The following is a 57,671-nucleotide window of genomic DNA, read 5'->3' as shown; positions in this document are numbered from 1 at the left end:
CCGACGAGCGGGGGCTCGACTCCCTGTCGCTCTCGGCGGTCGCCCAGCGCTTCGGCGTCGCCGTCCCCAGCCTGTACAAGCACGTGGACGGCCTGGCCGGACTGCACCGGGAGGTGGCTCTGCTCGCTGCCGCCGAATTCGGGGACCGGATCCGTGCCGCCGCCACCGGCCGGGCCGGGCCCGACGCTCTGCGCTCCGTCGCCGACGCCTACCGCGGCTACGCGCACGACCACCCCGGAAGGTACGCGGTCCTGCAGAAGGCACCGGGCTCCGACGACCCCGAGGCGCAGAAGGTCTTCTACGCCCCCGTCGAGGTGCTCGCCGCGGTCCTACGCGGTTTCGGCGTCGGGGACGACCGGGCCGTCCACGCCGTCCGGGTGCTGCGCAGCGCCCTGCACGGATTCGTCGACCTGGAGGCACGCGGGGGCTTCGGCCTCCCGGACGACACGGAGGAGACCTACCGCATCCTCCTCGACGGACTCGTCCGGGCGTTCCAGGACCCGGCCGGGAACGCGCTCCGGTAGGGACGGACGGCCCGTGGAGCACCCGTGCCGGCCCCGCCGCGGCGGGGCCGAACCGCTCCGGACCGTCCTCGGGGGAACACGGAGGGGAGGCCGGAGCGGGGAACACCCCCACTTCGAGGACTCGGTGTGCGACCAGGGGCGACGATGCCGGACCATGGACACGGCAACAGCGACCGAGCCCCTGCACGGGGGTGCCCCGTCCACGGGGCGGACCGGATTGGAATCCCTCATGCCCGATCGACCCACCGCAGGCCGGGTCCTGGCCGGACTGGCCGGAGTCCTCCTCCTGACCAGCGGGTGCAGCGACTTGTCCCCCTCCGACCTGTCCGACGTGATCGACCTCGACGTGTCACAGGCCCCCACCGACTCCCAGGGGGGCGGATCGGGCTCCTCGGACCCCGGCAGCGCCCTGGCCCTTCTGGACGAACTTCGCGTTGAGGAGGCCGACCCGCCCGGCTACGACCGGTCGCTGTTCCCGCACTGGGAATCGGGGCTGTGGTCGGAGGAGGCGCAGGACGACTGCACCGCCCGCCAGGTCGTCCTGCTGCGCGACGGCGAGAACGTGGAGGTGGACGAGGACTGCCAACCGGTGTCGGGCACCTGGTACAGCGAGTACGACGGAGAGACCTTCACCGAGGCCGGGGACCTGGACATCGACCACATGGTCCCGCTGGCCGAGGCCTGGCGCTCCGGTGCCGACACCTGGACCACGGAGGAGCGCGAGCGCTTCGCCAACGACCTCGACACGTCTCCCCAACTGTGGGCGGTCAGCGCCTCCAGCAACCGGTCGAAGAGCGACGAGGACCCCGGCGAGTGGCTTCCCCCGCTGGAGTCCTTCCACTGCGAGTACGCGGCGGCGTGGATCGAGGTCAAGCACACCTGGGACCTGGCCGTGAACTCCGCCGAGGAGGCGGCCCTGCGCGAGGTGCTCTCCGGCTGCTGACCGGGGCGCAGGTCCGGGCCGCCCGTGCACGGCGGCCCGGACCTCGGGCGTCAGACGGGGTCGGCCGGGGTGACCCCGCGCGCGGTCTTCAGGAGTTCCTCCTGCCCCAGGAGCCCGAAGGCGTCCCGCACCTCCACGGCCACACCGGGGCCGGAGCTCCAGAACGCCTCGGCCTCCCCCTTCAGGGCGCGGGTCCCCCGGTTGTCGAACTCCGTGAGGTCCCAGGACTCGGTCGGGCGCTCGTGGTACTCGGCGAGGAAGTCGCGGAGGGAATCCAGGCCCGTGAGCCGGTCCCCCCGCATCACCAGGACCTGGAGCACGACCCGGGCCCCGCCCCCCTCCAGTGGTCGCTCCCAGACACGGGTGGAGAAGGCCACGTCCCCCCACGTGTAGTCGAAGTCCTCCGCCGAGGTCCGTTCATCGACCTGTGCGGGCAGGTATGTCACGGCGAAACCGTCCACCTCTCCCCCTCCCGGGTCACCGGCGGCCGGGGCCGCCGAGGCCATGAGTATGAGCGCGGCCACGGCACCGAGTACCGCAGCGATCCGTCGGGCAACGGGCATGGTCACCTCCGGCAGGGGCGCGGGACCGTCCCCCGACCCCCGTCACCCTCCATGGTGGGCCGACCCGCCGCCCCGTACCAGAGTGCGCCCCAGGCTGTGGACAACGTGGCCCCGACATGCCGCACAGGGCATGCCGGGGCCCGAGCATAGCGCCGGACCGCCTCAGTTGGGGCTCGGCGACCCGCCCAGCGGGTCCGGGGGGGCCTGGGGCCGCGAAACCCGGTGTGCCCCGCTCACCGGCGCCGTGTGCGAGGGGGTCCGGTCCCCCTCCGGTCCGGTCCCCCGGTCCGCTTCGTCGGCGACGGTGCCGGGGGGCCCGGGAACCGTGACCGGGACCCCCTGGTCCTGGGGTTCGGAACGGCCGGGTGCGGGGGCCGGGTTCTCCGCCGGTTCCAGCAGGGTGTTCGGCAACAGGGTGGTGGCCCGGGTGCCTCCGTAGGGGGAGGGCCGCAGCCAGACACGGACCCCGTGGCGCTCAGCCAGGCGGGCCACCACGAACAGGCCCAGGCGTGGATCGTCCGGAAGCGCCATGACGTCGAACTCGGGCGGCTGGTTGAGGGTCCGTTCGGCGGAGGCGTACCCGTGCTCGGACATCCCCAGGCCGCGGTCCTCGACCTCCACGACCAGGCCCTCCGGCACCGGTGTGCAACTGACGTCCACCGGTGTGCCCGCCGGGGAGAACTGGGTGGCGTTCTCCACCAGCTCCGCCAGCAGGTGGACGATGTCGGAGACCACCTGGCCCCGCATGAGGACGCGGGGCGCGGAGGTCAGCCGGACCCGTTCGTAGTCCTCCGTCTCCGCGATGGCGGCGCGCAGGACGTCCACGAGCGGGCTGGGCTGGCGCCACAGGCGGGCCGACTGGCCGCCGCCGAGGATGATGAGGTTGTCGGCGTAGCGCCGGGCACGGGTGACGAGGTGGTCGAGGAGGAACAGGCGGCGCAGCGCGTCCGGGTCCTGCTCCCTGTACTCGATCTCGTCCAGCAGCCGCAACTGGCGCTGGACCAGTGCCTGGTTGCGGAACGCGATCCCGAGGAAGGCGCGGTTGGCGCCGCGGCGGATCTCGGCCTGGCGGACGGCCGCGCCCACCGCGGCGAGCTGTGCGCTGTCCAGAGCCTCCGCGACCTGGCCGATCTCGTCGTCTCCGCGCTCGTCCATGGGGGGCAGCTCCTCATGGACCTCGACCCGTCGGCCGCGCTGTGCCCGGTCGATGATCTCGGGGAGGTCGGCGTCGCGGTCGAGGATCTGTTCGCGCAGGCGCGCGAGGCGGTCTGTGAGGCGGCGCGAGGAACGGCCGACGACGGCGATGGCGGCGGCCCCCGCACCGAGGGTGACCACGGCCGCGGCCACCCCGAGGGAGACGCGCAGCAGTGCCGCGCTCCAGGCGAGGTCGACGGTCCGATCGGTCTGGGCCCGCGCGAGTCCGTCCAGCGCGGCGAGGGAGACCGCTGAGGAGGAGTCCCAGTCCGCACCGGTGGCGCCGACGCCGGTGCTCCACACCACGGCCGGGTCCTCCTCGGGTGCCCCGGCCCCCGTCACGGCGCCCTCGGGCACGGCGTCCGCGTTCGGGGAGCGTGTGACCACCCGGCGGCTGGTCTCCTCGGCGCGGAGCCAGGCGTCCGCGGCACGCAGGTCCCGGTAGCGCTCCCTGATCCCGGGATGCATGTCGGGCGCGGCCGCGTCCAGTGTGTGCCGGTAGGAGGCGGTGACGTAGGTGAAGTGGGCGGTCTCCGCGTAGGTCATCCTGCCCGCGGCGATGACTCCGGCCAGGAGCGCGTCGGCGGTGGCGTAGTCCGACTCGGCGTCCAGCAGTTCCCGGGTCAGGACCGCGTCGGTCAGGTTCTCGCCGCCGTCGGTGGTGTGGACGAGCGCCACGGTGGCCGAACGGACGGCGTCGAGCACGGCCCCGTAGCCCAGCAGCGCCTCCTCACGGCCCGTGGTCCCCTGGTCCACGCCCGCGCGCAGACCGGACACCGTGTCCGGACCGTCCAGCAGGGCCTGGGACCTGCGTTCGACCTCGTTGTCGCCGTCGGCCGAACGTGCGGCGTCGACGGCCGCGGCCAGCGCGGTGTCCGTACGCTCCCGCTGCTCGTCCAGGGCCGAGCGGGCCTCGGAGGTCCCTGATCCGCTCTCCTGGAGGCCCAGGTGCACGAGTGACAGCCGGCGCTCGGCGTGCAGTGCGTCGAACGCGCTCGAATAGGCCTGTGCCCCCTCGCGCGCCTGGGTGACCTGTCCCATCAGCCGCACCGCCTGGGTCGTTCCGACGGCGGCCACCACGAGCCAGAGTGCGAGGAAGCACAGGCTCGGGATCAGCACGATGCGGGTGAGCTGCGCGCGAATCGTGGACACGCGGTCTCTGGTTCTACGCATGGACCCCCTCCAGCCTGTGTAACCGCCCGATCACGTGCGGTCGCATGCGAGGCTACCGGAGATTCCTTGCCCTGTGCTGTCAAACAATCACGATTAGTTATCCTTTGGTGCAGGACAGGATCGTCGGACCCGTGCTGCAATGGGAGCGGCCTCGTCGCCACCGCAGCGGCGCGGGAGGTCGACCGCGTCCCGGGACGCGCCTGGGAGGCCACCCGTCACGGATGGCCTCTCGTGGATCGCCGGCGGCCGGCCTCAGGACTCCGGGCGGTGCCGGGAGCCCACGGGGGCGGGCAGCTCCTCGACCGTGGGCGGCTGCTCGACCCCCAGCGAGTTGAGGATCTCCGCGTAGCGCAGGGCGGCGATCTTGCCCAGGAGGCCGTCGGCGCCCAGCGGCTCGCCCAAGCGGGCACCGAACCGCTCGGCCATCCGCTCCATGCGCTCCCGGGGCAGTTCCGGGCCCAGGGCGCTGGGGGCGATGACCGGGCGGCGGCTGCCGCCGTCGTGCAACTGCGCGATGACCTGCTCCACCGACGCCTCGCGGTCCAGGTCGGCCGGAAGCACGGTCAGACCGAGCCGGGCCGCGAGCAGGACCGCGCTCACACCGGCGGCACTGGCCGCGCCCTCGCCGCCGACGGCGCCCACGACGACACCGTCCGCCATGGTCTCGCTGGGCGCCACGACGCTGATCAGGCGCATGCGGTCGGCTCGGACGAGCCCGGCCTCCGCCAGGCGCAGGTGCAGGACCTCCGCCAGCATCGGGTGCGGCCCGAGCCCCTCGGCGATGCGCACGTTGGCGCCGCTGGCCTCGACGGCCGAGGAGACCGCCGTGGAGACGGCCGTGTGCGGCGCCGTGACCAGGGGAACCACGACACCGCTGAGAGGGGCGCCGTTGTGTTCGTCCAGGCCGCTGAGGGCCTCGGCGAGCGTCTGCTCACCGCCCTCGGTGTGCCCGTAGCGGATCGTGACCTCGGGCCGGTAGGCGCGCACCAGGTCGGCCATCCGGCCGCCGATCGACTCGCCCCTGGCGTCCCTGGCCTGTTCGGCCGTCCCGGGAACCGCCATGACCAGGGCGGGCGTGCCGAACCAGTTGTCGAAGGACAACGGGTTGCGGTGGCGACCGGAACGACGCTTGGGGAGTTCGCGTGGAGGAAGTCGGTCTGAGTTTCGCATACCAGGATTCAGATCGGAGGCGGATGGGGCGATCAGGGCAGATGACAAGGAAGTTCACTGCCGCGACATTGTAGCGTTCAACACCGCAACGCGGGCGCGCCTCCCGAAGGTATACCGCGGTCCGGGCCGGGCTGCGGGTCGCCGTGGGCCGCCCCTCATCCGTTCGGAGAGGGATCGCGCAGCCGGATCACGTACGAGACCAGGTCGACCAAGACCTTCTTGCACGACTCGCACACCCGTGCGTCGGCCGTGAGCACCGGTACCCGCGCGGAGACGTCCAGCGCCTCACGGACCTCCTCCTCACGGTAGTCGTCCGCGCCGTCGAAGCGGTTCACCGCCACCACGAACGGAACCCCGCGCCTCTCGAAGAAGTCCACCGCGTGGAAACAGGTGTCCAGGCGTCGGGTGTCGGCGAGCACGACCGCACCCAGGGCGCCGTCGGCCAACTCGTCCCACATGAACCAGAACCTCTCCTGCCCCGGGGTCCCGAACAGGTACAGGACCACGTCGGAGGCCACGCTGATCCGGCCGAAGTCCAGGGCGACCGTGGTGGTGTCCTTGCCCTCCACCCCGCGGGTGTCGTCCACACCGTGGCCGGCCTCGGTCATGACCTCCTCGGTACGCAGGGGCTCGATCTCACTGACCGATCCGACCAGCGTCGTCTTGCCCGCTCCGAACCCGCCGGCGACGAGGATCTTGACCGACCGCGGGATCGCCTCCCGCTCGGCCGCCACGGCCTCAGAGTCTGCGGATGCCATCGAGTACCGCCTGGAGTACCTTCTTCTCGGGAAGCCGGGCCACGGCGTCGGAGGCCCGGGTGCGCACGTCCCCCTCGGCGAGCATGTCGCCCAGGAGCACCCTGACCACGGTCAGCGGGATGTCGAGCCGTGCCGAGATCTCCGCCACCGAGATCGGACGGTGGCACAGTCTGAGGATCTCCCCCCGCTCCGGCTCCAGGGACCGCACCGCCCGGCCGTGCTCGGCCACCACGATGGTGATCATGTCCAGCCACGGGCCGCTGTCGCGGGGCCGCGTGCGTCCCCCGGTCAGTGTGTAGGGGCGGACCAGGAAGCCCCCCGGTGTCTCGGTCTCGCGTACCCCCGGCGTCGGCCCCTCGGACGTGGGATGTCCCGGAGGGGCGACCGGATGGCGTCGGCCCGGCATGTTCACGAACCCGCGCCCCCCGTGGTGGTGAGCCGCCCCGAGCCGCGCGGAGCGGCCGTGAGGAACTCGCCCACTCTCTTGACTCTCAGGTTCATCTCGTAGGCGACCAGCCCGACGTCCGCGGTCTCGTCGGCCAGCACCGCCAGGCACGCCCCCTCGCCCGCCGCGGTCACGAAGAGGTAGGAGCGCTCCATCTCGACCACGGTCTGGCGGACGGCACCCCCTCCGAAGTACCGTCCCGTTCCCCGCGCCAGGCTCTGGAAGGCCGATGCCAGCGCCGACAGGTGCTCCGCGTCCTCGCCGGTCAGCAGACGCGACCGCCCGATCAGCAGGCCGTCGGCCGAGAGCACGATCGCATGGTCGGTCCCGACGACACGGTCCACCAGATCGTCCAGCAGCCAGTCCAGGTTGTCCACGGCGTTGCCCTTGCCCACCATCTCAGTCGTTCTCTCCCATGTGATCGTCTGCGTTGGCGTCGATCCGGTCGGCGTGCCCACTCGTGCCGGTGTCCTCGGACCGACCTCGCCGCGTACCCGCGCTGAAGGCGTCCATCATCCGGCGCGCCTCCTCCGGGCTGCGGTCCGTCGACTGCTCAGGGCCCTCCCGCTCCTCCTTGAGCCGGGGGACGAGACTGGCCTGGCGCCTGCGTTTGGGCAGCGGGGGCCGCCGGTGCCCGGCACCGCGGACCGGCTGGGAGGGGGCGGCTGAGTCGGCCTCCTCGGCCAGGTCGGGTACCTGGCGCAGCACCGGCGGCCCGACGGAGCCGGGTGGGGCGGCCTCCTCTCCGCCCTGGTGCCGGGGGACCGGCCTGAGCACGGGGCGGCGGTCGCCGGAGGTCCCGGACGGGTCCGGGCCGTGCCCGGCGTACGCGCTCGCACGGGCCGGGCCCCCGATCCGGTCGGGGGCCGCCGCCGACGGGGCGGCGAGCAGGCCGGAGGGGATGAGCACCACCGCGCGGATGCCGCCGTGGGGAGCGGGACGCAGTTCGACGCCGATGCCGTGCTTGTGGGCCAGGCGGGCGACGACGAACAGGCCCAGCCGCGCGTCGGTGCCCGGCCCCATCACGTCGAACTCCGGTGCCGCGCTCAGCGTCGTGTTCACCCTGGCCAGGACTTCGTCGGTCATCCCGGGCCCCTGGTCCTCGACCTCGACGACGACCCCCTTGGGGACGGTCTCGGTGGCGACGGTGACCTCGGTGTGCGGTGGAGAGTACGCTGTGGCGTTCTCCACCAGCTCGGCGAGCATGTGGATGACGTCGGCCACCACCGCGCCGGACAGCGACAGCTCCGGCACCGACGTCAGGCGGACCCTGGCGTATTCCTCGGTCTCGGAGACCGCACCGCGCAGGATGTCCATGAGGGAGACCGGGTGACGCCAGCGGCGTCCGGGCTGGGCCCCGCCGAGGATGATGAGGTTCTCCGCGTGGCGGCGCCCCCGCGTGGCCAGGTGGTCGAGCTGGAAGAGGCTCTCCAGCAGGTCGGGGTCCTCCTCCTCCCGCTCCACCCGGTCCAACAACTGGATCTGGCGCTGGACGAGCGCCTGGTTGCGGTGGGCGATACCGAGGAAGACCCGGTTGGCACCCGCCCGGAGGTCCGCCTGCCTGACGGCGGCGCCCACCGCGGCGCGCTGGGCGAGGTCGAAGGCGTCGGCGACCCGGCCGATCTCGTCGTCGCCGTGGTCGAGCCGCTTGACGTCGGTGTCGAGGTCGACACCGTCACCCGTCTCCAGCCGCCGCACGATACGGGGCAGGTCGTTGCGGGCCGCGCCCAGGATGTCCGAACGCAGCTTGGCGAGCCTGTCGGTGAGACGGGTCGCCGCTCGGGTGGCCACCCCGTAGGCGAGGGCGCCGGCGAGCAGCGCGACCAGGCCGGAGCCGATCACCAGGGGGAGGCGCCACGCACCGGAGGACTCCCCGGCGGAGACCGCGGAGGCGGCGCGCTCGGCGACGGCCTCCTCCAGGTCGGCGGCGACCCGGTCGGCCGCCGACCGCCATCCGTCGGTGGCGGCGGGGCCGGCCTCCTGGAGGGCGAGGCGGTCGGCCAGGTCCATGGCCTCCTGCCAGGCCGGGCTCTCGGCGACCGGGGCCGCGCCCGCGGGACCCGACGCCGCCTCGGACGACGGCGGCACGTCGGTCTCCACCCTGTGGCGGGTGTCCGCCAGCAGGGCGGCGATCCGGGCGCGCTCGCTGGGAGCGAGCGTCGTTCCCATCGATGCGCTGACCAGGGCGTCCGCGTGGCTGAAGCTCTCCAGGGCCCACAGCAGACCGGTGGCCGCGGCGGCGTCGGTGGCCGCGGGCCCGGAGTCGAGGCGGCGCGTGGCACTCCCGTAGAGGCGGATACCGCTGTGGAGCGCCTCGGTGTAGGCGTCGACGACGGCGGGTTCCGCGCCACCGCCGAGGCCGTCCTCCCGCGCCCGCTCGACCCCCTCCAGGGCGTCGAGGAAGTCACCGGCCGGCCCGTCCGGGTCACCGTTCAGAGCACGGACCCGCTCCAAGGCCAGGTCCGTCTCCTCGACGGCACCCGCGAGGAGCCCGCGATCTCCCCCGCTCGGAGCGGCGAGGTGCTCGGCGACGAGGCGGCGCTCCGTCTGGAGCCGCGACAGGGCCTCGGCGAGTTCGATGCCGTCGCGCCCGTCGCCGACCGCGGCCCGCAGGGAGACCGCCTGGCCGAGCACGGCCGCGCCCATCACGGCGAACAGGGCCAGGAACGTCAGGCCGGGTACCAGCACCATTCTGTTGAGCTGAGCCCTGATCCCGCGACCGGTCCTCCCCGGCTGTCCCATCGCACTCCCTCCATGGACTGGTCACGGGCACCTCAGGCACACGCGACCCCTGGTGTGCGGGGAGTAAAGAGAAGGCCACGTTTGGTGTCCGTAGGTTCAGGACGCTACCGCACTCGGGAAGCCGGTACCGGTGGAACGGGGAAACTCGGAGGGTGCTCCTGCACGCCGTATCGAGGCCGGGCGGGTGGGACTCGGGACGTGAGGACGGTGGGCGGGGCCGGGTCCATGACCCGACCCCGCCCACCGGGGAGGAACTGTCAGGCGAGCCAGCCGCCGCGGTGCTCGGCGGCGCCCGCGCGCAGCCGCTCAAGTTGCTCGGCGACCCGGACCGGGGCGGTGCCGCCCTTGCCCGAGCGGGAGGCGAGCGAGCCCGGCACGGTGAGCACCTCGCGGACCTTCGGCGTCAGGTACTCGGAGACGGCCGCGAAGTCGTCGTCGGACAGGTCGGGCAGGTCGATCCCGCGCTCCTCGCACACCCGCACGCACGCCCCCGCGATCTCGTGCGCCTCCCGGAAGGGCACCCGCTCGCGGACGAGCCACTCGGCGATGTCCGTGGCCAGGGAGAAGCCCTGCGGGGCGAGCCCGGCCATCCGGTCGGTGTGGAAGACCAGCGTGGCGACCATGCCGGTCATGGCGGGCAGCAGCAGGTGGAGGCTGTCGACGGCGTCGAAGACCGGCTCCTTGTCCTCCTGGAGGTCCCGGTTGTAGGCCAGCGGAAGCCCCTTGAGGGTGGTGAGCAGGCCGGTGAGGTCCCCCACCAGCCGTCCCGCCTTGCCGCGTGCCAGCTCCGCCACGTCCGGGTTCTTCTTCTGCGGCATGATCGACGAACCGGTGGAGAAGGCGTCGTCGAGGGTGACGAAGGAGAACTCCTTGGTCGCCCAGAGGATGACCTCCTCCGACAGGCGCGACAGGTCCACGCCGATCATGGCGGTGACGAAAGCGAACTCGGCCACGACGTCGCGCGCGGCGGTGCCGTCGATGGAGTTCTCCACCGAACCGGGGAAGCCCAGCTCGGCGCCGACGGCCTCCGGGTCCAGTCCGAGGGAGGAGCCCGCGAGCGCGCCCGAGCCGTAGGCGGACACGGCGGCGCGGCGGTCCCAGTCGCGCAGGCGCTCGACGTCGCGCAGCAGCGGCCAGGCGTGCGCCATCAACTGGTGGCCGAGCAGGACCGGCTGGGCGTGCTGGAGGTGGGTGCGGCCGGGCATCGCGGCGTCGGGGTGGGCGGCGGCCTGGTCGGCCAGGGCCCCCACCAGCGCCAGGACCTCCTCGGCGATGGAGCGGGCCTCCTCGCGCAGGTACATGCGCACCAGGGTGGCGATCTGGTCGTTGCGCGAGCGCCCGGCCCGCAGCCGTCCGCCCAGGTCGGGTCCGACCCGTTCCAGCAGGCCGCGCTCCAATGCGGTGTGCACGTCCTCGTCCTCGAAGACGGGGGTGAACGCGCCGGAGGCGACATCGGCCTCCAGCCGGTCCAGGCCCTCGACCATGCGGTCCAGTTCGTCCGCGGTGAGCAGTCCGGCCCGGTGCAGGGCACGGGCGTGCGCCCGCGACCCCGCGATGTCGTGGCGGGCCAGCCGCCAGTCGAAGTGGGTGCTCAGCGACAGCCTGGCCAGCGCCTGGTCGGGGCCGCCCTCGAAACGGCCGCCCCAGAGGCGCAGGGCCCCGGAACCTCCGTCGCCTGGCTGCTCGCTGCCGGGCCGGTCGGCCATGGTGGTCTCCTTCGGTGGAACGTGGACAGGGAACGTACGGGGGGCGGGCGCCGCACGGGGCCGCGCGGCGGGTCCGGGCCGGACCCGGTTCAGGGCCGGCGGTCGGACATGCGCAGCAGCGCCGACGCCAGTTCCTCGCCGCCCTGGGGGTCGCGGGAGATCACCAGGATGGTGTCGTCCCCTGCGATGGTGCCCAGGATCGCGTGGAAGTCGGTGTGGTCGATGGCCGAGGCCAGGTACTGCGCCGCACCGGGCGGGGTACGGATGACGACCATGTTGGCGGAGGCCTCGGCCGAGACCAGCAGGTCCTCGGCCAGCCGGGTGAGCCGGGCCCCGGATGCCTCGGCCAGGTCCAGGGTGTCGGGGCGGGTGCGCTGGAGGCGCTCCCCGCCCTCGCCCGGCAGCACGTAGGCCAGGTGGCCGTCGGCCGTGCGGAGCTTGACGGCGCCGAGTTCGTCGAGGTCGCGCGAGAGGGTCGCCTGGGTGACCTGGACCCCCGTCTCGGCCAGCCGCTTGGCCAGTTCCCCCTGGGAGCGCACGTCCTCGCGGGTGAGGACCTCGGCGATGCGGGCGTGTCTGGCCGCCTTGGTCATCGGCGCGGTGGCGCCGACGTCCTTGGTCATCGGCGATCGGCCTCCAGGAGGAAGGCCAGGAGCGCCTTCTGCGCGTGGCGGCGGTTCTCCGCCTCGTCCCACACGACGCTGCGGGGGCCCTCGATCACCTCGGCGGAGATCTCCTTGCCCCGGTAGGCGGGCAGGCAGTGCAGGACGATCGACTCGGGGTGCGCGACGGCGAGCAGGCCGGTGTCGACGATGTAGGGGCGGAAGGGGGCCTCGCGGGCTGCGGCGTCGCTCTCGTGTCCCATGGACACCCAGGTGTCGGTGGCCAGGACGTCGGCCCCGTCGGCGGCCTCGCGGGGGTCGGTGGTGACCGACACCGAGCCGCCCGTGCTCCGGGCGATGCCGGCGGCGCGGGAGAGCACGGCGGGGTCGGGGTGGAAGCCCTCGGGCGCCCCGATCCGCACGTGGAGTCCGGCGGTGGCCCCGCCCAGCAGGTAGGAGTGGGCCATGTTGTTGGCCCCGTCCCCGAGGTAGGCGAGGGTGAGCCCGGCCAGGGCGCCCTTGTGCTCGCGGATGGTCTGGAGGTCGGCGAGGATCTGGCAGGGGTGGAACTCGTCGGTGAGGGAGTTGACCACCGGCACCGAGATGCCACGGGCCAGGGTCTCCAGGTCGGCCTGGGCGAAGGTCCGCCAGACGATGGCGGCGACCTGGCGTTCCAGGACGCGGGCGGTGTCCGCCAGGGGTTCGCCGCGGCCCATCTGGGTGCCGCCGGACTCCAGGACCAGCGGCATGCCGCCCAGGTCGGCGACGCCGACCGCGAAGGACAGCCGGGTCCGGGTGGAGGGCTTGTCGAAGAGGAGCGCCACGGTGCGCGGTCCTTCGAGCGGCCGGTGGCCGTAGGGGTCCTTCTTCATCCGGTCGGCGAGGTCGAGCACCCGCGCCTGCTCGTCCGGGGTGAGGTCGTCGTCGCGGAGGAAGTGCCGGGTCATGACTGATTCTCCTTCGTGGCGGCGGCCTCGGCGGCGTCCAGGACGGTCGGCAGGGCCTCGATGAACACACCGATCTGCTCAGGGGTGATGACCAGGGGCGGGGCGAGGCGGATGGTGCCGGGGGCCACGGCGTTGACGAGGAAGCCCCGGGCTGCGGCCTGCTCCTGCACGTGGGCGGCGTGGGGGCCGGTGAGGACGAGGGCCCGCCACAGGCCGCTGCCGCGCTGACCGGCCAGGAGGGGGTGGTCGACGGCGTCGAGCTGTTCGGCGAGCAGGTCGCCCATGACGGCGGTGTGGGCGAGCAGGCCCTCGCTCTCGATGGTGTCGAGGACGGCCAGGGACGCGGCGCACGCCACGGGGTTGCCGCCGAAGGTGGAGCCGTGGTCGCCCTTGCCGAAGGCGTCGGCGTAGCGGCCGAAGCCGACGCAGGCGCCGATGGGCAGCCCGCCGCCCAGCCCCTTGGCGAGGGTGAGCACGTCGGGGCGCACGTCCTCGGCCTGGTGGGCGAACCAGCGGCCGGTGCGGCCGATGCCGCTCTGGATCTCGTCGAGGACGAAGGCGGCCCCGGTCTCGTCGCACAGGGAGCGCACGGCCGCGAGGTAGCCCTCGGGTGCGGGGACGACGCCGGCCTCGCCCTGGGTGGGTTCGGTGAACACGGCGACGCAGGTCTCGTCGACCGCCTCGGTGAGGGCGTCGATGTCACCGTGGGGGACGAAGCGCACGTCCATGCCGTAGGGGCCGAAGGGTTCGCGGATGGACTCCTTGCCGGTGAGGGCGAGGGCGCCGAAGGTGCGGCCGTGGAACCCGGCGGTGGCGGCGACGAAGGTCCGGCGGTCCGGGCCGGCGGCGCGTTTGACCAGTTTGAGGGCGGCCTCGTTGGCCTCGGTCCCGGAGTTGGCGAAGAAGACCTTGGCGTCGCCGCCGACCAGGCCGACGAGGCGTTCGGCGAGCTGGACGGCGCGTTCGTTGACGAACAGGTTGCTGGTGTGGGCGAGTGTGGCCGCCTGGTGGGCGACGGCCTTGACCAGCGCGGGGTGGCCGTGGCCGAGGGTGGAGACGGCGATCCCCGCGATGAGGTCGAGGTACTGGCGGCCGTCGGCGTCGTAGACCTCGCAGCCGCGGCCGAGGGTGAGGGCGAGGGGCGGGACGCCGTAGTTGGGCATGAGCGCGGCGGCGAAGCGCTCGCGCAGGTCGGCACCGCTGGTCATGTGGCCTCTCCCGGGTGGTGGGTGGTGTCGGCGGGGGTGGTGCGCCGGGGCCGCGGGCGGCGGTTCCCGGCGAGGAGGGCGGCTTCGAGTTCCTCGTCGGCGACCATGGTGCCCACACCCTGGTCGGTGAAGACCTCCAGCAGCAGCGAGTGCGGGATCCGCCCGTCGATGATGTGCGCCTGGGGGACCCCGCCCTCGACGGCGTGCAGGCACGCCTCCATCTTGGGCAGCATGCCCGAGGACAGGTTCGGGAGCAGGGCGCGCAGTTCGTCGGTGTTGAGGCGGCTGATGAGCTCGGTGTTGTGGGGGTAGTCGGCGAACAGGCCCTCGACGTCGGTGAGCATGATGAGCTTGCTGGCGCCCAGGGCGACGGCCAGGGCGGAGGCCGCGGTGTCGGCGTTGACGTTGTAGACGCCGCCGTCGTCGGCCCGCGCCACGCTGGAGACCACGGGGATCCGGCCGTCGTCGATGAGCGCGCTGAGGGCGCCGGGGTTCACGCCGCTCACGTCGCCCACCCGGCCGATGTCGACGGTCTCGCCCTCGACCGTGGTGACGGTCTTGCGGTCGGCGGTGATGAGGTCGGCGTCCTCGCCGGAGAGCCCGACGGCGAAGGGGCCGTGGCGGTTGACCAGTCCGACGATCTCGCGGTTGACCTGGCCGGTGAGGACCATGCGGACGATGTCCATGGCCTCGTCGGTGGTCACGCGCAGGCCCGCGGTGAAGGTGGACTCCACCCCGGCCTTGTCGAGCTGGGCGCTGATCTGGGGTCCGCCGCCGTGCACGACGACGGGGCACAGGCCCGCGTAGCGGAGGAAGACCACGGATTCGACGAAGCGCTCGCGCAGTTCCTCGCTGACCATGGCGTTGCCGCCGTACTTGATCACGACGGTGCGGCCGTGGAAGCGCGAGAGCCAGGGCAGGGCCTCGATGAGGTGGGCGGCCTTGTCGATGGCGCGCGCCCGCTCGCCCGCGGGCGCTCCGGACGAGGGGTCGGGTGCGGGTGCTCTGGAGATCAAGGCCGTCCTCCGTGGTCGGTGGTCGGGGTGTCGGTGCGGATCTGGACGGCCAGGGCCGCGCACACCTCGGCGAGCAGCGCGGAGAGGGCCTCGGGGGCGGGGCGGACGCCGGTGGCGCCGCTGGCCATCAGCAGCACCGCGTCGTTGGTGGAGTCCAGGGTGCCGAAGGCGGCGGCGGCCGGGGCCACCAGGGACTGGCACTGGTCGGCGGTCAGGTCGGCGTCGGTGGTGAGGACGCACTGGACGGACCCCACGGAGGCGTCGGGGCCCTTGGCCATGGCTCCGACGGTGTAGCCGTCGCCGCGCCTGAAGACGATCTTGGCGACGGTGTCGTCGGTGCGGATGGCGTCGGCGGCGGACAGTCCGCCGCTGCGGCCCGCCTCGGTGAGCGCCGAGGCTATGCCGCCGTTGAGCGGGTCGACGGGGGGGCGGACGCCGGCGGGGCCGCTGGAGCAGACCGCGATCTCGGCCGCGGAGTCCTCCAGGAGGCGCGCGGTGTGTTCGGCGACGGCGTGGACGTCCTGGAAGCCGTGGGGTCCGGTGCCGGAGTAGGAGCCGCCGGTGGTGAGGACGGCGGCGCGCAGGCGCCCGCCGGAGACGGCCTGTGCGGTCCACAGGACCGGGGCGGACCGGTCGGCCTCACCGGTGAACACGCCGCCGGCGGCCCGGGAGGGTCCGTCGTTGACGACCACGGCCACGTCGCGGGCTCCGTCCTCGCCGAGCCCGGCGGCGACACCCGCCGCGCGGAACCCGCGGGGTGCGGTGACACTCACGTTGTGCCCTTTCTGGCTACGGGGCGACCGCGGCGAGCGGCAGGCCGGTGGCCTCGGGCAGGCCGAGGGCGAGGTTGGTGCTCTGGAGGGCGCCGCCGGCGGTCCCCTTGGTGAGGTTGTCCAGGGCCGCGACGGCGACCATGCGTCCGGCGTCGGGGTCGACGGTGACTTGGACCAGCGTGGTGTTGGCGCCCAGCGTCATGGCGGTGCTGGGCCAGGTGCCCTCGGGCAGGAGATCGGTGAAGGGCTCGTCGGCGTAGGCCGTCTCGTAGGCGGCGCGGATCCGCGCGGCGGTGGCGCCGGGGCGCAGGGGCGCGGTGCAGGTGGCGAGGATGCCCCGGGGCAGGGGTGCCAGGACCGGGGTGAAGGAGAGCCGGACCCGTTCGCCGGTGACGGCGGTGAGGTTCTGGACGATCTCGGGGTTGTGCCGGTGGGTGCCGCCGACGCCGTAGGGGCTGAGCGCGCCCATGATCTCGCTGCCGACGAGGTGGGGCTTGGGCGCCTTGCCCGCGCCCGAGGTCCCGGTGACGGAGACGACGGTGGCGTCGGGCTCGACGAGCTGCTCGGCCAGGCCCGGGAAGAGGGCGAGGGTGGCGATGGTGACGTGGCAGCCGGGCACGGCGACGCGGCGGGCCCCGGCGAGCTTGGCGCGCTGCCCGGGCAGTTCGGGGAGGCCGTAGGGCCAGGTGCCGGCGTGCGGGGTGCCGTAGAACCGCTCCCAGGCGGCGGGGTCGTTGAGCCGGAAGTCGGCGCCGCAGTCGACGACGAGGACGTCGTCGCCGAGCTGCTGGGCGAGGTCGGCGGACTGGCCGTGCGGCAGGGCGAGGTAGACGACGTCGTGGCCGCTCAGCTCCTCCACCGTGGTGGGGGCCAGGACGCGGTCGGCGAGCGGGCGCAGGTGCGGCTGGTGCTGGATGAGCGGGGTTCCGGCGTTGCTCCCGGCGGTGACGGCGCCGATCTCGGCCTCCGGGTGGCCGAGCAGCAGGCGCAGCAGTTCGCCTCCCGCGTAACCGCTCGCCCCGGCGATGGCCGCGCTGAATCCCATGGTGCTCCCCCAATCGAACCTGACTGAACCACCATGCAGTCTTGTGCAAATTTATGCAAGCCGATACGCGGGGTGCCGCGTCGGCGGCACGCGGTACCCGCCCGGGGCCGTCCCGAGTTCTCGGGAGTGACCTACCCCCTCCCACCTGGCCAGACTCTGCTCCAGAAGCGCGCTTCGCTTCCCGATCGCCTGACACGGAAACGGAGCACAGGACATGGAACCGGACGAGTAACACCGCCGGGGCCGTGCCCCTCGGGGCACGGCCGCACCGCCATTACACCTTTTTGGGTTGATATGAACCCATATTCGAGACTCGTTCCCTGCGTGCACGGAAAAGACCATCACGGAACCGATCGGAAACCCCGCGAAGATCGCTCGGGTGACTTCTCATGATTGGCCAGAATCTGTCACTATTTGCGCCGACCTTCTTGCTACGCTTCCGGATCGAATGCCCGACCCCGCCCGGGCCGCTTCGCCGTGCCGACTCCGCCGAGCCAGGGGGTCAGCCGCACCGGCACAGCGCACGCACCCCGCCCTGCCCATGCGGAACAGGCCATCCCGGGAAAAAGGGATTGATCGACCGATAGGGCCTCTATCAGAGCCATAGACGCCACAACGAACACACGGGGGATGACGACACCCCGCACGCCCATGCCATGGCGGCAGATATATGCACACAAAAGGAAACAAGATGTCAATCTCTGGCATTCTCCTCATCGCATTCATCATCTTCATTCCGATCGCGGCCGTCCTCAGTTCACGCTACGAGAAAAGCGTGCACCCGGTGAAGCTGACCGGCCCCATGACGAACCCGGCCGAGTGGCTGCCCGAGGCCCTGCACAAGGCGGCGCGCGGCGGCCTCGTCAGTTGGAGCCCGCGTATCGAGGCCGAGCGGGACGCCGAGGGCGAACTCGTGAGCCTGCACTGCGAGCTCCGCAGCAGCGAAGGCGACACGATCCTCGTCGACGTCCCCGCCTTCCCCGCCGGGGACTACACCGACGACCCGGTGGTGGCCACGGTCGCCATCGGCACCTACACCGTCGCCTCGAGCCGGGGCGCCCGCTGGTTCGGTATGCCCGCCTCCCACGTCACCGGCCGCTGGCGGCGGGTGCGCCGCGTACTCAAGCGCCACGCCCGCCGCAGCGCGCAGTCCGTCTAACCCCGAGCACAGAGAACCGGAAACGATCACCATGACGGCACCCCCTGAGGACGACACCGCGTCCGTGGACTTCTACGCCCTGTTCGAGGTCGCCCCCGACGCCGACGCCTCCGCCCTGCGCACGGCCATCGACGCCTTCGTCCTCAAGTGGCAGAAGCACGTCGGTTCGCGCAAGAAGGAGCTCAAGCGCCGCGCCGAGGACAACCTGGAACTGGCCGCCAAGGGGAAGGGGATCCTCCTCGACCCGACACTGCGCGCCGCCTACGACCAGCGCCGCGCGAACAGGCCCGCAACCAGCGCAGCCGCGCCGGACACGGACGGCACTCCGGGGCGGCAGAGCCTGGAGCGGGCCACGGACGCCTATCTCAACGACGACTACAAGGCGGCCCGGTTCTTCGCCAGCCGCTCTGTCGAGCAGAATCCCGACCTGGCCGACGCGTGGTTCATCCTCTTCTCCGCCTGCCACATCCTGGGCGACACGGACGGGGCGGAGATCGCTGGGACCACCGCAGCACGCCTGAATCCGGAGAACGCCCTCGTGCTGAGGACCGTCGGCGGCTTCCTCGTCGATCAGGGCCAACCGGGTCGGGGGCTGGCGATGATGGAGCGCGGCGCCGAACTCGACGAGGGCTCCGACTGCGGCCTGGCCCTCGCCGAGCGGCAGGCCCGCCTCGGTCTGTTGAACGAGGCCGGCAACACACTCAAAGCACTGCACCGGCGCTTCCCCGACGACACCGAGGTCAAGGACCAGCTCGTGCTGACCCTGGTGTTCCAGGCGAAGAGCGTGCCCCGGGTGCGGTCCCGGAGCCGCTATCTCATCACGGCGGAGGACGAGGTCACACGCATGGGCGACCTCGCCAAGGAGGCCCGTCGGCTCCAGCCGAAGAGCATGAAGGTCCGCAAGATCCTGGTCGAACTCGAGTCGACCGTGGCGGAGGCCGAGCGGTCCCGATTCACGTTCCGCCTGTTCGGGAGCGGCGGCCTCTCCGCGTTCGTGTGGTGCGTCGCCCCTCCGTGCCTCATCGTGGGCTTCGCGCTGATGGCCAACGGCTCTGTCTTTGGCGCCTTCCTCTTCGTCTTGTCCATCGCCCTCTTCATCACCATCGGCGTGCGCTGCTACTCCCAGAACTGGGAGATCAACGACCGGATCAAGTACGAGCAGCTCTCCTACTTCGAGACCACCGACCGCATCCTCGACCGGGACTTCTGACGCGCCCCTGCTCCCCGCACACAGCCACACAGCCACACCGAACAGGAAGGACACCCTCCAGCCGTGACCGGAAACGGACGCACCGTCGGCATCGACCTGGGCACCACCAACACCGTGGTGGCCGTCATGGACGAGACCGGCCGCCCCGAGGTCCTGCGCAACAGCGACGGGGCCAACACCACACCCTCCGCCGTCTACCTCTCCGGCGGTGAAGCCGTCGTGGGCACCCCCGCCCGGCACCAGCGCCTGGTCTCCGACACCGACGTCGTCGAGCGGATCAAGCCCCACATGGGCGAGGCCGACTGGAAGCACCAGAGCAGCGACGGCCAGGGCTACACCGCCGAACAGCTCTCCGCGTTCATCGTGCGCAAGGTCTGCGAGGACGCCGCCCTGGCCCTGGGCGCACCGGTGGAGTCCGCGGTGATCACCGTGCCCGCCTACTTCGACGAGGCCCGCCGCCAGGCCACCCGGGACGCGGGCACGATCGCGGGGGTGACCGTGGCGCGGGTCATCAGCGAACCCACCGCAGCCGCGCTCGCCTACGGCCTGCGCGACGGCGACGCCGGCAACGTCCTCGTCTACGACCTGGGCGGCGGCACGTTCGACGTCACGGTCCTGCGCATCCAGGGCGGCGACTTCGACGTCGTCGCCACCACCGGCGACGCCCAGCTCGGCGGCGCCGACTTCGACGACCGCCTGGAGACCTGGGCCAACGGCCGGATCGTGGCACAGGGCGGCACCGACATCGACGACAGCACCGACCCGGGCGCGCGGGGGCGGCTGCGCGAGCAGTGCGAGAACGCCAAGCACCGGCTGAGCACGACCGAGAGCGCCTCGGTCTTCACCGAGGTCGGGGAGCTGAAGATCACCCGCGCCGAGTTCAACGGGCTCATCGAGGACCTGCTCGAACGCACCCGCACCCTGACCCAGGACGCGCTGCGCACCGCCGGGGACAAGGCCGGGATCACCGCCGCGAACCTGGACGAGGTCCTGCTCGTGGGCGGGTCCACCCGCATACCGGCGGTCAAGGACCTGGTCACCGAGATCACCGGCCTGGCCCCCAACCAACGCCTGCACCCCGACGAGGCGGTGGCCCTGGGCGCGGCGGTCCAGGCCGAGCTGATCGACGCCGAGCGCTCCGACCGGGACTCCGCGGTCGGCCACCGCACCGTCAGCGACGTCACGGCGCACGGTCTGGGCGTCATCTCCCTCGACGGGGTGACCGAACGCGAGGTCAACAGCGTGATCATCCCGGCCCACAGCAAGATCCCCGCCCAGCACGAGCAGACGTTCTACTCCGTGGTGGAGGACCAGGAGATCGTGATGCTCAAGGTGACGGTGGGCGACGACACCGACCCCGATTTGGTGGAGATCATCACCAAGGACGAGCGGGGCGTGAAGCTGCGGATGCCGTCCGCGCCCTTCCCCAAGGAGTCGCCGCTGCGGGTCACCCTCTCCTACGACATCGACGCGATCGTGCACGTGGAGGTGACCGACGAGCGCAACGGCCGCTCCCTGGGCGACATCGAGATCGAACGCGCCAACAACCTCTCCTCGGACCAGGTGGACGCCCTCAAGGCCGACATGGAGGGGCGGATCGTCCGATGAGCGAGCACCCCGAGGTCCCGGAACAGGACACACGGCCGCCGCAGGCCGAGATCACCGACCGGTTGGACCAGCTCACCGACCTCTTCGTCCGGCGCCTGAAGGAGGACCGGCAGAAGAAGGAGCTCATCGAGGACCTGAAGGACCGGCTGCGCGCGGCCGAGGACGGAGCGGCCCTGGACCGGATCGCCCCGTTCGTGACGGGCACCGTCCGCGTCGTGGATCGCATCGACGCCCACCTCTACGAACACCACCAGTACCGGCAGGGCGCCGAGGAGCCCCCGTACCTGGAGTTCATGCGGTCGGTGCGTGAGGAGCTGCTCACCCTGCTGGCACTGCACGAGGTGACGCAGGTCGACGTCCGGGGCCCCTTCGACCCCGCCGTGCACGAGGTCGTGGAGGTGCGCGGCGAGAGCGGCCGGAACGGCGGGATCCGGATTCTGGGACTGGCGCGGCGCGGTTTCCGCCACCCCTCGCGGCTGGTGCGCCCCGCGCAGGTCGTCGCCGAGGAGACCGCGCCCGAGGCGGAGCAGGCCCGGGAGGGCGGTCACCGGTGAGTGCGGGCACGGTGGCGCGGCTGCCGCCCCTGTTCCCCCTGTCGGACGAGGACCCGAAGTCGGTGGGCGGCCACGTCCTGCTGGGGCGGATCGGCAGCGGCGGCATGGGGGTGGTGTTCCTGTCCCGCACGGACCGGGGCGCGCTGCTGGCGGTCAAGGTGGTCAGCGCCTCCTACGCCCAGGACCCGGACTTCCGGGCCCGGTTCGCCCGGGAGGTGGCCCTGGCACAGCGGGTCAGGGCCGCCTGCACCCCGGCGGTGCGCTCCGTCGGCCTGGGCGACGCGCGACCGTGGATGGCGATGGAGTACGTACCCGGCCCCACCCTGTCGGCGCACGTGCGCGCCTCGGGGGCCCTGTCGGGGGCCAGGCTGCTGTCCTTCGCCCTGGGTATGGCCGAGGCGCTGACGGCGATCCACCGGGCCGGGGTGGTCCACCGCGACCTCAAACCGGGCAACGTGGTCCTGAGCCACCGGGGGCCGAGCGTGCTGGACTTCGGGATCGCCCGGGCGCTGGACGTGGCACCCCGGACCAAGGGGGTGCACGGCACCCCGGGGTACGTGGCCCCCGAGCGGCTGCGGGGCCACCAGGGGCCGCCGGTGGACGTGTTCGCCTGGGGCGCGGTGACGGCCTTCGCCGCGACCGGCCTCCCCCCGTTCGGGACCGGTGAGAGCGCGGCGCGCCTGCACCGGGCGGAGCGGGGGCAGGCGTACCTGGGCGGCCTGGGGCCTCCGCTGCTGCCGCTGGTGCGTGCCGCGCTCTCCCCCGACTTCGGTGCACGGCCCACCGCCGGGGAGCTGTTCGAGGCCCTGGCCGGGGTGTTGGACGAGGACACCGCGACCACCGGTGAGAGCGAGCGGGAGCGCACACACCGGATCCTGGAACAGACCTGGCCCGGGGAGCAGACACCGTCCTCTCCCGCGCCAGCCCGGCCCGTCCGCGCCGCGCCCGCGTCCGGAAAGGGTCCCCGAACGCGACCGGCCGGACGTCCGGGCGGGCGTCCGAGCAGGCCCCGCGCCCGTAAGGACGGGGTGGTCTTCGCCGGGCGGGTGTACACCGATCCGGTGCGGCTCGTGCACACACTGGCCGCGCACCACCACCGGGCCGGGCCCTGGCTGCGGGGCGACGGCGGCCGGGCGCTGCTCCGCTGGCCCCCGCTGCGGGAGAACGTCCCGGTCAGAACGGTGCTGGGCGAGGTCTGCCGGGGGGAGGCCGATCCGCAGTGGGTGCTCACCGCGCTGTCGGTGCACCTGTGTCCGCAGCAGAGCCCGCTGTACCGGGGCGTGGCCGTGGACGCCGACGGCCTGGCCGCCCTGGCACGGGCCGGACGGCGCGGCGCCGACCGCCCGGTGCTGGCCGAGGCCTTCGAGCGGGGCGTGGTCTCCCTGGCGGCCCCGACCGGTGACACGCGGACGCGGCTGCTGGCCGACCGGGTGCCCGGGCTGGCCGAGAAGGCGTTGGAGCTGGTCCGGTCGGTCCACGGGGGCACCGGCCGCGACCATGAGCTGCGGGTGTGGGAACTGGCGGTCCTGGTGGTCCTCGGTGAGGACCCGCCGCCGGAGGACGGTCCGCGCCCGCGGTGGCGGCCCGGGGTCACGCGCCTGTGGCTCCGGGCCGCCACGGATCCGGCCGCGCGTATCGCTCTGGAGGTGTGCGCTCCGGGGCTGCGACCGGCACCGCGTCCGGGCTCGGGACGGCTTCGGCTGAGCCTGTCCGGCCGTACCTGGCGCCAGACCCTGGTCGCTTCGGCGCTGATGCCGGTGCTGCCCCTGCTGGCGCTGTCGGTGGGGATGGCGGTGCGCCCCTTCTCGGTCACCTACCGGCAGGAGGAGGCGGCCGAGACCGGGATGCGCCTGGCCGGGGAGGCCACCGAACGCGCGGGCGATCTGTACCTGCCGGTGCTGGCCCTGTCGGTGGTGCTGGCCCTGGTCCGTCCCGGGCGCCTGCGCCTGTGGATGGTGGCGCTGTCCTGCCTGGTCGCCGTGGCGGCGCTGCCGTTCGTGCCCGTCCCCGGGTGGTGGGCACCGGACGCGTTCCGCGACGCGCTCACCCTGTTCGGCCAGAGCTGGGGCCTGTGGGTGCAGTGGGGCGGACTGCTCATGGGCGGCGCCTGCGCCGCACTGGTGGCGGTGCTCGTCCGAGCCGCCGCGCCCGGTCCGTTCGTCGAGAAGACTCCCCTGGCCCGTCCGGGTGCAGGGGTCCACCAGAGGAGAAGGAGGAAACTGTGAAGTGTGAGAAGTGCCCCCGCAACCTGCACGACTGCCAGGGTTGCGACGGCGGCAAGAACAGCTCGGGCCTGTTCGGCAGGACCACCTGTTCCAAGTGCCGTAGCACCGGTCTCGTCTGCCCTGTCCACGAGGGCCACTGGAAGAGGTAGCCCACCGCCGCGCTGCGGCCCCGCACCGGGGCCGCGGCGCCCCCACCGAGGAGAGACGTTGGACGACACACCGTTGGGCTCCGTGCGCGTCACCGCACCGGACGGGGACGAGCGTGCGCTGGGGCCGGGATCCTGCCTGGTCTTCGGCCGCAGCCGCCACGCCGATCTCGTGGTGGACGGCGGTCCGGGCCTGTCCCGCCTGTGCGGACAGGGTCGAGGCCGCGGGTGACGGCGCGCGCATCAGCAATCTCAGCCGCAGCCACAGCCTGGTCGCGGTGGTGCGCGGACAGGTGACCACGCTGCCGCCGCTGGACGAGGGGGGCGGCGGGGTCCTGGTGGTGTCCGACGGGGAGGCGCTGGTGGGTTCGCCCTTCATGCACGGGCGCGGGCACATGGTCCGGGTGTCGGTCGCCGCCGGTGCCGGACGCACCGGTCCGGCCGGTCTGCCCGAGGTGGCGGAGGACACCGAGACCGGTTCCGAACTGGAGGTGGACCCCCGCACCAAGGAGTTCGTCACCGCCCTCATGCTGTGCAGGGGCTGGCTGCTGAACCCGTCGCGGACCGAGGCGCTGCCCACGTCGGAGGCGGTCGCCCGGATGGCGCTGGCCGCCACCCACACCTGGGACCAGCTGACCCTCATCGAGAGGGGGCGCACCGACGTGCTGGTCCGGGTGACCCGGCGGGTCGAGGAGCACCTGCGCCACCTCAAGTCCAAGGTACGGGCGGTCCTGCCGCCGGGCACCCGGGTGACGCGGGAGTCGCTGGCCCACCACCTGGTGACGCTCCAGGCACTGACCCCCGCCCACCTGGACCTGTTGGAGGACGAGGACTGGCTCGACGCCCAGGCGGAGCTGTGGTGGGACGCCTGAGCGGTCAGTCCCACCCGAGCCCGTAGGCGAACCCGGGGCGCAGCCCGGTGAACTCGATCCGGTAGGCGCCGGGGCCCACGGGGCCGAGGGGGTCGCCGGGCAGGTCCTCGACGGCGCCGTTGGGCATTCCCGGAACCGTCCAGACCCGGGCGGGCCGGTCCCGGTCGAAGGAGAGGTCCAGGCTGAAGCGGCCGCAGTGGCGCAGGGGGCGGAACACGTAGCGCGGGCGCAGCGGCTGCCCGGGGGGAACGCCGACCCGGAGTGCGAAGACGTGGCGCTGGCCCAGATCCAGGGGGGAGGCGAAGCGGACGCGGTGGCGGAAGTAGGTGTCGGTCACGCGCTGGACGGACACGGACTCCGCTCCGTGCAGCGGGACGAGGTCCACGCCGTGCGGGCTGTCGGGGCTGGTGCCGTGCCTGGGGAACCGTGCCGAGACGGTGACCTCCGCGAGGCCGTCCACGGCGGCGACGATCTCGCGTTCCTCGACAGCACTGGCGGTTCCGGCGCCGAGCGAGAGGCGGGTGCGCAGGGCGGCCAGCCGCCAGTCGGGGGGAGCGAGCCGCTCGGGGGCGGAGCCTCCGGGCTCCGGGAGGTCCGCGACCCGGTCGATCGCCTGGTCCAGGCGTCTGCGGGCGGTGCGGGGCGAGACGTGGAGCTCCTGGGCGACCCACTCCAGCCTCTGCTCCAGGACGGGGCCGCGGGCGTCGGGGTGCACGCCCATCCCGGCGAGGAAGGCCAGGCACAGGTCGTCGGGCAGGTCCCGGGGCAGGCGGTTGAGCGCCGCGGTGACCAGGTCGCGGACCTCGGCGTCGGTCTCGGCTCCGGTCAGGCCGACGAGCCGGCGCAGGGCCGGGCCCAGCTGGTCGGCGAGGCGGTCCGTGTCCAGGCCCCGCCGGGCCCGCAACCGTCTGAGCTCCTGCGCCAACCCGTCCACACGCGCTCCCGGGGTGATGTCCGCGACCGTTGTTCGCTCCCGCAGCCGGATTGTCTCACGTGGAGCGGCGGCGCAGCGGCGGATCGCTCTTCTTCCGCCCCCGGGCTCAGCGGCCGGAGAGGCGCTCGGCGAGCCCGGCCAGGCGGGAGGTGCGGGTGCGCTCCTCGGCGGACTCGCGCCGGTCGGCGGTGCGGTACAGGCCGTGGACGACCCGGGTGCGCACGCGGCGCGGTCCCGTGCCCTCGCCATCACCTCGGTGCCCCACCCAGGGCAGCCGGGTCAGGTCGGTCTCCCGGCCCAGGAGGAGGTCGCGCAGGGTCCGCCCGGCCAGGTTGCCGGCGCTCATCCCGCTGTCGGAGTACCCTCCGGCCCAGGCCAGTCCGCTCTCCCGGTCCAGGCACACGGTCGGGCACTGGTCGCCCGGCAGGCCGATCATCCCGGACCAGGCGTGCTCGACGGGCACGTCCGCCGCGTCGGGGAACATGCGGGTGAGCGCGTGCCAGAGTTCGGCGATGGCCTGGGGGCGGGTCGTACCGTCGCCGTCGCGGCCCGGGCCGACCCTGTGGGGGGCGTCCCGCCCCCCGATGACGATCCGGTCGTCGGAGGTGCGCTGGGCGTAGACGGAGGCGTGCGCGGTGTCGCCCAGGATCTCGCGCCCCTCCCAGCCGATCCGCTCCCACACGCGGGCTGGGACGGGTTCGGTGGCGATCATCGACACGGGCGCCGTCGGCCACTGCCGTCCCGGCCCGCGCAGGCCCGGGGTGAAGCCCTCGGTGGCGCGGACGACGCGGTCGGCGTAGACGGTGCCGTGGTCGGTGACGGCGGCGGGCCGGGACACGCCTTCGCGGGCGCGGATCTCGGTCACCGCGGTGCCCTCGAAGAGGTCGACCCCCAGTTCCTCCACGGCGCGGGCCAGGCCGGTGACCAGTTTGGCGGGCTGGACGCGGGCGGCGTGCGGGCAGTAGGCGGAGGCGACGGCGCCGTCGACGAGGAGCCGGGGCCCGTCGTCGGGCTCCAGCATGTGGATGTCGTCCGGCCAGTACCCCCACTCCTGGAGGTAGGCGATCTCCTCCGTCAGGCGCTCGCGCTGGGCGGCGTTGGTGGCCACCAGGCGCATGCCGCCCTTGACGGTGTCGGCGTCGATCCCCTCCGCCTCGGCGACGGCGAGGACCTCGTCGACGGTGTCCATCATCGCGCGCTGCAGGGCGACGGTGGCCGCCTTGCCGTGTGCGCGCGCGTAGTGTTCGCGGGAGCCGGTGAACTCGGCGGAGAGCCGTCCCCCGCTGCGGCCCGAGGCGCCGTAGCCCGCGAACTCGCGTTCGAGGACGACGATCCTGAGGTCGGGCTGCTCCTTCTTGAGGTAGTAGGCGGTCCACAGCCCGGTGAAGCCGGCGCCGACCACGCAGACGTCGTAGTCGGCGTCGCCGGGGAGGGGGTCCCGGTACTTGGGCAGCCCGGTCCCGCGGAACCAGAAAGAGACGGCGCCGTTGGCGAACCGCTGTGAGCGAGGGATCGTCCTCATGCGCGCGGCTGTGGAAAGCGGTCTCATTCATTCCCCCCGGAACCTCTTCTCCCACGGTCCAACCCGCGTGGGACCATGGGAACTCACGCCAACCTACACGGGAACGGGGACCGGTGGGTCGCCTTCACCGTGTTCGGGGGCGGTGCCGCGCGGAAGGGGCGTCACTCGGCAGCGCTGTCGCGGAGCGTGCGCATGAGGGCGGCCAGATTCCAGACGCCGTCCGCGCCGAGGGCGGCGAGGAGGTGTTCGCGCAGCCGCCGCACGTGCTTGTCCCGCACGGCGTCGATGAAGGCCAGCCCCTGCCCGGTGAGGGTCGCGTACACCACGCGGCGGTCGGTGTCGCAGGCGGCCCGTTCCAGGTAGCCCTCGCGTTCGAGGCGGTCGGCGAGCTTGGTGAAGCCGCCTGTGCTGAGGCTGACCTCGCGGGCGAGGCGGCTCATGGGGAGGCGGTGGCCGGGGGTGCGCTGCAAGCGGATGAGGACCTCGAACCAGGGGCCGGCCATGTCCCTGCCGTCGGGGGTGATGCCGCGCAGCAGCTTGGGTTCCAGGAGGTTGACCGCCTCGTGGACCAGCCCCCACGCGGTGATGAGGTCGTCGTCGGTCGGTTCGGCTTGTGAGAGTGCGTCCGTCGCCTGCGCGGCCATGTCCCGTCCCCGTCCTGGATGGGTGCGACGCCCAGGCGCCTCACCCACAAGAAGTATCTTCCTAGAAAAGATTACTCGACGGCCGACAGGGCACTCGCGCGGCTATGGCTTCGACCGTGTCCCTGCCCTCTTCGCAGAGCACAGGGACACGGCCGGCTAGTGGCGTGCGGCCACCGCGTCCAGCGCCGCGGACAGCGTGGAGGACAGGTGGTCGATCTGCTCCCACGTGATGGTGATCGGCGGCGAGACGAGCAGCGCGCGGGGCACCGGACGCAGGATGACCCCGCGGGCACGGGCCTCGGCGAACACCTCGGCGGTGGTGATCCCCCGTTCGGTCAGCGCCTCCTCGGTGAGTTCGACGGCGCCCATGACCCCCACTCCCGAACGCACCTCGGCGACCAGCGGATGGTCGGCCAGGGGGCGCAGGGCGCTGTCCAGGTGCCGTTCCACCTCCAGGGACACCGTGAACAGGTCCTCGCGCTCCAGGATGTCCAGGTTGGCCATGGCACCGGCGGCACAGGCGGGGTGCCCGGCGTAGGTGGTGCCGTGGATGAACGGGTTGCCCGCCTCGTTCCAGAAGGGGGCGGCCACCGTCCCGCTGACCACCACGCCGCCCAGCGGCATGTACCCGCTGGAGACGCCCTTGGCGAAGACGATCATGTCCGGGTTGACACCGAAGCGCTCGATGCCGAACCAGTTGCCCATACGGGCGAAACCGCAGATGACGCTGTCCACGATGAACAGCACACCGTACTTGCGACAGACCTGCGCGACCTCGGTGAAGTAGCCCTCGGGCGGAAGGAACACGCCGCCCGCGCCGATGACCGGCTCGGCGAAGAAGGCCGCCACACGCTCCGGGCCCACCCGCAGGATCTCGGCCTCCAGAGCGGCCGCCGAGTCGTAGGGCACCACCGAGGTCTGCTCGATGAGCGGACCGAACCCGGTGCGGAACCGGTCCATACCGATGATGCTCGTACCGAAGCCGTGCAGTCCGTGGTAACCGCCGGTACGGCTGATCAGGTGGGTGCGCTCGGGCTGGCCGAGCACCCCCCAGTAGCGCCGGGCCAGCTTGGCCGCGGTGTCGATCGACTCACCGCCCCCGCAGGTGAGGATCACCCTCGGGTCGTGGACGGGCGCGTGCGCCGCCAGACGCTCGCTGAGCTCCTGGGCCGGGCGGTTGGTGAAGTCCCCGTAGACCGTGTAGGCGTCCAGGGTCATGAGCTGCCGGTGGACCGCGTCGGCGATCTCGGGCCGACCGTGCCCGACGTTGCTGTACCAGAGGCTGGACGTACCGTCCAGGTACCGGTCACCGGCGGCGTCCCAGAGCCATACGCCCTCGGCACGTTCGACGACGAACTCCGGACCACTGGCGACGGTGTTCATATCGCAGAAGGTGTGCCAGAGGCGGCTGGGCTGCCCGTGTTCCTTCTGGACCGGTACGGACGAGACAACCGTTTGGGTCATATGGCGACCTCCGAGCCGTGTCATGCGCATGAGCGCAGCGGAAAACTCAGGTTGAATCCGACCCCCACCCGGGCGCCCAGGTTGTGTCAGGTGCTTGCAGGCTAAGTTCTCCACCCGCCACGGGGCAAGAGACAGAACGAGCCTTCATGCCCGGAAACCTAAACTTCATGCGGACCGACTCGGGCCTTGGCGGCCGAAACCCCTTCTGTACAGGCAGAACGGACCGAAAATCAGTGGAAAATAAGTTCTTCCGATCAGCGGTTTCGCAACACACCGCCCCCTGGAGAGGGCGTAAGCCATCCCACCGACACACGGGCGGCCCCCTCCCCGCGCCCGGGGAGGGGGCCGCCCGCGGCCGCGGACCGTCAGGCGCGCTGGACCGCGCCCGTGCGCTCGGCCGCGCTCGCCACGGCCGCCTCACGCGCGGCACCGGTCTCCTCGGCGGTCAGCGTCCGGTCGTGGGCGCGGAAGCGCAGGGTGAAGGCGACGGACTTGCGCCCCGGGCCCGCCTGCTCCCCCGTGTAGACGTCGAACAGCCGGATGCTCTCCAGGAGCTCTCCCGCGCCCTCGGCCAGGGCCGCGCTCACCGCGCCGACAGGTACGGCCTCGTCGACGATCAGGGCCACGTCCTGGGTGGCCACCGGGTAGGTGGACACGCGCGGTGCGGTGACCGCGCCGCGAGCGCGCTCGATCCGGTCGAGTTCGACCTCGACGGCGGCCGTGCGCTCGGGAAGCGCGAACGCCTTCACCGTGCGCGGGTGCAGTTCACCGGCGTGTCCGACGAGCAGGCGCTCGCCGCCGGAGCGCACGTACAGCGCGGCGCAGCGGCCGGGGTGCCACGGCGCGTGCTCGTCGGCCTCCACCTCCAGCTCGACCCCGGCCACCCGGGCGATGTCGCGGGCGGCCTGGATCGCGTCGGCCCACAGGGCCTCCCGGCCCGGACCCCACCAGCCCCGACGCTCGGCCGCCCCGGCCAGAACCGCGCCCACCCGGCGCGGCTGGTCGGGCAGCGCCGCATCGATCAGGGCGAGCTCCTCGGCGCTGGGTCCGCGGTCCACGGGCAGCAGGGGCGCGCGGGTCGCTCCGGGCTTGGGCCGGTAGACCAGGCCCGCCTCGAAGAGCGCGACGTCGGGGAAGCCGCGACCCACGTTGCGTGCCAGGGTCTTGAGCAGGCCCGGCAGGAGCGTGGTGCGCAGCAGCGGCTCCTCCTCGTTGAGGGGGTTGGCCAGGCGCATGCTGACGCGGCGGGCGTCGTCGGCCGCCAACTGGAGGCCGTCGAGGTCGTGCTCGCCGACGAAGGGGTAGCACAGCACCTCGTTGTAGCCGGTGGCGGCCAGGGTCCGGCCCACGGCGCGGCGCAGGCGCTGGTCCGCGGTGAGGCCGCGGCCGGAGGGGACCACCGGCGGGATCGAGGGGATGTTCTCGTACCCCTCCAGGCGGATGACCTCCTCGGCCAGGTCGTTGGGGTCGGTCAGGTCGGGGCGCCAGGTGGGCGGGACGACGGCCAGGGCGTCGCCGTCGGCCGCCACCTCGCAGCCCATGGTGCGCAGCCACCGCTCGGCGGTCCCCGCGGGATAGTCCGTTCCGGCGACGGCGCTCGCGTGGTCGGCCGGGATCCGGATCGGCTCGCGCACCGCCGAGTGGTCGACGTGGGTGTAGGCGGCCTCGACCGAGGCACCGCCCAGTTCGGCGAGCAGGCCGACCGCGCGGGTGGCCGCGGCGAGCTGCACCGCGGAGTCGACGCCGCGCTCGAAGCGGCGGGAGGACTCCGAGGAGAGCTGGTGGCGGCGTGAGGTCCGGGCGATGCGCATGGCCTCGAAGTGGGCCGCCTCCACCAGGACCTCGGTGCTGGCCAGCGAGATCTCCGTGGTCAGGCCGCCCATGACGCCGGCGATGTTGACCGGGCCCGAGTCGTCGGCGATGACGATGTCGTCGGGGTCCAGGGTGCGCTTGACGTGGTCCAGGGTCTCCAGCTTCTCCCCCCGGGCGGCGGCGCGCACCTGGAGGGTCCCGGTGATGGTGGACCGGTCCCAGGCGTGCAGCGGCTGCCCGAGTTCGAGCATCACGTAGTTGGTGACGTCGACGGCCAGGGAGATGGGGCGCACGCCGCTCTGGTGCAGGCGGCGCTTCATCCACAGCGGGGTGGGGGCCTCGGGGTCGAAGCCGCTGACGCCGCGCAGGACGTAGCGTCCGCACAGCCGTGCGTCGACGGTGGCGGGGCAGCCCTCGCCTGCGGGTTCGGGGACGTCGATGTCGGCGGGGTCGCGCAGGTCCGCCCCGTACAGCGCGGCGGCGTCACGCGCCACCCCGCGCAGGGAGAGGGCGTAGCCGCGGTCGGGGGTGACGGCGATGTCGAGGACGTCCTCGCGCAGGCCGAGCGGGCCGATCGCGTCCGCGCCGACCTCGCCGAAGCCCTCGGGCAGGACGACGATGCCCTCGTGGTCCTCCCACAATCCCAGTTCCGTGGCGGAGCAGATCATGCCCGCCGACGTCTTGCCGTAGGTCTTGCGGGCGCCGATCCGGAACCCGCCGGGCAGATGCGCGCCGGGCAGGCACACCACGACGAGGTCGCCCTCGGAGAAGTTGCGGGCGCCGCAGACGATCTCCTGGGGCTCGCCGGTGCCGTTGGCCGCCCCGACGTCCACCCGGCAGAAGCGGATGGGCTTCTTGAAGCCGGTGAGCTCCTCGATCGCCAGGATCCGACCGTAGACGACGGGGCCGGTGATGTCGGAGCCGAGTTCGTCGACGGTCTCGACCTCCAGTCCGGCCAGGGTGAGCCGGGCGGCGAGGTCGCGGGCGGTGACGTCGGACGGCAGGTCGACGTACTCCCGCAGCCAGGTCATGGGGACGCGCATCAGCTCTCACTCCCGAACGCCGAGGTGAAGCGGATGTCGCCCTCGACCATGTCGTGCATGTCGCGCACCCCGTGCGCGAACATCAGTGTCCGTTCGATTCCCAGGCCGAAGGCCCAGCCGCTGTAGACCTCGGGGTTCACCCCGGCGGCGGTGAGCACGCGCGGGTTGACCACACCGCAGCCGCCGATCTCGATCCAGCCCTCGCTGGAGCAGGTACGGCACGGCGCGTCCGGGTCGCCCACGGACGCGCCCCGGCACGCGAAGCACTCCATGTCCACCTCGGCGGAGGGCTCGGTGAAGGGGAAGTAGGAGGCGCGGAACCGGGTGCGCAGGCCCTCGCCGAACATGGCGCCCACGAAGGCGTCGATGGCGCCGCGCAGGTGGGCCAGGGTGATGCCCTTGTCCACGGCCAGGCCCTCCAACTGGTGGAAGACGGGGCTGTGGGTGGCGTCGAGTTCGTCGGTGCGGAACGTCGTGCCGGGCGCGACCACGTAGACCGGGAGCTGGCGTTCGAGCAGGGCGCGCACCTGTACGGGGGAGGTGTGGGTGCGCATGACCAGGCCGGACTCACCGCCGTCGGGGCTCTCGACGAAGAAGGTGTCCTGCATGGTGCGGGCCGGGTGGTCGGGCAGGAAGTTGAGGGCGTCGAAGTTGAACCACTCGGCCTCGATCTCGGGGCCCTCGGCGATGTCAAAGCCCATGCCCACGAAGATGTCGGCCATGCGTTCGGCGATGGCGGTCAGGGGGTGGCGGGCCCCGATCGGCGCGCGGTCCCAGGGCAGGGTGACGTCGACCCGCTCCTCGACGAGGACGCGCTCGTCGCGTTCGGCCTCCAGGACCGCCTGGCGGGCCTTGAGCGCCTGGCCGACGTCGCGGCGGGCACCGCCCACGCGCTTGCCGGCGTCGGCCTTGGCGGCCGGGGGCAGGGCGCCGATCTCCCGGTTGGCCAGTGCCAGCGGGGACCGGTCCGAGGCGTGCGCGAGGCGGACCTCCTTGAGTTCGTCGAGGTCGCCGGCGGCGGCGATGGCGGCCAGCGCCTCCTCGCGCATACGGGCGACCTCGTCGGGGTGCAGGGGGGTCACCTCGACCGGGTCGAAGGAATTGTTCGGTGCAGACATGGTTGGTTGCCTCGCCGCCGCGACGGGGCACGGCGGAAGTCACGGTCCGCCCCGGGGGCGGACGAAGCCGACAGGAACACAGGCGGGTTTCGGGCGGGCCGGGGCGACGAGGCCCGCGTGCGGGGCCCCGGACACGCTGCGAGCCCGCCGGGGCCGAAGGTCTGAGGGTTCAGACGAACTCGGGGGTCCCGGCGGGCATGGTAAATCGGAACTCGGCGCCGCCGGTGGGGGCGCGCCCGACGGTGATCGTGCCGCCGTGGGCCTCGACGAGGCCCTTGACGATGAACAGCCCGAGGCCGGTCCCGCTCCGGCGCTTGCTGCGCCAGAACTGGCGGAAGACGCGCGGAATGGTCTCGGGCGCTATGCCCTGGCCCTCGTCGCGCACCGACACCGCTGTCCCTCCCTCACACGGCTCGATCACGATACTGACAGTACCAGCGCCGTGCTGTACCCCGTTTTCCACGAGGTTGGCCAGGATCTGTTCGAGCTTGTCGGAGTCGAGCCACATCTGGGGCAGTTCGCCGTGAACCTCCAGGCGGAAGCGGTCCTCAGCGTCACCGGCCGCCACCCGGCCCGCGACGACCCTGCGCGCGGCCTCGGGGAGGTCGACGACCTGGCGGCGGATCTCCAGCCGTCCGGACTCTATGCGGGAGACGTCGAGCAGTTCGTTGATGAGGCGGGTGACCCGGTCGGCGTCGTTGTTGACCGTCTCCAGCATGAACAGCTTCTGGGTGTCGCTGAGCCGGTCCCACTTGGCAAGCAGTGTCGAGGTGAAGCCCTTGACGCTGGTCAGGGGCGAGCGCAGTTCGTGGGCCACCTCGGAGATGAGGTCGGTGCTCCTGCGGTCGACGCGGGTCGCGGCGTCCCTGAGGGTGATGACGAGCCGGACCAGGTCGCCGCCGGGCCTGGCCCGCACGTAGCGCGCGGCCACGAGGATCTCGCGTTCGCCGGGCAACAAGAGCGCCCGTTCGGGCTGGCGGACGCGGTTGCGGTCGCCGCCGTAGGGTGCGCTCGCCTGCCACCAGTCGTGGCCGTCGGGGCCGGTGAGGGGCAGGGTGGAGCGGTAGTCGCGCCCCAGGGCCGCCTGGGCGGGGACACCCGTCAGGTAGGCCGCCTGGGCGTTGAACAGGACGATGCGGCCTCGCGCGTCGGCGACGACCACCCCGTCCGGGAGGTCGTCGGCGTGCAGGGGGCCCCTGCCGGACCCGCCGTAGACGCCCTCGGCGTCCCACAGCGCGGTGGAGCCGCGGCCGTCCGTCCTCGCGAAATGAGCGCCCGAATCGTGCGTATTCTCCGTTTCAGGGGGAATGCCGGTATCAGGATCGGTGCCCTGCCCCGGTCCTTCTGAGGCATGCCCGCACCCATCGCCCGTGCCCTCCGCCGGTTGCTCCGCCTGCCGGCCGCTGCCCACGCCTCTTCCCCGCTCCCTTGAAGATCCACGACCGCAGACTTGCGGGCCGAGGACCGCTGACCAGTCGTGTCCGCCCCTCATCGGTGCACCACCGCAGGTGGTCTACCCTGCTGGTACGCCTGGTGAACCCGCGGGGCCGCCCGAGGCGCGCACGGGTGTGTGGGCGCCTCCCGAACGTCCCACGGCCCTGGCACGGGGGCCCGTCGGACGGCAGGCGCGGCTCGCCCCCACCGTCAAGCATGCCCGGAGGCGACGGATCGGCACAGGGCCCGACCCGGGATACGGGTGGGCGCACGGCAGGATACGCGGAATCCACATGAGGAACCCGCAGTCGGGCACGACCCTATCGGTCCCGCCGCTCGTGCACGTGCAATCACGCGTTCTCCAGCGGTCACCGATCCGGACCGGCACGCGGCGGAGAGGCTCAGACCCGTGAACGGCGCTGCTGGCGGGCGGTCGTGTACAGGCACACCGCGGCCGCCGTGGCCAGATTCAGGCTTTCGGCCCCGCCGTAGATGGGGACGCTGACCGCTCCGTCGGTGAGGCGGACCGTCTCCTCCGGCAGGCCCCAGGCCTCGTTGCCGAAGACCCAGCCGACCGGCCCGTCGAGGTCCCCGCCGTCGGCGGCGGTGTGCAGGTCGCGGGGGCCGCCGCCGTCGGCGGCCCACACGGCGGCCCCGCGTTCGCGCAGGAAGTCCACGGCCCGGCCCACCGGGACGCCGACGACCACCGGCAGGTGGAAGAGGCTTCCGGCGGAGGCGCGCACGCACTTGCCGTTGTAGGGGTCGACGGAGGCGTCGGTGAAGACGACGGCGTCGGCACCGGCCGCGTCGGCGGTACGCAGGACCGTGCCGGCGTTGCCCGGGTCGCGCACGTGCGAGAGCACGGCCACCAGGCGGACGTCGCCGACCTGTTCGAGGGGGACGTCGACGAAGGCGCAGACCGCGATGATCCCCTGGGGGGTCACGGTCTGCGCCAGCTCCGACATGACGTCGAGGCTGACCGTGTGGGTGGGGACGCCCAGCGCGCGGGCGGCGTCCCCCAAGTCGATGTGGCGCCGCATGGCCTCCGCCGTGGCGTAGACCTCGACCACACCCGGGGCGGCCCCCTCACGGGGCCGCCCAGCGCCGTCGGTGGCGGCGAGGGCCTCCCTCACCGCCTGCGGCCCCTCCGCGAGGAAGCGCCGCTCCCGCTGGCGGAAGGTGCGTTTGGCGAGCCGCCGAACCCCCTTGATCCTGGGTGAGCGGATACTCGTGAACTCGTGGCCCGCCATCGCGCAGTCCCGGCGTCAGGCCGCGTTGGCAGCGGGGAGGGCCTGCTTGGCCTTCTCCACCAGGGCGGCGAACGCGGCCTCGTCGTTGACCGCCAGCTCGGCGAGCATACGGCGGTCGACCTCGATACCGGCCAGCTTCAGGCCCTGCATGAGACGGTTGTAGGTCAGGCCGTTGGCGCGGGAGGCGGCGTTGATGCGCTGGATCCACAGACGACGGAACTGCCCCTTGCGGTCCTTGCGGTCCCGGTAGGAGTAGGTCATCGAGTGGAGCATCTGCTCCTTGGCCTTGCGGTACAGGCGCGAACGCTGACCGCGGTAACCGCTGGCGCGGTCGAGGACGACCTTGCGCTTCTTCTTGGCGTTGAGAGCCCGCTTCACGCGTGCCACTGTGACTCCCTCGTTCGTGTGTTCCGGCGCGCGCGGCGCGCCGACCGGCCCGGCTCAGGCGAGCCCGGCGGCCGCGATGGCTTGGGGTGGTTCTCCTGCGGCCGTCACCGCTGGGGCACGCACGGCGTGCGACACGGGCGGCGGCGGGAGAAGGGGGCGGCTACTTGCCGAGGAGCTTCTTGATGCTCTTGGTGTCCGCGGGGGAGAGCACCGCCTCGTTGCTCAGCTTGCGCTTGCGCTTGGAGGTCTTGTGCTCAAGGATGTGGTTCTTGTTGGCACGGCGGCGCATGATCTTGCCGGAACCGGTGACCTTGAAGCGGTCCTTGGCTCCACTGTGGGACTTGTTCTTCGGCATGTCGCCGTCGTCTCCTACTCCGTCTGCGCACCACCCTCGGGCGGTGCGATCGTTGCTCTGGCGTTCCCGGCACACCGCTCGCGCGGTGCTTGCCGGGCCTTCGCGCACAGCCCTGCCCACCACCCGGTTCCCGTTCCCACGGCGACCGGGCGGTGGGGGACCTCCCCTGGCGCCGCTACGCCTGCTCGCGCTGTCGGCGGCGGGGCTTGTCCCCTGCCGCGGCACGGGCCTCGGCCTTGTGCTCGGACCGCCGCTTGTGCGGGCCGATCACCATGACCATGTTGCGGCCGTCCTGCTTGGGCTGGGACTCGACCATGCCAAGATCCTGGACGTCCTCGGCCAGACGCGCCAGCAGCCTGCGGCCGAGTTCGGGCCGGGACTGCTCGCGCCCGCGGAACATGATCGTCACCTTGACCTTGTCCCCGCCCTTGAGGAACCGAACGACGTGACCCTTCTTGGTCTCGTAGTCGTGCGGGTCGATCTTCGGGCGGAGCTTGATCTCCTTGATGATCGTGTTCGACTGGTTCTTGCGCGACTCGCGCGCCTTCACCGCGGACTCGTACTTGAACTTGCCGTAGTCCATCAGCTTGGCGACCGGAGGGCGAGCGGTCGGCGCGACCTCGACGAGGTCGAGGTCGGACTCCTGCGCCAGACGCAGTGCGTCCTGCACGGAGACGATTCCGACCTGCTCACCGTTGGGTCCGACGAGACGGACCTCGGGCACCCGGATGCGGTCATTGATGCGGGGCTCGGCGCTGATGAGACCCCTCCCTAGCTTTCTCGGATTACCTGGGACCGGCCGCCCGCCAGGCGGAGGACGGCCTCTCGGTCCGGGGGCCGAGTCCGTCGGACCCCGGACCGCGTCGGGGTCCGCCGAAAAGCGAAAACCCCGCCAGCGTGTGCAAGCGGGGCGATCCGACCGAGCCGTGCGGACGAGGGGCGCTGCGCGCCGGAGTGCGCGAGGGCACTCGACGGACAGGACGCGGCGCTCGTTCGCCGTGGACCTGGACCCGCGCGAGCCGCGCCCGGCGGGTGGGAGGATCATCTCCGCTTGCGGACCCGGTGCGAAGACCGGATCAAGTCGATACGCCTCTCACTCTACCATTACGCGCGGGCCGATCGGTCACCGCGCGGGGACCCGCGCCCGGCGGGCCAGTTCGGCCTCCCCCGCGGCGCGCACCGCACCCACCGCCTCGGCGGGAACGTCCTCGGCCCCGGTCATCATCCGGACCTGGGCAACCGCCTGGTGCAGCAGCATCGGGAAGCCGCCGACCACGCGCCCGCCCCGGCCAGCCACCGCGTCTGCGGCCGCAGTGGGCCAGGGCGCGTAGACGACGTCGAAGAGGTCCGCACGGGAGGCGGCCAGCGGCCCGGTGTGGGCGTCGGCCGCCCCGGAGGGCAGCGAGGACACGACGAGGTCCGTGTCCAGGTGCTCGCCGAGGGCCGAGAGCGGCTCGATCCGCACCGGGTGGCCAAGCCGGTCCGCCGCCTCGGCGACCACACCGGCGCGCGCGGTGTCGCGGGCCAGCACGGTGACCGGCGCGGTGGTGCCCATCCGGACCAGCGCGGCCAGCGCGGAGGCCGCCGTGGCACCCGCGCCGAGGATGACCGCCTCGCGCGGCGCGCCGATCCCGGCCTCGGTGAGGGCCTCGGCGATCCCCTCCACGTCGGTGTTGTCGGCGTGCCACCCGCCGCCCCGGCGGACCAGGGTGTTGGCCCCGCCCACGGCCCGGGCCAGCTCGGTGGAGGTGTCGGCCAGCTCCAGTGTCCTGCGCTTCAAGGGCATGGTCAGGGAGAGCCCCGCCCACTCGGGCCCCAGCCCGGCCACGAAGGCGGCGAGACGGTGCTCGCCGCACTCGTGCATCCCGTAGGACCAGCCCTCCAGCCCCATCGCCGCGTAGGCGGCGTTGTGCAGGACCGGTGAGAGCGAGTGGGCCACCGGAGAGCCCAGGACCGCGGCGCGCACCGGCGCCCCCTTTCCCTACCAGTTGTCCCTGTTCTCGGCGACCATCGCGTTGTGGTCGTCCAAGTTGCTGGTGAACCCGGTCTCTCCGGTCTCGGGGTTGATGAGCGCGAAATAGAGGTAGTCCACATCGGCCGGGGCCAGGGCGGCCTCCATGGCGGACCTGCCGGGCGCGACGTAGGGACCGACCGGCAGCCCGGTCTGGCCGTAGGTGCCGTAGTCGCCCGGGTCGTTCTCACACTCGGTCTTCTGCTCGGGGGTCAACGCGAGGCCGTGGGTGCCGAGCTGGTAGAAGCAACTACTGTCCATCTGGAGCGGCATACCGAGCTCCAGACGGTTGTGCACCACCGCGGAGATGTTGGGCATGTCCTCCTCGCGGCCGGTCTCGGCCTGGACGATTGAGGCGATCGTCACCATCTCGTTGGCGGTGTAGCCGAGTCCTTCGGCCTTCCCCTCGATGTCCACGTCCGCCGCCACCTGGTTGAACTGGTTGACCATGGTGCGCAGGATCTGGTTGGCGCTCGTACCGGCGGCGAACTGGTAGGTCTCGGGGAACAGGTAGCCCTCCGGGCCGGCGGTGGCGTACTCGGGCAGCCCCAGCGCGTCGGTGTCGGCGTAGGCGGCCTCGAAGTCCTCCTCGCTCAGGCCCGTCTGCTCGGCGAGCCGCACGAACATGTCCTCGGCCCGCAGGCCCTCCGGGATCGTGATCCGGCCGCCCAACTGGCTGTTGGGGTCGAGCAGGATCGCCACGGCGCTCTCCCCGCTCATGCTCTGGGCCAGGGAGTAGGTGCCGGGGACGACCCCGCTCCCCGCGGCGTCGAGCGCGTTGAGGAACGCCCGCTCACTGGCCACCACCCCGGCGTCCACCAGGGCCTCGGCGACCGAGGAGCCGCTCTGGCCCTCCTCGACCGTGAAGACGACCTCTCCGGTGCCCTCGCCCTCGAAGTCCTCGGGGAAGAGGTAGCCCATCGCGAGGTAGCCGCCGCCACCGATCACGACGATCAGGGCGAGGACCAGCAGGATCCGCATGCCGCCCCCCTTGCGCTTTCCGCCCCGGCCCCCGCCGGAGCGCTTGGCCCGCTGCGCCTGCTTCAACTGCTTGCGCTTGCTGCGGCTGCCGTAGTAGGCGTCAGCGATGTCGTCGAGGGCGGGCTCCTCGTAGTCGTCGTAGCCCTCCTCGAACTCCTCCGGCTCGGGCTCGCGCCGGCCGCGTCTGCGCCGACCGCCCCGGCGGCCGGAGGGAGCCTCGTCGGGGGCGGAGCGCCGCCTCCGACCGCCGCCGCGACGGCGCGGGGGCTCCTCCTCGGCAGGGGCGGACTCGTAGCCGTCCTCGTAGTCGTCGTAGCCCTCCTCGGGCTCCGGTTCCGGTTCCGGCTCCGGGGCGGGAGCCGCGGAGTACCCGGGCAGGGGCAGCGAACCGGTGTCGGAGCTGAGACCGCCCCGCTCCGGGGGCTCCTCGTCGACGGGGCCGCGCCTGCGGCGACCGCCGCGTCGGCCCTGGGGCTCCTCGGGCCCCGGCGGGGCCTGCCGCTCGTCCTGCTGCGGGCGGGCCCGCCTGCGGCCGCCGCCGCGGGGGGCGCGGTCGGGGTCGACCACGGAGAACGCTCCGGTGTCGGCCGACCTGTTGACCCCGGGGAAGGAGGCCGAGTCGAAGATCCCGCTGTCCTCGGGGACGTCGGAGAGGAAGCCGCCCTCCTCGTCCGGGCTGCGCCTGGCGCGCTTGCGGCGGCCGCCGCGTCGGCCCGAGGGCTCCTCGGCCCGCTGGTCGGGCTCCTCCTCGGGGCGTGCGCGACGGGCGCGGCGCGGCGGCTCCTCGGGGGCGTCCACGGGCCCGGCGTCCTCCTCGGGGCGGGCACGACGGGCGCGGCGCGGCGGCTCCTCCGGCGGAGGGGGCTGCGTGCGCGGGGCGGCGGGCGGGGCGGCCTGCCCGCCCATGTTCGCCAGGGCGTTCAGCGCGTCCTGTGTGGGATCGGGGGCCGCGCCCCCCGGGTGCCGGGGGCGCCCGCCGCCCGAGCGCGCGGCCCTGCCGCCCCTGAGGGCGTCGGCGGCACCACCGCGGCGCTGCGGCTCGGCCGGGGGCTCGGGCCTGCGGCGGCGTCCGCCCTGGGCGCCGGGACCGGGGTAGCCACCGCCGGGCTCGTCCCGGGGGTCCGGTTCGGGGCGGGCGCGGCGCCCACGCGAGGGCGTGGGGCCGCTGAGCGGGTCGTAGTCGTATCCGCTCCCACGTCCGCGGTAGGGATCGCCGGAGTAGTCATCCCTGTCGTTCATGATTCTCCCTGGCTGGAGCGGACGATCTCGCCCGGGGGGTGGCTTGTTGACCGTTCCTGGTCCAAGGTGCTCTGCAAGAGCACGGTGGCGGCCGCCTGGTCGATCACGGACCGGCGGGCCCGCCCGCCCCGGGCGCCCTTCTTGCCGAAGGAGGCTCCCGAGAGCAACTGCGCCTGGGCCGCGACGGTGGTGAGCCGTTCGTCGACCAGGCGGACGGGGACGGGCGCGAGGATCCGGGCCAGGGCGGTGGCGAACGCGCGCGCCGAGCGCGCGGCCGGGCCCTCCTCGCCGGAGAGCGAGGCGGGGTAGCCCACGATGACTTCCCGTGCCTGGCGTTCGACGACCAGTTGGGCGATGCGGTGGGTGTCGCCCCTGCCCCGTCGGACGGTCTCCACAGGGCTGGCGAGCATACCGCTCGGATCACTGACGGCGACCCCGATGCGCGCGTCACCGGGATCGATCGCCAAGCGCACACCGTGTCTCAAGGCCGTCTCTCCCCTGGACGGGGGACGGCGCTTTGGCGGGCCGCACCGGTGACGGCGCGGCACCGCGGTGGGAAAATCCTCAGCACGGTGGTCCTGTTCGTCGGCTGGATCGCGGGAATCTCCGCTTGGTCAGCCACCTGATCGGCTGTGACGCGCCACAGTATGCCCGATTCGGTGACTGTGTGCAGCTTGGCAGGTGATCGCCGGTCCCGCCACGGGCCGCCGGACCGGCATCGACCGCCCTGCTCGGGCGGCGGTCCGGGAAACTCACGTTGTCTGTCCGAGTGTAAGCCACCGACGTGGGATGTCCGGGCGTTCTGTTTCCTGCGGGAGTGTACCGCTACGTCCGTGCCCCGGGGTGGCGCCGCCCGAACCAGGGCCCGGGGCGGGTGCGGGACCGTCCGTTCCGCGCCCGCCCCGGGTCCGCCGTCCTCAGGAGGCCGCGACGCGCGCCTCGACGGCGCGCAGGGCCTCGTCCACCTTGCCCGGGTCGCTGCCGCCGCCCTGGGCGATGTCGGGCTTGCCGCCGCCACCGCCGCCGAGCGCGCGGGCCGCGATGCCGACCAGCTCACCGGCCTTGATCCCGGCCTTCTGCGCGGCCTTGTTCACCGCGATCACCACGACCGGGCGGCCCTTGGGCACCGAGGTCAGGGCGACGACGGCCGGCCCGTCCTCGCCGAGGCGGCCGCGCACGTCCGTCACGAGCCTGCGCAGGTCGTCCGGGGCGGCACCGTCGGGTGCCGGGGCGGCGACCACGAGGGCGGAGCCGTGGCGGCGCGCGCCGTCGGCGAGGGGGCCCGCGGCCTGGAGCACCTGCTCCGCGCGCAGCTTCTCGATCTCCTTCTCCGCGGCCTTGAGTCGGGCGACCATCGTCTCGACCCGCTCGGGCAGCTCCTCGCGCGGCGTCTTCAACTGCTCGGAGAGCTGGCCGACCAGGGCCGACTCCTTGGACAGACGGCGGAAGGCGTCGACGCCGACGGCGGCCTCGACCCGGCGCACGCCCGACCCGACGGAGGACTCGCCCAGGAGCTTGACGATGCCGAGCCTGCCGGTGGAGCCCACGTGGGTGCCGCCGCACAGCTCGACGGAGTAGTCGCTCATCTCGACCACGCGGACGCGGTCGCCGTACTTCTCGCCGAACATGGCCAGGGCGCCCATGCTCAGCGCCTCGTCCAGGCTCTTCTCCTCGGTCCGCACCTGGATGTCGCCGGACAGGACGTGGTTGACCTCCTCCTCGACCTCGGCGAGACGGCCCGCGCCCAGTTGTTCGTCGGCGGTGAAGTCGAAGCGCAGGTGGCCGGGGCGGTTCTCCGAGCCGGCCTGGCCCGCCGACGGGCCGAGCGCGTTGCGCAGGGCCGAGTGGATGAGGTGGGTGGCCGAATGGGAGCGCTCGATCGCCTGGCGGCGGCCGGTGTCGATCTCCGCGTGCACGGTGTCGTCCAGGACGACCTCGCCGGAGCGGACGGTGCCGCGGTGCACGAACAGGCCGGGCAGGGGCTTCTGCACGTCCTCGACGTCGACGACGCCGCGCCCGTCGGCGGTGAGCGTCCCGGTGTCGGCGAGCTGGCCGCCGCTCTCGGCGTAGAAGGGGGTGCGGTCCAAGACGATCTCGACCGCGTCCCCGGCGCGCGCCACCGGGGCGGAGGCGCCGTCGACGACGATGCCGCGCACGCGCGCCTCGCCCTCGGCGTCGGTGTAGCCGAGGAAGTCGGTCGCCCCGGCACCCTCCAGAATCCGCGCGTACAGGGAGACGTCGGCGTTGCCGAGCTTCTTGGCCTTGGCGTCGGCCTTGGCGGTCTCGCGCTGGCGCTGCATGAGTTCGCGGAAGGCGCCCTCGTCCACGGTCAGCCCCTGCTCGGCGGCCATCTCCAGAGTGAGGTCGATGGGGAAGCCGTAGGTGTCGTGGAGCTGGAAGGCGTCGGATCCGGAGAAGACGGTGCCGCCCTCGGCACGGGTGCGCTCGGCCGCCTTGCCGAACAGGGCGGTGCCCGCGCGCAGGGTGTCGGCGAAGTTGCGCTCCTCGGCGTCGATGACGCCGTGGACGACCCCGGCCTTGTCCACCAGGTCGGGGTAGATGTCCTTCATCGCGTCGATACTGACGTCGGTCAGCTCGTGCAGGAAGAGGGTGTCGCTGTCGCCCGAGAGCAGGCGGAGGTTGCGCACGGACCGGCGCAGGATGCGGCGCAGGACGTACCCGGCCTTCTCGTTGCCGGGCTTGACGCCGTCAGAGACGAGCATGACGGCGCTGCGCACGTGGTCGGCGACCACGCGGAGCATGACGTCGTGGCCGCGGTCCACGCCGTAGCGCGTGCCGGTGAGCTCGGCGGCCCGGTGCAGGATCCGGCCCATGATGTCGGTCTCGTAGATGTTGTCGACACCCTGGAGGACGGTGGCCAGACGCTCCAGGCCCATGCCGGTGTCGATGTTCTTCTTGGGCAGTTCGCCGAGGATCGGGAAGCCGCCCTTGCCGCTGCCCTCGCCCCGCTCGTACTGCATGAAGACGAGGTTCCAGATCTCGATGTAGCGGTTGTCGTCCGCCTCTGGTCCGCCCTCGGCGCCGTAGGCCGGGCCGCGGTCGTAGAAGATCTCCGAGCAGGGGCCGCAGGGGCCGGGCACGCCCATGGACCAGTAGTTGTCGGCCATGCCCATGCGCTGGATTCGCTCGGGGCGCACGCCCACCTTGTCGCGCCAGATCGCGGCGGCCTCGTCGTCGTCGAGGTAGACGGTCACCCACAGCTTCTCCGGGTCGATGCCGAACCCGCCGTCGGCGACCGGTGTGGTGAGCAGCTCCCACGCCAGCGGGATCGCCCGCTCCTTGAAGTAGTCGCCGAAGGAGAAGTTGCCGAGCATCTGGAAGAAGGTGGCGTGCCGGGAGGTCTTGCCGACCTCCTCGATGTCGATGGTGCGGATGCACTTCTGGACGCTGGTGGCGGTGGGGTACTCGGGTGTGCGCTGGCCGAGGAAGTACGGCTTGAACGGGACCATGCCTGCGGGCACCAGGAGCAGGGTGGGGTCCTCGGCGATCAGGCTTGCCGAGGGGACGACGGTGTGTCCGTTCTTCTCGAAGAAACCGAGGAAGCGGCGCGCGATCTCTGCCGTCTCCATTGATGCCCTCCCGTGCTTGGCCGCGCCGCCCGCGGCGGCACGGGGTCCCCGGCCGGGACCGTGTTGTGGGCGCGCTCACGGGTCGGCACGCGATGAAGGTGGCCGCGCCCGCGCGGCGCGCGTGGTCGTGCGGTGGCCGCCGGGCCCGCTCTGGTGACGACGGCGGCGGCCGTCTCGTTGTTCCCAGGCTATCGCCGCCGGGCACCGCGCGGGTCCGCTCCGTGCCCTACCGCTGCGGCAGGCGGCCCGGCCCGTACCCCGGCGGGAGCGGGTGGCCCCCGGCAGGTGTCGGGGGCCTGTCGTAGTACCGGCCGGTGGCCGGGAGGGCGGCGAGGATGGCGCAGGCGAGGGTGAAGAAGAACGGGTACCTGCCGAGCGGGGGCGCCTCCCCGCTCGCGTCCGCGACGAGGGGCATGTTCCAGAGCAGGAGCACCAGGGCCAGGATGTGGAAGGCGAGGACGGACCACCGGACGGCCGGGTGGCGCCGTCCGGCCACGAGGGCGAGTACGAGGGAGGTCACACCGTAGACGCCGGTGGCCAGGGGGAACACGAAGTTGGAGGGTACCCCTTCCTCGATCGCCATGAAGCCGAAGAGGACGGTGATCGGCAGGGCGGCCGTGGCTCCGATGAACATGAGGACGCGCAGGGTGAGTGCGGTGCCGGGCATCCTTCCGGCGGCGGGCCCTAGGCGGCGGCCGACGCGTGGGGCGGCGGGTGTCCGAACGGCGTGGGCGCCGGGGACAGCATCCGTGGAGGGGCCGGTCGGCCGAGGGGCGGCTGGTTCGGGGGGTTCGGGTCCACTGGGGGCCTTTCCGCGACAAGGGAATCGAACACCCGGGCACTACACAGTGCCCATGAAAAGACACGAAAAGTCCTGTTCGGGGATGCGAAGGGGCCGGCACCGCCGTCGGCCCCGCCTCGGCCGCTAGTAGCCCGCAGGGTAGAGAGGCACGGACGGCCGGGTGTAGAAGGCGCGCGCCGGTTCCAGGACCATGAACACGATCATGCCGATCGTGAACAGCAGCGGGACGACCGATCCCAGGCCGCCGGAGCCCACGAACGCCAGCAGGGTCAGCGCGGCCAGGGCCTGGAAGACCACCACCGACCACAGGACCACGGGGCTGCTGCGGCCCATGAACGAGGCGAGCACGAGGGAGAGCACGCCGTAGACGAACGGGATCGCGCCGAGGACACCGAAGACCAGCGCGCCCTCTCCGGCGGTGAGCACCAGGCCCTGTTCCCGGAAGGCGTCCGTGGCGCCCCGGCTGAACTCGCCCTCGCCCGTGAGCGACGCGGCCAGGGCCCAGAACAGGAGGGCCGCGAGCACCCCGCACGCGCCGCCGATGAACATCAGGACGCGGACGGTGACGACCGTTCCCGGCATCCGGTCCGGGACCGGCTGGTAGGGGGCGTATCCCCGGTGGAAGGCACCGGCGGGCGGTGGGCCGTAGCCCTGCGGCGGGTGCGGGCCCGAGGGCGGCGGGCCGTACGGGTAGGGGCCGCCCGGAGGCTGCTGCGGGTTCATCGTGGCTCCTCGGCGGTGCGGGGATGGTCTGCCCAACCTATGAGGACAACCCCCTCGTGGACAATGGGACGCCCAATCATGGCCAAGGCGACAACCGCGTCCTTGGGCGCATCACCCAAGGACGGGGATGCGGAGATCACCGCGGACTAATCGGGTTCGCGGCGCCCGCTGGGAAGGGCGCGCCCCCTCTTGGGCGCGTAGCGCTCCGCCAGCTCGGCCTCCCGGGCGCGGACCTCGTCGGCCAGGTCCTCGTTGAACTCGCGCAGGGCGCCCCGGTACTCGCTGACGCGGCCCTCCACCCGCGCGGCCAGCCCTCCGGGGGCGAGGGCGCGGCGGGCGCGGTTGACCCGGTGGACGGCGTACCCGCCCAGGGCGGCGCCGGCGGCGAGGTAGAACAGCTTGCCGATCACCGGCGTTCCCTCCGCCTGCGGCCGCGCACCAGCGCCAGGGTCCGGCGTTGCCCCATGACCCGCCGGACCCCGTAGGTGAGCGAGGCCGCCTTCACCAGCGGCCCGGTGACCACCGAACGCGTGAGCGCCGTCACCGTGGAGACGTCCTCGGAGGTGGACCGCACGTTGGCGGTGATCTCCTCGACGCGCTCCAGCGAGGTGTTGGTGCGCTCGACGGTGGAGGCGACGTCCTCCAGCAGCGGCGGGGTCCGTTCACCCACTTCCGAGACCACCTTGGTGGCCGCGTTGATGAGCGAGATGAGTTTGACGAGCGCCACGCACATGAACGTGGCCAGCACCGCCCAGACCACCGCGGCGACGAGCGCGGCGACCTCTCCTGCGGTAAGCATGCGGGCTCCGTGGGCAGATCGAGGGTGGCTTCGAGGGTGTGCACCGGTCGGGAGACTTCCGGGTTTCGGCTGACCCTATCGCGTTCGGCGGCCCTCCGAGCGGGGGCGGCGCGTCGCCCGGCCCCATGAGCGGATCACGGGTTGGTCACCATGGAGTCGATTCTCGCCCCGAAGGGATCGACGCCGCTCCTCCGGTTCGCGAGAATCACTATCAAGTGGGATCTTCACTACGATGTCTGGACACTCCGCAGTCCCCGCCCCCAGAAGCACCGACAGGACCCGCATGAGCCCTCGGCCTCCCAAAGAGATCTCCGTACTGGTACCACCGGACCTGGCTCCTCTATACCCGGACGACCCGGAAAGGGTCGGACCCTATCTGGTCCTCGGCCGCCTGGGTCAGGGGGCCACAGGCACCGTCTACGCCGCCGTGGACCCGTCCGCGACCGGCGACCGGCTGGTCGCCGTCAAGCTGCTCATCGCTCCCGAACTGGAGTCGCCCGAGGTCTTCCCGGAACTGGAGCGGCGGCTGCGCGCCCTGTCGGGCGTGGACCCCGAGCACGTGGTCGTACCGGTGTCCTTCGACAGCGACGCCAACCCGCCGTGGCTGGCCATGCCCTATGTCGGCGGGCAGCGCCTGTCGCACTACATCACCAAGCGCAACGGTCTGGGCAGGGGCAAGCTCATCGCCCTGGCCACCGGTCTGGCCGAGGGGCTGTCCGCGCTGCACGCGCGCGGGGTCTCCCACGGGTCCCTGCGCCCCAGCGACGTGGTGGTCGAGTCGCACGGACCGCACATCATGGAGTGCGCGGTCACGGCCTCACCCGAGCGCATGCGCGGCTCGGGGGCCACCTGGCTGAGCCCCGAGCGCCACCGCGGCGGTCCGGCCAGCCCGGCCTCGGACGTGTTCGCCTGGGGGGCCATCGTGGCCTTCGCCGGAACGGGGCGGCTGCCCTTCGGCACCGGGGAGCCCGACGAGATCGCCACACGCGTCTCCCGGGGGCTCTTCGACCTCGACGGGCTGGACCCGGAACTGCGCCCGGTGGTGTCCCGCGCACTGGACCCGGACCCGAACCGCCGGCCGAGCCTGCCGGAGGTGATCGGCGCGGTCATCGCCGCCTGGCAGGCGGGCGGCGACGGCGGCCTGGAGGAGTCCCCCGACCGTGCCGAGCTGATCGGCCTGCTCAAGCGCGAGTGGGACGCCGCCGAGCCCCCCGCACGCGTACCCGAGGTGGTCCGTCTGGAGGGCCACCTGTCGAGGAGCCGTCCCACCCGGGCCCTGTTCATGTCCGGAGCGCTGCTGCTCGCCCTCACCCTGGTCGGGGGCGGCGTGTGGGCCCTGTCGCAACTGCTCGGCGGGGAGGAGGATGCCCCTGCCGGGGACGTCGCCGACGAGGTGTCCGAGCCCCCGGTCGAGGAGTCCCCGAGTGAGGAGGCCCCGCTGACCGTGATCGCCCGGTTCGACCCGGCCGAGCAGGAGTCCCCCGCGGAGGGCCCGTGGGTGTACACCCCCGTGGGCCGCGACGACGAGCCCGTCCGGGGCCAGGGCATCCCCACCCACGCCGAGTGGGCCGAGCAGTGGGAGGCGTCGGGTACCCCGCAGGAGGCCGTCATCGCGGAGGACGCCGAGGTGCTGTGCGCGAAGTTCTGCGCCGCCCCCGACCACATCTTCCTGGACGTGGAGGGCCGGGGCACGTGGGAGCTGACCGGTGCCGACTTCATCGACTACCTCTCGTGGGGCCCCGTGATGATCGTGGAGGTCACCTTCAGCGAGCAGCAGGAGGACGGCGGCCCCCGCGAGATCGTGGAGATCACGGAGCTGTTCACGGACTGACCCCGCGCAGGACCTCCTTGATCCGCCTCAGGACCTCGCCGAACCGGCGTTCGGCTCCGTGGCTGGTGGGGCGGTAGTACTCCCGCCCCTCCAGCCCGGCGGGGGCGTACCTCTGGGGGGCGACCCCGCCGGGGAAGTCGTGCGCGTACAGGTAGCCCTCGCCGTGGCCCAGGTCTGCGGCGCCCTTGTAGTGGGCGTCGCGCAGGTGTGCGGGGACCGATCCCGCCCCGCCCGCGCGCACGTCGGCCACGGCCGCGTCGATGGCGCTGATCACGGCGTTGGACTTGGGGGCCAGACTGATGTGGACGACCGCCTGGGCGAGGTTGATGCGCGCCTCGGGCATGCCGATGAGCTGCACCGCCTGGGCGGCGGCGACGGCCGTCTGCAGGGCGGTGGGGTCGGCCATGCCCACGTCCTCGCTGGCGTGCACCACGATGCGGCGGGCGATGAACCGGGGGTCCTCCCCCGCCTCGATCATCCTGGCCAGGTAGTGCAGGGCGGCGTCGGGGTCGCTCCCGCGCATGCTCTTGACGAACGCGCTGACGACGTCGTAGTGCTGGTCGCCCGAACGGTCGTAGCGGACCGCGTGCCGGTCGACGGCGCGTTCGACGTGGGCGGCGGTGACGGTCACGGGTTCGGGCCCGGGCGGCCCCGCCACGAGGGCGGCGGCCTCCAGATAGGTCAGTGAGCGGCGGCCGTCGCCCCCGGACAGGCGGACCAGGTGGTTGGTGGCCCCGCCGTCGAGGGTGTACCGGCCGGCCAGACCCCGTTCGTCGGTCAGCGCCCGCTCCAGCAGGGCGCGCACGTCCGACTCCTCCAGCGACTCCAGGGACAGCAGCAGCGAGCGCGACAGCAGCGGGCTCACAACGGAGAAGAAGGGGTTCTCGGTGGTGGCCCCGATGAAGCTGACCCAGCGGTTCTCCACGGCCGGGAGCAGGGCGTCCTGCTGGGTCCTGCTGAACCGGTGCACCTCGTCGACGAACAGCAGTGTCCGGGTGCCGTGCATGCCCATACGGCGCCGCGCCTCGTCGATGACGGCGCGTACGTCCTTCACCCCCGCGCTGACTGCGGACAGTTCGACGAAGCGGCGGCGGGTGACGCGGCTGACCACGGTGGCCAGGGTGGTCTTGCCGGTGCCCGGCGGGCCCCATAGGAACACTGACATGGGGGCGTCGTCCTCGACCAGGCGGCGCAGCGGGCTGCCCTCGCCCAGGAGGTGGCGCTGGCCCACGACCTCGTCCAGTGTGCGGGGGCGCATGCGTACGGCCAGCGGTTCCTGCCCCTTGGCGGCCTCGGCCCCGGCGTCGTCGAAGAGTGTGTCGGACACCCGTCCAGGGTAGGGCCGCCCCGTGTCCCCTCGGTCCCGCCGGTTCAGGCCGCGGGGCCGACGGCCGTGTCGTCGTCGAGCATGCGGGTGATGAGCAGGGCGATGTCGTCGCCCCGTCCCGCGGGGGCCGCCTCCGCCAGGATGTCGGCCGTCTCCTCGGGGTCCTCCCCGTGTTCGGCCAGCGCTTCGCCGACCCGTGCCAGGCCGTCCGGCATGGGCGTGCGCGCGCTCTCCACGAGGCCGTCGGAGCACATCAGCAGGGTCGCGCCCGGGGCGAGGCCACGGGTGCTGACGGGGTAGTGGCTGTCGGGCAGGACCCCCAGCGGCGGTCCGGTCTCGGGCTCCCACAGTGTGTAGTCGCCCTTGGTGGCGATGACGACCGGGGGCTGGCCCGCCCAGGCGGCGTGCATGATGCCGGTCGAGCGGTCCAGGACCAGGTATCCGCAGGTGGCGAAGACGATCTCGCCGGTCTCGGTGAGCAGGCGGTTGGTCTCGGCCAGGACCGCTCCGGGGTCGGCCTGGTTGGTGGCGTAGGCCCGCAGGGCCACCCGGATCTGGCCCATGGCGGCGGCGGCCTCCACTCCGTGGCCCTGGACGTCGCCGACGAGGAGCCCGACCCGGTTGCCGGGGAGTTCGACGACGTCGTAGAAGTCGCCGCATATGCGCCAGTCGGCCCGGGAGGGCAGGTACTTGGTGGCGATGACCAGGTCCGGGAAGGTGGGGACCTGGCGCGGCAGCATGCGGCGCTGGACGGCGTCGGCGAGTTCGAGTTCGGCCTGCTGTGCCTTGATGCGCTGCAGCGCTTGGCCCGCGAGCCCGGCGAAGGTGAGCATGAGGGCACGCTCGTCGCGGGTGGCGTGGTGGGGCCGGTCCCAGGTCATCTGCCAGGCTCCGAGGGCCTCTCTGCCGTCGCCGAAGATCGGGACGACCGCCCAGGCCTGGCCGCGTGTACCGTCCATGTACCACTCGGCGTCGGGGAAGCGGCTGGCGAGTTCGGCCCGGCTCTCGAAGAAGCGGGGCAGGCGGTCCTGGATGACCGCGGCCGCGGGCAGGTCGGTGCCCTCGGCCCGGAGGCCGTCGAAGGAGGCGTCCCGGTCGCGCGCTCGGGCCGAGGTGTGGAGGAGGCCGTCCTGGACGTAGAGCGCGGTGGCACCGATACCGCCGAAGACCGGCGGGAACTCCTCGCTCAGCAGGTCCATGACGTCGTCCGCGGCTGTGGCGGAGACGAGTTTGGCCGACAGTTCGGTGACGAGGCGGCCGTGCTCGGCCTCGGTGCGGCGGCGGTGGGCCAGGCGGCGGACCAGTTGGACGTGTTCGGTGACGTCGTCGACGATCCCGACGAACCGGTCGGGCCTGCCCGGGACGTAGCGGGCGCGTACGTGTACGGAGCGCTCGTCGCCGAGCAGGTCGAAGACGCGGAAGCGCTGTTCGTAGTCGCGGCCGCCCTGGGCGACCGCCACGGCGGCGGCGACGCGGGCGGCGTCGTCGGGGTGCACCCGTTCCAGGATGTGCTCCACCTGGCGCTCCTCGCCGAACAGGAGGGCGCCGAAGGGGGTGGGGCCGAACAGTTCGCTCATCCGGCCGGTGTCCGCGTCCAGGGTCCAGAGCACGGAGTCGGAGTTGTCCGTGCGCAGTTCACCGACCGCACGCAGGTCCGCCTCCTCGACGGACAGGACGTGCAGGAGCACGACCACGGCGCCGTCGGGGACGGGGGCCCGGCGCAGTTCCGCTTCCACGGGGAGGGGGCGGGAGGCGGCGGGCGCCAGGCGCAGGCGCAGGCGGTCACCGTGGTGCCCGGCCAGGACCCGGCCGTGCGCACGGGAGGCCTCCGACGCGTCGTCGGCCTCCAGGAGGTCGAACCACACCCGCCCGGTGGGGTCGGCACCCACCAGTTCGGTGAAGGCCAGATTGGCGTGCAGGACCGAGCCGTCGCTCCGGGTGAGAGCCATCGGTTCGGGGGCGTGGGAGAACGCCGTCACGAGCGCGTTCTCGGAGCCGTCGCCTGCGGCGCGTTTTCCGTTCACGTATGACTCAGCCTCGTATCGTCTCGGATGTCACACCCGCGCCCGGGAACGGACGTCTCCGGACGGTGTCCAGGCGCGCTGCGGGGGTGTGGCCTTGGATATGCGTGTCCGGCCGGGGATCGGCCACAGGGTCACGGTGCACCTGGTCGGCCGGTGCGGGGGTAGGCGGGGAATACCGCCCCGGATGCGATTTCAGCCACCCCGGACGGCGGATCGTTACGCCGGCGTGACGTTTCGGCGCACAATGCACTCCGTCGCCGTTCCCGAACACGAAGGCGGGGACCACCAATACAGCGCGACCTTTGCGGGAAGGCATGAACCGCGGTTCGTCAGGGGTGATTCGCCCCAACCGTAGGGTATGACGCCCTCCACCGCATCCGCGACAGACCCTCGTGACCGCATTCGGCCTTGAGGGATCTGCATTGCAGTGCAATATCCGGAGAATCACCCAATGACCGAATAGGGACCTCTAAAAGTCCCATCATCACAAGAGGGCAGCCCGAAAATTCGATGTTTTCAGGACCGGAACACGACGCGGGGCCGTGGCACACTGGTGCCACGGCCCCGCCTGCGGGGAGCCCGCTCCCCGTCTACGGTCCATCCCCGCGTCCACGGGGTCCGGGGTCCGTTCCGACTACTTCTTCCGGGCCTCGGGCGGCAGGACGGTGCGGATGTGCACGTCGCGCAACTGCTGGTCCGAGACCTCCGAGGGCGCGCCCATCATCAGGTCCTGGGCGTTCTGGTTGAGCGGGAACGCGATGGTCTCGCGGATGTTGGGCTCGTCGGCCAGGAGCATGACGATCCGGTCGATGCCGGGCGCGATACCGCCGTGCGGCGGCGCACCGAACTTCAGCGCCCTAAGCATGCCGCCGAACTCGGCCTCCACCGCCGCCTTGTCGTATCCGGCCAGGTCGAAGGCGCGGTACATGATCTCGGGCGAGTGGTTCCGGATCGCGCCCGAGGACAGTTCCACACCGTTGCAGACGATGTCGTACTGCCAGGCGAGGATGTCCAGCGGGTCCTGCGTCTCCAGCGCCTCCATCCCGCCCTGCGGCATGGAGAACGGGTTGTGGCTGAAGGCGACGTCCCCCTGCTCGTTGATCTCGAACATCGGGAAGTCGACGATCCAGCAGAAGCGGTAGGCCTTCTCCTCGAAGTGGCCCGCCCTTCGGCCAGCCTCGACCCGCACGGGGGCCATGATGCGGTTGATCTCCGCCTCGTCCTCGCTCGCGCAGAAGAACAGACCGTGGCCGGGGCCCGCGCCCAGCGCCTCCAGGAGTTCGTCGGACACCTCGGTGACGAACTTGGCGATGGGGCCGCTGAGCTCACCGCTCTCCCCGACCTTGAGCCAGGCCAGGCCCTTGGCGCCCTGCTCGACCGCGTAGTCGCCGATCCCGTCGAAGAACTTGCGGGGCTGGCCGCCGACCCCGGGCACCGCCAGCGCGCGCACCCTCTTGCCCGCGAAGGCGCGGAAGTCGGTCTTGTCGAAGATCGCGGTGACGTCCACCATCTTCATGGGCACGCGCAGGTCGGGCTTGTCGGTGCCGTACCACTGGAGTGCGTCGCGGTAGGCGATGCGCGGGTAGGGGGAGGTGATCTCCCACCCATGCGAGAACTCCCGGAAGACGTCGGTCATCACCTTCTCGATGACCTCGAAGACGTCCTCCTGCTCGACGAAGCTCATCTCCACGTCGAGCTGGTAGAACTCACCGGGCGAGCGGTCGGCGCGGCTGTCCTCGTCGCGGAAGCAGGGGGCGATCTGGAAGTAGCGGTCGAACCCCGAGACCATCAGGAGCTGCTTGAACTGCTGCGGCGCCTGGGGCAGGGCGAAGAAGCGCCCCGGGTGCAACCGCGAGGGCACCAGGAAGTCGCGGGCGCCCTCCGGGCTGGAGCTGGTGAGGACGGGCGTCTGGAACTCGTTGAAGCCCAGGTCCGTCATCCTCTGGCGGATGGAGGCCACCACCTGCGAGCGGAGCATGACGTTGCGGTGCATGCGCTCGCGGCGCAGGTCGAGGAAGCGGTAGGCCAGGCGGCGCTCCTCCGAGGTGTTGTCCTCGGGGAAGACCGTGAGCGGCAGCTCCTCGGTGCTCCCGAGGACCTCCAGCTCCGAGGCCTGGAGCTCGATCCCGCCGGTGGGCAGGCCGGGGTTGACGTTGTCGCCGCTGCGCGCCGCGACCTCGCCGGTGACCCGGATCACCGTCTCCTTGGGCAGTCGGCTGAGCTGCTCGAACACCGGGGACTCGGGGCGCGCCATGAGCTGGGTCACGCCGTAGTGGTCGCGCAGGTCGACGAAGAGCAGACCACCGAGATCACGGCGGTTGTGCACCCAGCCCGCGAGGCGCACCTGCTGCCCGACGTGCCCCTCGCGGAGCTGACCACACGTATGAGTCCTGTAACGATGCATTGAGTACCAAGTCCACTAAATACACGGCTGAGCGGGGGCGCCGGGCACCCCCGGAAGCGGGCCCGGCCGGGGGCACGGCACGCCCTTCGAACATCTGGAATCCTACCGCCAACACCGCGGCCGGACCCCACGGTTCCCCCGGTCCGCTCCGCAGCGGGCCCGCCCTGTTCAGGAGGAGAGGCCCCGCAGGTAGGGGTTGGTGGCCCGCTCGCGTCCGACGGTGGTCGCGGGGCCGTGGCCGGGCAGGATCTGGGTGTCGTCACCGCGCCCGAGGACAGCCGAGGCGAGGCTGGCGCCCATCGCGTCGGGGTCCCCACCGGGGAAGTCGGTGCGGCCGATGGAACCGGCGAACACGAGGTCCCCGGCCAGCAGGACCGGCGGCTGGTCGCCGCGGGCGGGCAAGTGGTAGACGACCGAACCCGGGGTGTGGCCGGGGGTGTGCTCCACCGTGAACTCCAGACCGGCGAGGGCGAGGACATCGCCGTCGGACACTTCGGCCAGGTGCTCCGGCTCGCTGAACGGGCCCGGACCGAGCAGGGCGGAGAGCTGCACCGCGAACCCCGGGGAGACGCCCGCGGCGGGCTCGGTGAGCAGGCCGCGGTCCGCGGCGTGCAGGTGCACCGGCACGCCCCGCCCGTCGGCCACCTCCGCCGCCGACCACACGTGGTCGAAGTGCCCGTGGGTGAGCAGTACGGCCCCAGGGGTGAGGCCGTACTCGGACAGCACCTTGTCGACCTGTCCGGCGGCCTCCTGGCCGGGGTCGACGATGACGCAGTCGCCGTCGGCGGCGGGCGCGAGCACGTAGCAGTTCGCGGCTAGGGGGCCGCTGGGAAGGGCGACGATGAGCACGCGGTCGTCTCCTGTGGTCGGGTTCGGGTGGCGGACCGGTGGGGGCCGTTCCAGCACGATACCCAGGCCGGGACGGGCACGGCACCGCCGGGACCGGGCGGAAAGCGGCCGGATCCGTTACGGGAGAGGGTCTTTGGTCACCATTCGATCACCGCACTGGTCGGGCCTCTTTGCCAAACCGCGCGGTAATGCCATATTGGTCACCGGTGCCGTGTGCGCCGCGTCCGCCGACCTGCGCCTTTCCGCGGCGGGTCCCGGCCCGGCCGGCACACGGGGACGCCACCGCGGAAGCGATGATCTGCGAAGAACGCGAACCACGGCGTGGCGCGTGCGCACCGGTTCGCACTGAATACGGTGTATTCCATCACCAGGCGTACAGCGCCGCGACGCCCCGAACCCGACCACGGCCGGGCTCATGACAGCAGGAGGACACGGTGACCACGGACCCTTGGGGCCGCGTAGACGACGACGGCACGGTCTACGTGCGCACGAGCGAAGGCGAGCGGGTCGTCGGATCGTGGCAGGCGGGGGAGCCGGAGGAGGCTCTGGCCTTCTTCCGCCAGAAGTACGACGCGCTGGTCACCCAGGTGGAGCTGCTGGAGAAGCGGCTCCGCAGCACGGACCTGTCCGGCGGCGCCGCGATGTCCAGCATCTCCAAGCTGCGCTCACAGGTCGAGGAGGCCAACGCCGTCGGCGACCTGGACGCGCTGTCCCGACGCCTGGACGCGCTCTCCGGGCGCGCCGAGGAGCGCAAGGTCGAACAGAAGCAGGCCCAGGAGCAGGCCCGCGGACAGGCCCGCGAGATCAAGGAGCGCATCGTCGCCGAGGCCGAACGGGTCGCGGTCGAGACGACGCACTGGAAGACCGGCGGCGAGCGGATGCTCCAGCTCATCGAGGAGTGGAAGAAGGCCCCCAGGGCCGACCGGCCCACCGAGCAGGCGCTGTGGAAGCGGATGTCGGCGGCGCGCAACTCCTTCTCCAAGCGGCGCAAGGCCTACTTCGCCGGCCTGGACCAGCAGCGCGAGGAGGTGCGGGCCGAGAAGGAGCGCATCGTCGCCGAGGCCGAGGCGCTCTCCTCCTCCGAGGAGTGGGGCCCCACCGCTCGGGCCTACCGCGACCTGATGCAGCGGTGGAAGAGCAGCGGACGGGCCGACCGGGCCAGCGAGGACCGGCTGTGGGCGCGTTTCAAGGCGGCCCAGGACCGGTTCTTCGACGCCCGCAACGCGGTCTTCGCTGAGCGCGACGCCGAACTGCGGGTCAACGCCGACGCCAAGGAGCGGATCCTGGCCGAGGCCGAGGCGGAGATCTCCGCGATCTCCGACCCGCGCCGGGCCCGCTCGCGGCTACGCGACTTCCAGGAGGCCTGGGAGGAGGCCGGAGAGCTGCCGCGCGACGTGCGTGACCAGTTGGAGGGCTCCTTCCGGCGCATCGAGGAGAACGTGCGCCGCGCCGAGGACGCCGAGTGGGAGCGGACCAGCCCCGAGGCCCGGGCCCGCGCCCAGGCGACGGTGGACCAGCTTTCGTCGGCGATCGGCTCACTGGAGGCCAAGCTGGAGAAGGCCCGTGAGCGCGGCGACGCCCGCCGGATCAGGGAGCACGAGGACGCCCTGGCGGCCCGCCGCTCCTGGCTGGCCGAGGCGGAGAAGGCGCTGAGCGAGCTGAGCTGACGGTACTCCGCCGGATGGTCCGCCCCTGCTCCGTGGAAGCCGCTAGCGGCGCGTGTGCAGGTGGTAGACGACCGCTCCGGGTTCGGCGGCCGGCTCCGGGGGCTCTTCGGCGGAGCCACCGGGGCCGCTCTCCCCGGGCCCCTCAGGGCCCGGCCCCCGGCTGCGGCGGCGCCGGAGGAGGAGGCCCGCGGTGGCGGCCGCGGCGAGTACGGCTCCCCCCGCGCCGCCGGCCGCCCACACCAGGGGGAACGGTGTGCGGACCGTGTGCCGGGTGGAGGAGCAGGCAGCCAGGGCCGCCTCGGGGGCGGGCCTCAGGCAGACCGTGGCGGCGGACCGCCCGTCGTCGGGGACGGCGACGACCTCGCCCGTGACCTCGATGGCGGCCCGCTCCCCCGGGCCGAGCGGAACGGCCCACTCCACGCGGTCCCCCTCCACAGCGGGGTCGGACGAGGCGGAGACGAAGCCGACCTCCGGTGGCAGGAACTGGACCGCCCGCGCCTCGGGCAGGTCCCGGCCGCCGGAGTTGCGCATCCGGATCGTGTACGCGACCCGGTCACCCTCCTCCAGCGGCTCTGCCGTGTCGGCCGCCACGACCACGTGCAGCGTCCCGGCGCCGGGGACGACCTCCCCCCGGTCCTCCCCCTGCGCGGCCGCGTCCGGAGGGGCCGCGAGCACGGCGGACAGGAACGCCAGCCCCACGGCGGACAGTGCCGTGCGCACGGCCATGGCAGACCCCCTCCGACAACCCGGATCATTACTTTGGGTACAGGATATGAACCCCGGAGTGATGTTTCCAGTGCCGGGAGGCCCGCACGACGTGAACTGCTCCCCGGAAGTCGGACCGGTAGTTGAGAGGCTAGGCCACGAGGGCCTGAGCC

Annotated in this window: 49 protein-coding genes (1 of these 49 running past the window's edge); 11 read left to right on the top strand and 38 right to left on the bottom strand. The window is 72.6% G+C overall.

Features of this window, described 5'->3' with window-relative positions:
* Nucleotides 1-524, top strand: the 3' portion of a protein-coding gene (locus ACFHWE_RS18360; protein WP_416602901.1) for a TetR/AcrR family transcriptional regulator. It extends 55 nt beyond the left edge of the window; 524 of the gene's 579 nt are visible here — the last part of the coding sequence; its start codon lies beyond the left edge, outside the window; it ends in the stop codon at nt 522-524.
* A gap of 229 nt (nt 525-753) precedes the next feature.
* Nucleotides 754-1,467, top strand: coding sequence for an HNH endonuclease family protein (locus ACFHWE_RS18355; RefSeq protein ID WP_416602900.1), 714 nt, complete (start codon nt 754-756; stop codon nt 1,465-1,467).
* A gap of 50 nt (nt 1,468-1,517) precedes the next feature.
* On the opposite strand, the gene ACFHWE_RS18350 is transcribed toward ACFHWE_RS18355, so the two are convergent.
* The 14 genes from ACFHWE_RS18350 to argC form a co-directional block, all read right to left on the bottom strand.
* The gene (locus ACFHWE_RS18350) at nt 1,518-2,030 is read right to left on the bottom strand and encodes a hypothetical protein (RefSeq protein WP_416602899.1); all 513 of its coding nucleotides are present in this window, start codon (nt 2,028-2,030) and stop codon (nt 1,518-1,520) included.
* 162 nt (nt 2,031-2,192) lie between these two features.
* Nucleotides 2,193-4,397, bottom strand: coding sequence for a nitrate- and nitrite sensing domain-containing protein (locus tag ACFHWE_RS18345; RefSeq protein ID WP_416602898.1), 2,205 nt, complete (start codon nt 4,395-4,397; stop codon nt 2,193-2,195).
* A gap of 252 nt (nt 4,398-4,649) precedes the next feature.
* The gene (locus ACFHWE_RS18340; protein WP_416602897.1) at nt 4,650-5,567 is read right to left on the bottom strand and encodes a sirohydrochlorin chelatase; all 918 of its coding nucleotides are present in this window, start codon (nt 5,565-5,567) and stop codon (nt 4,650-4,652) included.
* 155 nt (nt 5,568-5,722) lie between these two features.
* Nucleotides 5,723-6,325, bottom strand: a complete 603-nt coding sequence (locus tag ACFHWE_RS18335) for a GTP-binding protein (protein ID WP_416602896.1) — start codon at nt 6,323-6,325, stop codon at nt 5,723-5,725.
* Nucleotides 6,306-6,731: a DUF742 domain-containing protein gene (locus ACFHWE_RS18330; protein ID WP_416602895.1), complete on the bottom strand. Its 426-nt coding sequence runs from the start codon at nt 6,729-6,731 to the stop codon at nt 6,306-6,308. Before ACFHWE_RS18330 ends, ACFHWE_RS18335 begins: the two co-directional genes overlap by 20 nt.
* 2 nt (nt 6,732-6,733) lie before the next feature.
* Entirely contained in the window at nt 6,734-7,168 is a 435-nt protein-coding gene (locus tag ACFHWE_RS18325; protein WP_416602894.1) for a roadblock/LC7 domain-containing protein, read from the bottom strand.
* 1 nt (nt 7,169) lies between these two features.
* Nucleotides 7,170-9,512 carry a nitrate- and nitrite sensing domain-containing protein gene (locus tag ACFHWE_RS18320; RefSeq protein ID WP_416602893.1) on the bottom strand — a complete coding sequence of 781 codons (2,343 nt, stop codon included), beginning with the start codon at nt 9,510-9,512 and terminating at the stop codon, nt 7,170-7,172.
* Nucleotides 9,513-9,769: 257 nt separating this feature from the next.
* Nucleotides 9,770-11,218 carry an argininosuccinate lyase gene (gene argH, locus ACFHWE_RS18315; RefSeq protein WP_416602892.1) on the bottom strand — a complete coding sequence of 483 codons (1,449 nt, stop codon included), beginning with the start codon at nt 11,216-11,218 and terminating at the stop codon, nt 9,770-9,772.
* Nucleotides 11,219-11,307: 89 nt separating this feature from the next.
* Nucleotides 11,308-11,841: an arginine repressor gene (locus ACFHWE_RS18310; RefSeq protein WP_416602891.1), complete on the bottom strand. Its 534-nt coding sequence runs from the start codon at nt 11,839-11,841 to the stop codon at nt 11,308-11,310.
* Complete coding sequence (gene argF / locus ACFHWE_RS18305; RefSeq protein ID WP_416602890.1) at nt 11,838-12,767, bottom strand: ornithine carbamoyltransferase; 930 nt, start codon at nt 12,765-12,767, stop codon at nt 11,838-11,840. The genes ACFHWE_RS18310 and argF overlap by 4 nt, the downstream gene beginning before the upstream one ends.
* The gene (locus ACFHWE_RS18300) at nt 12,764-13,975 is read right to left on the bottom strand and encodes an acetylornithine transaminase (RefSeq protein WP_416602889.1); all 1,212 of its coding nucleotides are present in this window, start codon (nt 13,973-13,975) and stop codon (nt 12,764-12,766) included. Before ACFHWE_RS18300 ends, argF begins: the two co-directional genes overlap by 4 nt.
* Nucleotides 13,972-14,991 carry an acetylglutamate kinase gene (gene argB, locus ACFHWE_RS18295; RefSeq protein WP_416602888.1) on the bottom strand — a complete coding sequence of 340 codons (1,020 nt, stop codon included), beginning with the start codon at nt 14,989-14,991 and terminating at the stop codon, nt 13,972-13,974. The genes ACFHWE_RS18300 and argB overlap by 4 nt, the downstream gene beginning before the upstream one ends.
* On the bottom strand, nt 14,988-15,764 hold the full coding sequence (locus ACFHWE_RS18290; protein WP_416602887.1) for a bifunctional ornithine acetyltransferase/N-acetylglutamate synthase: 777 nt from the start codon (nt 15,762-15,764) through the stop codon (nt 14,988-14,990). Before ACFHWE_RS18290 ends, argB begins: the two co-directional genes overlap by 4 nt.
* Before the next feature lie 16 nt (nt 15,765-15,780).
* On the bottom strand, nt 15,781-16,809 hold the full coding sequence (gene argC, locus ACFHWE_RS18285) for an N-acetyl-gamma-glutamyl-phosphate reductase (RefSeq protein ID WP_416602886.1): 1,029 nt from the start codon (nt 16,807-16,809) through the stop codon (nt 15,781-15,783).
* 691 nt (nt 16,810-17,500) lie between these two features.
* On the opposite strand from argC, the gene ACFHWE_RS18280 reads away from it, so the two are divergent.
* The 7 genes from ACFHWE_RS18280 (at nt 17,501) to ACFHWE_RS18250 (ending at nt 24,583) form a co-directional block, all read left to right on the top strand.
* Complete coding sequence (locus ACFHWE_RS18280) at nt 17,501-17,968, top strand: hypothetical protein (protein WP_416602885.1); 468 nt, start codon at nt 17,501-17,503, stop codon at nt 17,966-17,968.
* 31 nt (nt 17,969-17,999) lie between these two features.
* Nucleotides 18,000-19,178 (top strand): hypothetical protein, encoded by a 1,179-nt coding sequence (locus ACFHWE_RS18275; RefSeq protein ID WP_416602884.1) that lies wholly within the window; start codon nt 18,000-18,002, stop codon nt 19,176-19,178.
* 63 nt (nt 19,179-19,241) lie between these two features.
* Complete coding sequence (locus tag ACFHWE_RS18270; protein ID WP_416602883.1) at nt 19,242-20,786, top strand: Hsp70 family protein; 1,545 nt, start codon at nt 19,242-19,244, stop codon at nt 20,784-20,786.
* Entirely contained in the window at nt 20,783-21,340 is a 558-nt protein-coding gene (gene grpE, locus ACFHWE_RS18265) for a nucleotide exchange factor GrpE (RefSeq protein WP_416602882.1), read from the top strand. Before ACFHWE_RS18270 ends, grpE begins: the two co-directional genes overlap by 4 nt.
* Complete coding sequence (locus tag ACFHWE_RS18260; protein WP_416602881.1) at nt 21,337-23,565, top strand: serine/threonine protein kinase; 2,229 nt, start codon at nt 21,337-21,339, stop codon at nt 23,563-23,565. Before grpE ends, ACFHWE_RS18260 begins: the two co-directional genes overlap by 4 nt.
* Before the next feature lie 207 nt (nt 23,566-23,772).
* The gene (locus tag ACFHWE_RS18255) at nt 23,773-23,943 is read left to right on the top strand and encodes a hypothetical protein (RefSeq protein WP_416602880.1); all 171 of its coding nucleotides are present in this window, start codon (nt 23,773-23,775) and stop codon (nt 23,941-23,943) included.
* Between the two features lie 46 nt (nt 23,944-23,989).
* On the top strand, nt 23,990-24,583 hold the full coding sequence (locus ACFHWE_RS18250) for a hypothetical protein (RefSeq protein ID WP_416602879.1): 594 nt from the start codon (nt 23,990-23,992) through the stop codon (nt 24,581-24,583).
* A 4-nt stretch (nt 24,584-24,587) separates the two neighbouring features.
* Here ACFHWE_RS18250 and ACFHWE_RS18245 read toward each other — a convergent pair whose 3' ends face one another.
* The 19 genes from ACFHWE_RS18245 to ACFHWE_RS18155 all read right to left on the bottom strand — a co-directional run bounded on the left by ACFHWE_RS18245 (nt 24,588) and on the right by ACFHWE_RS18155 (nt 46,691).
* Entirely contained in the window at nt 24,588-25,517 is a 930-nt protein-coding gene (locus ACFHWE_RS18245) for a hypothetical protein (protein WP_416602878.1), read from the bottom strand.
* A gap of 106 nt (nt 25,518-25,623) precedes the next feature.
* A complete protein-coding gene (locus tag ACFHWE_RS18240) occupies nt 25,624-27,039 on the bottom strand; it encodes an NAD(P)/FAD-dependent oxidoreductase (RefSeq protein ID WP_416602877.1) in 1,416 nt (471 codons plus the stop codon).
* Between the two features lie 161 nt (nt 27,040-27,200).
* Nucleotides 27,201-27,683 carry a MarR family winged helix-turn-helix transcriptional regulator gene (locus ACFHWE_RS18235; protein WP_416602876.1) on the bottom strand — a complete coding sequence of 161 codons (483 nt, stop codon included), beginning with the start codon at nt 27,681-27,683 and terminating at the stop codon, nt 27,201-27,203.
* A gap of 156 nt (nt 27,684-27,839) precedes the next feature.
* Nucleotides 27,840-29,066, bottom strand: a complete 1,227-nt coding sequence (locus ACFHWE_RS18230; protein WP_416602905.1) for an aspartate aminotransferase family protein — start codon at nt 29,064-29,066, stop codon at nt 27,840-27,842.
* Nucleotides 29,067-29,512: 446 nt separating this feature from the next.
* Entirely contained in the window at nt 29,513-32,002 is a 2,490-nt protein-coding gene (pheT, locus tag ACFHWE_RS18225; RefSeq protein ID WP_416602875.1) for a phenylalanine--tRNA ligase subunit beta, read from the bottom strand.
* Complete coding sequence (gene pheS, locus ACFHWE_RS18220) at nt 32,002-33,120, bottom strand: phenylalanine--tRNA ligase subunit alpha (RefSeq protein ID WP_416602874.1); 1,119 nt, start codon at nt 33,118-33,120, stop codon at nt 32,002-32,004. The genes pheT and pheS overlap by 1 nt, the downstream gene beginning before the upstream one ends.
* A gap of 169 nt (nt 33,121-33,289) precedes the next feature.
* On the bottom strand, nt 33,290-34,531 hold the full coding sequence (locus ACFHWE_RS18215; protein WP_416602873.1) for an ATP-binding protein: 1,242 nt from the start codon (nt 34,529-34,531) through the stop codon (nt 33,290-33,292).
* A gap of 424 nt (nt 34,532-34,955) precedes the next feature.
* On the bottom strand, nt 34,956-35,804 hold the full coding sequence (locus ACFHWE_RS18210; RefSeq protein WP_416602872.1) for a TrmH family RNA methyltransferase: 849 nt from the start codon (nt 35,802-35,804) through the stop codon (nt 34,956-34,958).
* Between the two features lie 15 nt (nt 35,805-35,819).
* The gene (gene rplT, locus ACFHWE_RS18205) at nt 35,820-36,191 is read right to left on the bottom strand and encodes a 50S ribosomal protein L20 (RefSeq protein WP_028649090.1); all 372 of its coding nucleotides are present in this window, start codon (nt 36,189-36,191) and stop codon (nt 35,820-35,822) included.
* A gap of 160 nt (nt 36,192-36,351) precedes the next feature.
* Entirely contained in the window at nt 36,352-36,546 is a 195-nt protein-coding gene (gene rpmI / locus ACFHWE_RS18200) for a 50S ribosomal protein L35 (protein WP_028649089.1), read from the bottom strand.
* A 175-nt stretch (nt 36,547-36,721) separates the two neighbouring features.
* Nucleotides 36,722-37,288 (bottom strand): translation initiation factor IF-3, encoded by a 567-nt coding sequence (gene infC / locus ACFHWE_RS18195; RefSeq protein WP_416602904.1) that lies wholly within the window; start codon nt 37,286-37,288, stop codon nt 36,722-36,724.
* A 381-nt stretch (nt 37,289-37,669) separates the two neighbouring features.
* Nucleotides 37,670-38,512 (bottom strand): shikimate dehydrogenase, encoded by an 843-nt coding sequence (locus tag ACFHWE_RS18190; RefSeq protein WP_416602871.1) that lies wholly within the window; start codon nt 38,510-38,512, stop codon nt 37,670-37,672.
* A 15-nt stretch (nt 38,513-38,527) separates the two neighbouring features.
* Nucleotides 38,528-40,777, bottom strand: coding sequence for an endolytic transglycosylase MltG (gene mltG, locus ACFHWE_RS18185; protein ID WP_416602870.1), 2,250 nt, complete (start codon nt 40,775-40,777; stop codon nt 38,528-38,530).
* Entirely contained in the window at nt 40,774-41,262 is a 489-nt protein-coding gene (gene ruvX, locus ACFHWE_RS18180; protein ID WP_416602869.1) for a Holliday junction resolvase RuvX, read from the bottom strand. Before ruvX ends, mltG begins: the two co-directional genes overlap by 4 nt.
* Before the next feature lie 432 nt (nt 41,263-41,694).
* Nucleotides 41,695-44,367, bottom strand: coding sequence for an alanine--tRNA ligase (gene alaS / locus ACFHWE_RS18175; protein ID WP_416602868.1), 2,673 nt, complete (start codon nt 44,365-44,367; stop codon nt 41,695-41,697).
* Between the two features lie 226 nt (nt 44,368-44,593).
* Nucleotides 44,594-45,034, bottom strand: coding sequence for a hypothetical protein (locus tag ACFHWE_RS18170; RefSeq protein WP_416602867.1), 441 nt, complete (start codon nt 45,032-45,034; stop codon nt 44,594-44,596).
* 258 nt (nt 45,035-45,292) lie between these two features.
* On the bottom strand, nt 45,293-45,892 hold the full coding sequence (locus ACFHWE_RS18165) for a hypothetical protein (protein ID WP_416602866.1): 600 nt from the start codon (nt 45,890-45,892) through the stop codon (nt 45,293-45,295).
* 146 nt (nt 45,893-46,038) lie between these two features.
* On the bottom strand, nt 46,039-46,302 hold the full coding sequence (locus ACFHWE_RS18160; protein WP_416602865.1) for a hypothetical protein: 264 nt from the start codon (nt 46,300-46,302) through the stop codon (nt 46,039-46,041).
* Nucleotides 46,299-46,691: a DUF948 domain-containing protein gene (locus tag ACFHWE_RS18155; protein ID WP_028649080.1), complete on the bottom strand. Its 393-nt coding sequence runs from the start codon at nt 46,689-46,691 to the stop codon at nt 46,299-46,301. The genes ACFHWE_RS18160 and ACFHWE_RS18155 overlap by 4 nt, the downstream gene beginning before the upstream one ends.
* 283 nt (nt 46,692-46,974) lie before the next feature.
* Here ACFHWE_RS18155 and ACFHWE_RS18150 point away from each other — a divergent pair, with 283 nt between their 5' ends.
* A complete protein-coding gene (locus tag ACFHWE_RS18150) occupies nt 46,975-48,522 on the top strand; it encodes a serine/threonine-protein kinase (protein WP_416602864.1) in 1,548 nt (515 codons plus the stop codon).
* Here ACFHWE_RS18150 and ACFHWE_RS18145 read toward each other — a convergent pair.
* The 4 genes from ACFHWE_RS18145 to ACFHWE_RS18130 all read right to left on the bottom strand — a co-directional run bounded on the left by ACFHWE_RS18145 (nt 48,512) and on the right by ACFHWE_RS18130 (nt 55,126).
* The gene (locus ACFHWE_RS18145; protein WP_416602863.1) at nt 48,512-49,849 is read right to left on the bottom strand and encodes a replication-associated recombination protein A; all 1,338 of its coding nucleotides are present in this window, start codon (nt 49,847-49,849) and stop codon (nt 48,512-48,514) included. The two genes, ACFHWE_RS18150 and ACFHWE_RS18145, sit on opposite strands and share 11 nt — an antisense overlap.
* Before the next feature lie 44 nt (nt 49,850-49,893).
* Nucleotides 49,894-51,873 (bottom strand): SpoIIE family protein phosphatase, encoded by a 1,980-nt coding sequence (locus ACFHWE_RS18140; RefSeq protein ID WP_416602862.1) that lies wholly within the window; start codon nt 51,871-51,873, stop codon nt 49,894-49,896.
* A gap of 634 nt (nt 51,874-52,507) precedes the next feature.
* The gene (aspS, locus tag ACFHWE_RS18135) at nt 52,508-54,277 is read right to left on the bottom strand and encodes an aspartate--tRNA ligase (protein ID WP_416602861.1); all 1,770 of its coding nucleotides are present in this window, start codon (nt 54,275-54,277) and stop codon (nt 52,508-52,510) included.
* Between the two features lie 168 nt (nt 54,278-54,445).
* Nucleotides 54,446-55,126 (bottom strand): MBL fold metallo-hydrolase, encoded by a 681-nt coding sequence (locus ACFHWE_RS18130; protein ID WP_416602860.1) that lies wholly within the window; start codon nt 55,124-55,126, stop codon nt 54,446-54,448.
* A 434-nt stretch (nt 55,127-55,560) separates the two neighbouring features.
* On the opposite strand from ACFHWE_RS18130, the gene ACFHWE_RS18125 reads away from it, so the two are divergent.
* Nucleotides 55,561-56,793, top strand: a complete 1,233-nt coding sequence (locus tag ACFHWE_RS18125) for a DUF349 domain-containing protein (RefSeq protein WP_416602859.1) — start codon at nt 55,561-55,563, stop codon at nt 56,791-56,793.
* Nucleotides 56,794-56,835: 42 nt separating this feature from the next.
* Here ACFHWE_RS18125 and ACFHWE_RS18120 read toward each other — a convergent pair whose 3' ends face one another.
* Entirely contained in the window at nt 56,836-57,519 is a 684-nt protein-coding gene (locus ACFHWE_RS18120; protein ID WP_416602858.1) for a hypothetical protein, read from the bottom strand.
* Nucleotides 57,520-57,671: the final 152 nt, after the last annotated feature.

This window comes from Nocardiopsis sp. LOL_012 (assembly GCF_048060475.1).
In the GTDB taxonomy this organism is placed as follows: domain Bacteria; phylum Actinomycetota; class Actinomycetes; order Streptosporangiales; family Streptosporangiaceae; genus Nocardiopsis.
This window is presented reverse-complemented; position numbering and strand designations above follow the sequence as displayed.

Excerpts from the sequence above, each read along its gene's own strand:
- ACFHWE_RS18355 (WP_416602900.1), top strand. The coding sequence starts at position 754 with ATGCCCGATCGACCCACCGCAGGCCGGGTCCTGGCCGGACTGGCCGGA.
- ACFHWE_RS18350 (WP_416602899.1), bottom strand. The coding sequence starts at position 2,030 with ATGCCCGTTGCCCGACGGATCGCTGCGGTACTCGGTGCCGTGGCCGCG.
- ACFHWE_RS18345 (WP_416602898.1), bottom strand. The coding sequence starts at position 4,397 with ATGCGTAGAACCAGAGACCGCGTGTCCACGATTCGCGCGCAGCTCACC.
- ACFHWE_RS18340 (WP_416602897.1), bottom strand. The coding sequence starts at position 5,567 with ATGCGAAACTCAGACCGACTTCCTCCACGCGAACTCCCCAAGCGTCGT.
- ACFHWE_RS18335 (WP_416602896.1), bottom strand. The coding sequence starts at position 6,325 with ATGGCATCCGCAGACTCTGAGGCCGTGGCGGCCGAGCGGGAGGCGATC.
- ACFHWE_RS18330 (WP_416602895.1), bottom strand. The coding sequence starts at position 6,731 with ATGCCGGGCCGACGCCATCCGGTCGCCCCTCCGGGACATCCCACGTCC.
- ACFHWE_RS18325 (WP_416602894.1), bottom strand. The coding sequence starts at position 7,168 with ATGGTGGGCAAGGGCAACGCCGTGGACAACCTGGACTGGCTGCTGGAC.
- ACFHWE_RS18320 (WP_416602893.1), bottom strand. The coding sequence starts at position 9,512 with ATGGGACAGCCGGGGAGGACCGGTCGCGGGATCAGGGCTCAGCTCAAC.
- argH (WP_416602892.1), bottom strand. The coding sequence starts at position 11,218 with ATGGCCGACCGGCCCGGCAGCGAGCAGCCAGGCGACGGAGGTTCCGGG.
- ACFHWE_RS18310 (WP_416602891.1), bottom strand. The coding sequence starts at position 11,841 with ATGACCAAGGACGTCGGCGCCACCGCGCCGATGACCAAGGCGGCCAGA.
- argF (WP_416602890.1), bottom strand. The coding sequence starts at position 12,767 with ATGACCCGGCACTTCCTCCGCGACGACGACCTCACCCCGGACGAGCAG.
- ACFHWE_RS18300 (WP_416602889.1), bottom strand. The coding sequence starts at position 13,975 with ATGACCAGCGGTGCCGACCTGCGCGAGCGCTTCGCCGCCGCGCTCATG.
- argC (WP_416602886.1), bottom strand. The coding sequence starts at position 16,809 with ATGGGATTCAGCGCGGCCATCGCCGGGGCGAGCGGTTACGCGGGAGGC.
- ACFHWE_RS18280 (WP_416602885.1), top strand. The coding sequence starts at position 17,501 with ATGTCAATCTCTGGCATTCTCCTCATCGCATTCATCATCTTCATTCCG.
- ACFHWE_RS18275 (WP_416602884.1), top strand. The coding sequence starts at position 18,000 with ATGACGGCACCCCCTGAGGACGACACCGCGTCCGTGGACTTCTACGCC.
- grpE (WP_416602882.1), top strand. The coding sequence starts at position 20,783 with ATGAGCGAGCACCCCGAGGTCCCGGAACAGGACACACGGCCGCCGCAG.
- ACFHWE_RS18240 (WP_416602877.1), bottom strand. The coding sequence starts at position 27,039 with ATGAGGACGATCCCTCGCTCACAGCGGTTCGCCAACGGCGCCGTCTCT.
- ACFHWE_RS18235 (WP_416602876.1), bottom strand. The coding sequence starts at position 27,683 with ATGGCCGCGCAGGCGACGGACGCACTCTCACAAGCCGAACCGACCGAC.
- ACFHWE_RS18230 (WP_416602905.1), bottom strand. The coding sequence starts at position 29,066 with ATGAACACCGTCGCCAGTGGTCCGGAGTTCGTCGTCGAACGTGCCGAG.
- pheT (WP_416602875.1), bottom strand. The coding sequence starts at position 32,002 with ATGCGCGTCCCCATGACCTGGCTGCGGGAGTACGTCGACCTGCCGTCC.
- pheS (WP_416602874.1), bottom strand. The coding sequence starts at position 33,120 with ATGTCTGCACCGAACAATTCCTTCGACCCGGTCGAGGTGACCCCCCTG.
- ACFHWE_RS18210 (WP_416602872.1), bottom strand. The coding sequence starts at position 35,804 with ATGGCGGGCCACGAGTTCACGAGTATCCGCTCACCCAGGATCAAGGGG.
- rpmI (WP_028649089.1), bottom strand. The coding sequence starts at position 36,546 with ATGCCGAAGAACAAGTCCCACAGTGGAGCCAAGGACCGCTTCAAGGTC.
- mltG (WP_416602870.1), bottom strand. The coding sequence starts at position 40,777 with ATGAACGACAGGGATGACTACTCCGGCGATCCCTACCGCGGACGTGGG.
- alaS (WP_416602868.1), bottom strand. The coding sequence starts at position 44,367 with ATGGAGACGGCAGAGATCGCGCGCCGCTTCCTCGGTTTCTTCGAGAAG.
- ACFHWE_RS18170 (WP_416602867.1), bottom strand. The coding sequence starts at position 45,034 with ATGCCCGGCACCGCACTCACCCTGCGCGTCCTCATGTTCATCGGAGCC.
- ACFHWE_RS18165 (WP_416602866.1), bottom strand. The coding sequence starts at position 45,892 with ATGAACCCGCAGCAGCCTCCGGGCGGCCCCTACCCGTACGGCCCGCCG.
- ACFHWE_RS18155 (WP_028649080.1), bottom strand. The coding sequence starts at position 46,691 with ATGCTTACCGCAGGAGAGGTCGCCGCGCTCGTCGCCGCGGTGGTCTGG.
- ACFHWE_RS18150 (WP_416602864.1), top strand. The coding sequence starts at position 46,975 with ATGAGCCCTCGGCCTCCCAAAGAGATCTCCGTACTGGTACCACCGGAC.
- aspS (WP_416602861.1), bottom strand. The coding sequence starts at position 54,277 with ATGCATCGTTACAGGACTCATACGTGTGGTCAGCTCCGCGAGGGGCAC.
- ACFHWE_RS18120 (WP_416602858.1), bottom strand. The coding sequence starts at position 57,519 with ATGGCCGTGCGCACGGCACTGTCCGCCGTGGGGCTGGCGTTCCTGTCC.